Raw genomic sequence first — 56,816 nt, 5'->3', positions numbered from 1 at the left:
CCGAATCGTCGTGTCGTCGTCGGGTGCCGCGTACGGCTACCACGCCGACAATCCGGACTGGCTGCGCGAGAGCGACCCCGTGCGCGGGAACGACGAGTTCGCGTACTCGAAGCACAAGCGACTGGTCGAGCAGCTCCTGGGCTCGTTCCGCTCGGCGCACCCCGAGCTCGAACAGGTCGTGTTCCGCATCGGGACGATCCTCGGCCCGACGGTGCGCAACCAGATCACGGCCCTCTGGGACGGCCCTCGGCTCCTCGCGATCCGGGGATCCGAGTCTCCCTTCGTTTTCGTCTGGGTCGACGACGTCGCCGCCGCGATGGCACGCGCCGCGACCGACGGCCCGCCGGGCATCTACAACGTCGCCGGCGACGGCAGACTGACCGTGCACCGGATCGCCGAGCGGCTGGGCAAGAAGACGCTCACCGTGCCCGCCGGTCTCTTGGCCTTCGGCCTCCGCGTGGGCCGCGCACTGCGGCTCACGGTGCACGGCCCCGAACAGGTCGGATTCCTCCGGTACCGGCCCGTGCTCGCCAACGACGCCCTGAAGACCGAGTTCGGATTCACCCCGTCCAAGACCTCGGCCGAGGCCTTCGAGGCCTACCTCGCGACCCACCCGGACGTCGCCCGCCGCTGACGCGCGGCCCGGGCCGCGATGCTCCCGACCCCTTCGTCAGCGCGCGCAACTCCTTTATTCCTGCGTCACGCGGGCGTGTCGAACCACGAACACGCCGTCCCGGATCGATATCTGAGGAGTTGCGCACGCGGCGCTGGCGCTCGGCGGCTCCTCCCCGGACGGCGCCGACATCCGCTCATCCCCGGACTGATCCCCTCGCGAAGGACGCCCTGTCACGCGGGATTTGAGTGGCGGGATGCCGAACCGACTGCAATCCGCACGACGACTCCTCTCGACGACCTCGTACAGCTCGGCCGCCCTCGCGGCGCGCGGCCTCACGCGCCGCTCCCTCGCCCGAGCTGTCCGCGACGGCACGATCCTCCGACCCCGGCGGAATGTGTATGTGGCCTCAGGTACGAGCCCCCAAATGGTGCGCGCCGCGCGCCAGGGCGGGCGGCTCGACTGCGTCTCGCTGCTCGCCGAACTCGGCGTCTTCGTCCAGGGCGACGGGCGCCTGCACATGCAGGTGAGCGTGGGGATGAGCCGGATACCGCCGACGGCGCACGACGTCCGGCGGCACTGGCGCCGAACGACGGTCGAGAGCCGGTGTCTCGCGACGTCACTCGTCGAGGCGCTCGCGCAGGCGTGCCGATGCCAGTCGCCGCGCGACGCGATCGCGACGCTGGACAGCGCATGGCACCTTCGGCTCGTCGACGAGCACGATCTCGCAGCGGTCTTCGCGCTTCTTCCCCGCCGCTACCGGCGCCTGCGTCCCCTGCTGGACCGCCGCAGCGAGTCCGGCCCGGAGACGATCCTACGGTTGATGCTTCGAGGACTCGGATGCTCCGTCGAGCTGCAGGTACGCATCCCCGGAGTCGGACGAGTCGACTTCGTCGTCGACGGATGGCTCATCGTGGAGTGCGACAGCAGAGCTCACCACGAGGGGTGGGAGGCCCAGAAGCGCGATCGACGACGCGACATCGCCGCGGCATCCCTCGGCTACACGACGATCCGGCCCCTCGCCGAGGACATCCTCTACCGGCGCGAGGAGACGCTGGCCGTGCTGAAGACCGTTCTGCAGTCGCGGGACACCCGGGCGGGTGCACGCAACTCCTCATCCGGGACTCCGCAGCGGCGTGTCGCACCCTGAACACACCCGGGAACCTCAGTTGATGAGGAGTTGTGTGCACACGGATGCCGAAGAAGGGCGGACGGAGCGACCGCCCGCCATCCCCCACCCGGACTACGAGTCGAAGCCCTCCGCGATGAGCTCGATCAGCTCCTCGCGCTCCTCCACGGGCAGGAACGCGCCCGCGGCGGCGTTGAGCTGGAACGTCTCGAGATCGTCGAGGTCGTACTCGAACGTCTCGGCCAGCACGGCGAGCTCGCGCGTGAGCGACGTTCGGCTCATCGTGCGGTTGTCGACGTTGACCGTCACGGCGAAGCCCAGCTGGTACAGCAGGTCGAAGGGGTGGTCCTCCATGGTCGTGCCCCAGCGCTCGATCGCCCCGGTCTGCAGGTTCGACGACGGCGACAGCTCCAGCGGGATCTCGCGGTCGCGCACCCAGCGTGCGAGGTCGCCGAACTGCACGAGCACCTCCTCGCCCGAGCGCTGCACGACCTCGAGGTCCTCGGCCAGGCGCACGCCGTGGCCGAGACGCAGCGCACGACCGTCGATGAGCGCCGAGCGGATCGAGTCGAGCCCCGCGGCCTCGCCGGCATGCACCGTCGTGGGGAAGAACTCCGACGCGAGGTAGTCGAACGCCGCGCGGTGCCGTGAGGGGAGGAATCCGTCCTCGGGACCGGCGATGTCGAATCCGACGGCCCCGCGTCCGCGGAACTCGACCGCCAGACGCGCGATCTCCAGCGAGCGGTCGGTGTGGCGCATCGCGGTGATGAGCTGACCCACCCGGATGTCGTGCCCGGAACGGTCCGCCGCATCCTCGCCCTCTTCGATGCCCTCCTGCACGGCCTCGACGACCTCGGCGAGCGTCAGTCCGCGCGTGAGGTGCTGCTCCGGCGCCCAGCGCACTTCGCCGTAGACGACGCCGTCGGCCGCCAGGTCTTCGACGAACTCGCGGGCGACCCGGCGCAGCCCCTCCGGCGTCTGCATCACGCCGACGGAGAGGTCGAAGGTCTTCAGGTACTCCACGAGCGAGCCGGAGTCGCTCTTCTCCGCGAACCAGTCTGCGAGGTCGTCGGCATCGTCCGACGGCACCTCGAGGCCGAGGTCGTCGGACAGCTCGATGATCGTCGCGGGCCGCACGCCGCCGTCGAGGTGGTCGTGCAGCGAGACCTTGGGCAGGCTCCGCAGCGAGACCCCTTGGATGACGGCGTCGCCGTGCTGTTCGATCGGCATGGAATTGGTCTCCTGTTGTTCGGGATCGGGCCGTCCCTGCGACGAGCTCAGGGACCGGACGAGACTACGCGGTGATGCGCTCGAGCACGAGCGGGACGGATGCCGGGGCCTCGGCCCCGATCTCCCACGCGCCCTCGAGGGCGTCGATCGCGCGCGGGAACCTCGATGCATCCTCCGCCGACAAGGTGAACAGCGGCTGACCGGCGGTGATGGGATCGCCCGGCTTGACGTGGAGGTCGACGCCCGCGGTGGCGACGACCGGATCCTGGGGTCGCGCGCGTCCGGCGCCGAGACGCCAGGCTGCGACGCCGAAGGGCAGGGCGTCCATGCGGGTCACGACGCCGGAGGCGTCGGCCACGACCGTGTGGGTCTCGCGGGGCGTGGGCAGCGCGGCATCCGGATCGCCGTCCTGCGCGCGGATCATGGCCCGCCACACATCCATCGCCCGGCCGTCCTTCAGCGCGGCGTCGACGTCGGCGTCGGGCTGCCCGGCGAGGGCGAGCATCTCCCGGGCGAGTGCGACCGTCAGCTCGACGATGTCGGCGGGGCCGCCGCCGGCGAGCACTTCCACCGATTCGCGCACTTCGTTGGCGTTGCCGATCGCGAGGCCGAGCGGGGTGTTCATGTTCGTGAGGAGGGCCGTCGTCGACACACCCGAGTCGGTGCCGAGCGCCACCATCGTGCGGGCGAGCTCGCGCGCACGGTCGATGTCCTTCATGAAGGCGCCCGATCCGAACTTCACGTCGAGCACGAGGGAGTCGGTGCCCTCGGCGATCTTCTTCGACATGATGCTCGATGCGATGAGCGGGATCGCCTCGACCGTGCCGGTCACGTCGCGCAGCGCGTACAGCCGCTTGTCGGCGGGGGCGAGGCCGGAACCTGCGGCGCAGATGACGGCGCCCACGTCGGCGAGCTGGGCGAACATCTCCTCGTTCGACAGCGCCGCACGCCAGCCGGGGATCGACTCGAGCTTGTCGAGCGTGCCGCCGGTGTGACCGAGACCGCGGCCCGACAGCTGCGGCACCGCGACGCCGAAGGCGGCGACGAGCGGGGCGAGCGGAAGGGTGATCTTGTCTCCGACGCCGCCGGTGGAGTGCTTGTCGACGGTCGGCTTGCCGAGCTCGGTGAAGCTCATCCGCTCGCCGGACGCGATCATGGCCTCCGTCATGACGCGGATCTCGTCGCGCTCCATGCCGTTGAGGAACACGGCCATCGCGAACGCGGCCATCTGGGAATCGGTGACGTACTCGCGGGTGTAGGCATCCACCATCCACCGGAGGGCGTCCTCGGCCACGGCGCCGCCGTCGCGCTTGGCATGGATCACGTCGACGGCGTCGAACGGCTCGACGGCGCTCATCGCGGCGCGTCCTCGAGGTCGCGCGGGCCCCAGGCATCCGGCAGCACTTCGTCGATCGTCCGGATGCCCGACACGGTCTCCAGCAGCATGCCGGGGATCGCGAACTCGAACAGCAGCTGGCGGCAGCGACCGCACGGCATGATCGTCTCGCCCTCGCCGTTGACGCACACGAACGCCACGAGGAGTCCGCCTCCCGTCATGGCGAGATCCGACACGAGACCGCACTCGGCGCACAGCGTCACGCCGTACGACGCGTTCTCGACGTTGCAGCCCTGCACGATGCGGCCGTCCGACACGAGGGCCGCGGCACCCACCTTGTAGCGCGAGTACGGTGCGTACGCACGCTGCATCGCCTCCGTCGCGACGGCGCGCAGCTCGTCCCAGTCGATGTCGGTCATTGCTCCCCTTGGGTGTGGACGGATGCCGCAGCTCGTGGCCGCGTCATCCCTTGATGTACGGTTTGCCGGCCGCGGCGGGACCGCGGATCTGCCCCGCGAACCCGGCGACCGCGAGGATCGTCACGAGGTACGGCAGCATCAGCATGAACTCGCTCGGAATCGGCGTCTTGAGCACCGTGAGCAGGTTCTGCAGGTTCGTCGCGAAGCCGAACAGCAGGGCTGCGAGGGTCGCCCGCAGCGGGTCCCACCGGCCGAAGATCACCGCGGCGAGGGCGATGAAGCCCAGACCCGCCGTCATCTCCTTGCCGAACTGCGGCACGGAGACGAGCGTGAAGTACGCACCGCCGATGCCCGCGATGGCGCCGGCGAGCGACAGGTTCCAGAACCGGGAGGTGTTGACCTTGATGCCGACCGTGTCTGCCGCCTGGGGGTGCTCACCCACGGCGCGCAGCCGCAGGCCCCAGCGCGTGCGGTACATGCCCCACGCGACGACCGCGACCACGACGTACATGAGGTACACGATGAAGGTCTGGTTGAACAGCACCGGCCCGAGGATCGGGATCTCCGACAGGAGCGGGATCTCGAAGCGCGTGAAGCGGATGGGCGTGTTCAGCGCCTCGGCGTTGGGGACCAGCAGGACACCGTACAGGAAGCCCGTCAGGCCGGTCACCAGCACGTTCAGCACGACCCCGACGATGACCTGTTCGACGAGGTACTTGATCGCGAAAGCGCCCAGCACGAAGGCGACGAGCACTCCGCCGATCATGGCGCCGAACAGGCCGACGAACGGACTGCCGGTGATGCTCGAGAGGAGCGCGGCGCTGAAGGCGCCGAGGAGCAGCTGCGCCTCGATGGCCACGTTGACGACGCCGACCCGCTCGCCGATGACACCGCCGAGCGCTCCGAACACGAGCGGCACCGAGAGCGAGACCGCCCCGAACAGCAGGCCCGTCACCGGCACCAGGCCGTCGGCCGCCGCCCAGGTGAGGAAGGCGAACACGGCGAGCACACCGTACGCGATCGCGAGCCAGACCGGCGAGCGGCGGTAGCCGTAGGCATCCCACACCGCCCACAGCGTGAGCAGGACGAGAAGGACGAAGACGGCCCAGCAGGTGGCTGCGGTGGGCACCCCCACGTTCGGGAGGGCGAAGACGGAGCCGGGGTCGCCGAGCCGGAACGTGCTGATGCCGTCGCGCGGGGCGAGCAGGAACAGCAGTCCGAGCAGGACGGTGACGATCGCGAGGGTGATGGCGAACTTCTTGTGCCGCACGCGCACGGTCGCGAGCTGGATGGTCTGATCGGCGGACGATCCGTCGGAGATCACCGAGGAGGTCGTGCTCATGCGCTCACCGCCTTCTTCGCGGCCTTGGCTCTCGCCTTCGCCGCCTTCTCCGCATCGGTCTTGGGCAGGAAGAAGATCGTGCGGATGAGCGGCGGCGCCGCGATGAACAGCACGATCAGCGACTGCACGACCAGCACGATGTCGACGGGGATCCCCTGCGACGCCTGCATCGTGAACGACCCGGATTTGAGGGCGCCGAACAGGATGCCCGCGGCGAACACGCCCCACGCACGGCTGCGCCCGAGGAGCGCGACGGTGATCGCATCGAAGCCGATGCCGGCGTCGATGAGCCCGTCGAATCCGCTCGTGACGGCGCCCTGGATCTGGTTCATGCCCGCGAGGCCGGCCAGGCCGCCCGCGAAGAGCATGGCGTAGATGTACATGCGCTGCACCGAGATGCCCGACGCGAGCGCCGCGTGGGGGTTCTCTCCCACGGCGCGCATGCGGAAGCCGAGCGACGAGCGCTCGACGAGCCACCACACGAACACGGTGGCCAGGATGACGATGACGAAGCCCCAGTCCAGCAACGGGAAGCGTGGCCCGAGCAGTTCGGGGAACTGGGCGGATGCCGGTGTGGGGTCGGAGATCGGCTGATCCTCGGCTTCGCGCTGCAGAAGCCCGGGGGTGCGCACCATCCACGCGACGAGATAGAACGCGACGTAGTTGAGCATGATCGTCAGGATGACCTCGTGCGCGCCCGTTCGGGCCTTGAGGACACCGACGATCCCGCCCCAGATCGCGCCGCCGGCGATGCCGGCCGCCAGCGTGAGCGGGATGTGGATGAACGGGGGGAGGTCGAGGTGGAACGTCAGAAGCGCGGCCGTCGCCGCGGCGATGAGGATCTGGCCGCGGCCGCCGATGTTGAACAGTCCGACGCGGAACGCCACCGCGACGCCGAGTCCGGCAGCGATGAGCGGGGCCGCGAAGCCCAGCGTGTTGGTGAAGGGCCGGATCGCGGTGGCGAAGTCCGCGGCGCGCGCGTTGAAGATCGAGCCGCGGAAGAGGGCCTCGTACCCGCCGTAGATAGCGTTCCAGATGGCGACGAACGTGTCGCCGGGCTGGGCGAAGAAGTACCCGGAGGCCGCCTGCACCTCTTCGTTCGTGATCGCGATCAGGATGCCGCCGACGACCATCGCCACGACCACGGCGAGGATCGTCGTGACCGCGCTCCCGCGCAGGAGCTCCTTGATGAACACGTTCTGCCTCGGCGGCGGAGCGATGTCGGGCGTCCCCGTGAGGGGACCGGATGCCGCGGGCAGCTGCTCCTCCGGCATCCCCTTGAGAGGGTTCGGGTTCGAACCGGGCGTCAGGTCGCTCATGCGGCCACTCCTTCGGGGATCTCTCCGGCCATCATGAGCCCGAGCACGTCGCGCGGCGTGTCTCCGGGCACGATGCCGATGACCCTGCCGCGGTACATGACCGCGATCCGGTCGGCGAGGGCGGCGACTTCGTCGAGCTCGGTCGAGACGACGACGACGGGCACACCGGCGTCGCGCGTCTCGACGATCCTCCGGTGGATGAATTCGATCGATCCGACATCGACGCCGCGCGTGGGCTGGGCCGCGATGAACAGTCGCAGCTCCCGGCTCATCTCGCGGGCGATGACGACCTTCTGCTGATTGCCCCCGGAGAGGGTGCCCGCTGCGGTAGCGGCACTCTGCGTGCGGATGTCGTACTCCTCGATGCGGGCCTTCGCGAACTCGTCGAGCACGCCTCTGCGGATGGTGCCGGCCGTGACGAACTCGGAGTCGGACGATCGGTCCAGGATGAGGTTCTCCGCGACCGAGAACGTGCCCACGAGGCCGTCCTCCTTGCGGTCTTCGGGAACGAAGCCGACGCCTTCGTCGAGGATGGCGCGCACGGACTTGCCCACGAGCTCGGTGCCGCCGAGGGTGATCGAGCCGCTGACCCCCGTCGCGAGGCCGACGAGCGCTTCGACGAGCTCGGTCTGCCCGTTGCCCTGGACGCCCGCGACGGCGAGCACTTCACCGGGCCGCACGTCGAAGGTGACATCGTCGACGACGACGACGCCCGCGGGTGTGACGACGCGGAGTCCTTGAACCGCGAGGCCGCCCTCGCCGAGACGAGGCGGATCCTTGTGGACCGTGAGCTCGACCGCGCGTCCCACCATGAGCGACGCGAGCTCGGCGTTGGAGGCAGTGGCCTGCGCCTCGCCGACGATCTTGCCGAGCCGCACGACGGTGATGCGGTCGGCGACGGCGCGCACTTCGCGCAGCTTGTGCGTGATGAAGACGATCGAGGTGCCCTCGTCGCGGAGCTGGCGCATGATGCCCATGAGCTCGTCGGTCTCCTGCGGCGTCAGCACGGCGGTCGGCTCGTCGAAGACGAGCACCTTCGCATCGCGGGAGAGCGCCTTGATGATCTCGACCCGCTGCTGCACGCCGACGGGCAGATCGCCGACCAGGGCGTCGGGGTCGACATCGAAGCCGAAGCGGGCGGCGACATCGCGCACGTGGGCCCGGGCCTTGTTCAGGTCGAGCGAGCCGAGCGCCTTGGTGGACTCGTGACCGAGCATGACGTTCTCGGCGACGGTGAAGACGGGGATGAGCATGAAGTGCTGGTGCACCATGCCGATGCCGGCGGCCATGGCATCGCCCGGACCCCGGAAGTGCTGGACGACGTCGTCCAGGAGGATCTCCCCTTCGTCGGCCTGGTACAGGCCGTAGAGGACGTTCATGAGGGTCGACTTGCCCGCCCCGTTCTCGCCGAGGAGCGCGTGGATCTCCCCCGGCTCGACCACGAGATCGATGTGATCGTTGGCGACGAGGCTGCCGAACCGCTTGGTGATGCCGCGGAGCTCGAGCTTCATACTGTGCACCCTATCTAGTCGGGTCTGAGGGCCAAAAGGCCGCGGTCGGCCAGATGCGCTGTGCATCCGGCCGACCGCGGCGCGGGGTGTGTCGCTTACGGCGAAGCGGGCGACGTGACCTCGAGGTCGCCGTCGATGATCGCCTGACGCAGTGCGTCGAGCTCGTCGACGAGGCCGTCCGGGAGCTGCGACTCGAACGAGCCGAAGCCGGAGAGGCCCACGCCCTCGTTCTCGAGCGTGCCGACGTACGGCGTCGCGTCGAACTCGCCGGCGGCCGCCTGCATCGTGGCGTCGAAGACGGCCTGGTCGATCCGCTTCAGGATCGACACCAGCACGAGGTCGGCGACACTCGGGTCGGCGACGGCGAGGTCGGAGTCGACACCGAGCATGACGGTGCTTCCGCCGCCGTCAGTGATCGCCGCTGCGGCGCTCTGGTAGATCGGTCCGCCGACGGGGAGGATGACGTCGACGCCCTGGTCGATGATGCCCTGGGCGGTCTGCTTGGCGCCGTCGTTCGCCGCGAAGCCGCCGGTGAAGGCGCCCTCCTGCGCAGCGACATCCCAGCCGAACGTCGCGACGTTCACGCCCTTGTCCTCGTTGTACTTGGCGACGCCGTCGACGAAGCCGTCCATGAAGATCGTGACGGGCGGGATCGGGATGCCGCCGAACGTGCCGACCTTGTCGACGCCGGCCGCGTTCGACCATGCACCCGCGGCGTATCCGCCGAGGTATGCGGCCTGGACCGTGTCGAAGAGGAGCGGCTTGATGTTGGGCGCGTCGGTCTCGCCGTCGCCGTCGGCGTCGGCGCGGTCGTCGATGATGGCGTACTCGATCTCGGGGTTGGCCGTCGCCGAGGCGATCGTGTCAGCCGAGAGCTTGAAGCCGACCGAGATGATGAACGTGCAGCCTTCGGCCACGAGGTTCTCGAGGTTGGGCGCGTAGTCGTTCGCCGAGCTGGACTCGACCTCGATCGCTTCGACGTTGAGCTCGGCCGCTGCGCGGTCCATGCCCTCCTTGGCCGACTGGTTGAACGACTTGTCGTTCCAGCCGCCCTCGTCGGAGATCAGGCAGGGGATGAAGTCGGAGCCGGCTTCGGGTGCCGCGCTTCCGGTGCCGTCGGTGGTCGGGGCCGAGCCGCAGCCCGCGAGCGCGAGGACGAGCCCCGCCGCCCCCGCAAGACCGACGAACTTCTTGGTGGTTGTGATGGTCAAGTCACGCCTCCGTACAGGGAGCCCCGCGTACCTCGCAGGGCGGTATCGAAGTTACAGAGTGTGACGGCCTGCTTGCATTCCCGCGCAGGCCCAGCCGGGAAATGGTTACAAAGACGCAACAGAGCCGACTCACTCCGTCACGGCTTGGCGCAGACGGCGTCAGAGGACGTCGCCGTGGCCGCCGATCTTGAGCGCGTCCACGACGCCCTTGACCCGCTGCGCGTGCTCGCTGGTGGTGACCAGCAGCGCGTCGTCGGTGTCGACCACGACGATGTCCTTGACGCCGATGAGGCTGATGACGCGACGGGTCTGACTCACGACGATGCCGCTCGAGGCATCCGCGAGGATCGTCGCGTTGGGGCCGAGGATCGCGAGGTCGTTCTTGCGGCCGTGCGAGTTGAGCTTGGCGAGGCTGGCGAAGTCCCCCACGTCGTCCCAGTCGAAGTGCCCGGGCACGACGGCGAGGCGCCCCTTCTCGGCCGCGGGCTCGGCGACGGCGTAGTCGATGGCGATCTTCTTGAGCCCCGGCCACAGGCGGTCGACCGCCGGCCCGCGCCGGTCGCGGTCGTCCCAGGCCTCCGCGAGTTCGAGGAGTCCCGCGTGCAGCTCGGGCTCGTTCGCGGCGAGTTCGGCCAGCAGCACGTCTGCGCGCGAGATGAACATGCCCGCGTTCCACAGGTAGGAGCGATCGGCGAAGTACGCCTTCGCGGTCTCGAGGTCGGGCTTCTCGACGAACCGCTCGACGAGGGCGGCCTCCGGCGCGCCGTCGACCACGAGCTCCGTGCCCTTGCGGATGTAGCCGAAGCCGACGGAGGGCTCGGACGGCTGGATGCCGAGCGTGCAGATGTACCCCGCGCGCGCCGTCGCGACGGCCTGGCGGACGGCCCACTCGAACAAGTGCGGCACACGGATGACGTGGTCGGCGGCGAAGGACCCGATGATGACGTCGGGCTCGCGGCGCACGAGCACCGCCGCCGCCAGGCCGATGGCTGCGGAGGAGTCGCGCGGCTCGGACTCGAGGAAGACGTTGAGGTCGTCGATTCCCGGCAGCTGGGCCTCGACGGCCGCTCGATGCGCGCGCCCGGTCACCACCGCGATGCGGTCCGCGCCGGCGAGCGGCTCGAGGCGGTCCCACGTGTCGCGCAGCAGCGAGTGCCCCGAGCCGGTCAGGTCGTGGAGGAACTTCGGCGCATCGGCCCGCGAGAGCGGCCAGAGCCGGCTGCCGATGCCGCCGGCCGGGATGACGGCGTAGAAGTCCGGAATGAGATCGGCCATGACCTCAGGCTATCTGCGGAGCTGCCCGTCCGGAGGGAGGCGAAGAACCGCCCTTCTTGTCCTCGAAGTGAGGAATCTCTCGATATCGAGAGACTTAGGCTCCCCTACGATGCCCATGCCTCCCGCCGGGAATAGGATGGAGGAGGCGCCCTCGTGACGCCGGTTCCGCCGTCTCGCCCCCGCTGACGAGGCTCCGGTGGACCACATGTTCGATTCAGGGAGGACGATCGTGTCTGCACCAGCACGCGTCATACCGTCGGCGTCCGACACCACGTCGAGAGTTCCGAGGGGAACGCTGTACCGAGGCCGGGAAGGCATGTGGTCGTGGGTGCTGCATCGCATCACCGGCGTCGCGATCTTCTTCTTCCTCCTCGTCCACGTGCTCGACACGGCGCTGATCCGCCTGTCGCCGGAGGCCTACGACGCCGTCATCGGCACGTACAAGAACCCGATCATGGCGCTCGGCGAGGTCGTGCTCGTCGCGGCCATCGCGTACCACGCCTACAACGGCCTGCGCATCATCGCGGTCGACATCTGGCCGTGGGCGACGCGCCACCAGCGCCAGCTCTGGTGGGGCGTGCTGGGCGTCTGGGCCGTGACGATGGCGGGCTTCGCCCCGCGTCATCTGATCCTCGCGTTCGCCGGATTCGGAGAGGGCGGCCACTGACATGACCACGATCGCCGATCCCCGCACTCCGCACGTCGCCACGCGCCGCTCGGGGCCCAACCTCGAGAAGTGGGGCTGGATCTACATGCGCGTCTCGGGCGTGCTCCTGGTCGTCCTGATCTTCGGGCACCTCTTCGTCAACCTGATGCTCGGCGAAGGCATCCACGGCCTCGACTTCGCGTTCATCGCCGGGAAGTTCGCCACGCCCTTCTGGCAGTGGTGGGACGTCCTGATGCTGTGGCTCGCCCTCATCCACGGCGCGAACGGCATGCGCACGATCGTGAACGACTACGTGCTCCACGAGAAGACCCGCAAGGTCCTCGTCTGGTCCCTGTGGATCGCCGCCGGATTCCTCATCCTCCTCGGCACGCTCGTGGTCTTCACCTTCGACCCGTGCATCGGGATCGAGACGAGCAAGACCGATTGGCTGATCGAGATGTGCGCGGCTCGATGACCCGTACGACCCGCAGCGACGACGTGACCACGACGACGAAGAACCAGAAGGCATCCTGACCGTGAGCACCCAGACCGCAGAGTCCTACGTCAAGGACGGCGTCCACTACCACCAGTTCGACGTCGTCATCGTGGGCGCCGGCGGCGCCGGCATGCGCGCCGCCATCGAGGCGGGCCCCGGCGCGAAGACGGCGGTGATCTCCAAGCTCTACCCCACGCGCTCCCACACGGGCGCGGCGCAGGGCGGCATGGCGGCTGCGCTCGCCAACGTCGAAGAGGACTCGTGGGAGTGGCACACCTTCGACACCGTCAAGGGCGGCGACTACCTCGTCGACCAGGATGCTGCGGAGATCCTCGCCAAAGAGGCCATCGACGCCGTGATCGACCTCGAGAACATGGGCCTGCCGTTCAACCGCACGCCCGAGGGCAAGATCGACCAGCGTCGGTTCGGCGGTCACACCGCCGACCACGGCAAGACTCCGGTGCGCCGCGCGTGCTACGCCGCCGACCGCACGGGCCACATGATCCTGCAGACGCTCTTCCAGAACTGCGTGCGTCTCGGCATCAACTTCTTCAACGAGTTCTACGTGCTCGACCTCGTGACCGTGAAAGACGACGACGGCTCCACGAAGATCGCCGGCGTCGTGGCGTACGAGCTCGCAACGGGCGACCTGCACGTCTTCCAGTCGAAGGCCGTCATCTTCGCGACGGGCGGGTTCGGCAAGATCTTCAAGACGACCTCGAACGCCCACACCCTCACCGGCGACGGCGTCGGCATCATCTGGCGCAAGGGGCTGCCGCTGGAGGACATGGAGTTCTTCCAGTTCCACCCGACCGGTCTCGCCGGTCTCGGCATCCTGCTCACCGAGGGCGCCCGCGGTGAGGGTGCGATCCTCCGCAACGCCTCCGGCGAGCGCTTCATGGAGCGCTACGCCCCCACCATCAAAGACCTCGCGCCGCGCGACATCGTCAGCCGCTGCATGGTGCAGGAGGTCGCAGAAGGACGCGGCGCCGGTCCGCACCGCGACTACGTCCTCTTGGACTGCACCCACCTGGGCGCCGAGGTGCTCGAGACCAAGCTCCCCGACATCACCGAGTTCGCGCGCACCTACCTCGGCGTCGACCCCGTCGTCGAGCCCGTGCCCGTCATGCCGACCGCGCACTACGCCATGGGCGGCATCCCGACCAACGTCGAAGCCGAGGTCCTGAGCGACAACACGACGGTCGTGCCGGGCCTGTACGCCGCCGGCGAGTGCGCGTGCGTCTCGGTGCACGGCTCGAACCGCCTCGGCACCAACTCGCTCCTCGACATCAACGTGTTCGGAAAGCGTGCCGGCCGCAACGCCGTGAAGTACGTGCAGACCGCCGAGTTCGTGCCGATGCCCGAAGACCCCGCCAAAGAGGTGCGCGAGCTCATCGAAGGCCTGCGCAACAACCCCGGCACGGAGCGCATCGCGGTGCTGCGCAAGACCCTGCAGGACGAGATGGACCGCAAGGCCCAGGTGTTCCGCACCGACGAGTCGCTGGCCGAGGTGATGGACGTCATCGCCGAGCTGCGCGAGCGGTTCAACAACATCCACGTCGACGACAAGGGCAAGCGGTACAACACCGACCTGCTCGAGGCCGTCGAGCTCGGATTCCTGCTCGACCTGGCCGAGGTCGTCGTCGTCACGGCGCGCAACCGCAAGGAGAGCCGCGGCGGTCACATGCGCGACGACTACCCGCATCGCGACGACGAGAACTACATGCAGCACACGATGGCCTACCTCTCCGGCGACGCCCACTCGTCGCATCCCGAAGACCACATCCGGCTCGATTGGAAACCCGTCGTGTTCACGAAGGACGAAGCCGGCGAGTTGCGCTACCCGCCGATGGAGAGGAAGTACTGATGGCCGCCCTCGTCGCCGTCGAGGAGTCGGCTCTCGAAGCCGCTCAGGAGCCGTCCAGCGCGGACACCGGCATCCAGTCGTTCCTCGTCACGTTCATCATCCGCCGCTTCGACCCGGAGGTGGACGACGAGCCGCGCTGGGTCGACTACGACGTCGAGCTCTACTCCACCGACCGCGTGCTCGATGCGCTGCACAAGATCAAGTGGGAGGTCGACGGCTCGCTGTCGTTCCGCCGCTCGTGCGCGCACGGCATCTGCGGGTCGGACGCGATGCGCATCAACGGCCGCAACCGCCTGGCCTGCAAGACGCTCATCAAGGACCTCGACATCTCGCAGCCGATCTACGTCGAGGCGATCAAGGGCCTTCCGCTCGAGAAGGACCTCATCGTCGACATGGAGCCGTTCTTCGCCTCCTACCGCGAAGTCCAGCCCTTCCTCATCCCCGGCACGAAGGCCGAGCCCGGCAAGGAGCGCATCCAGTCGATCGTCGACCGCGAGGTCTTCGACGACACGACCAAGTGCATCCTCTGCGCCGCGTGCACGTCGTCGTGCCCCGTGTTCTGGACCGACGGGCAGTACTTCGGCCCCGCCGCGATCGTCAACGCGCACCGCTTCATCTTCGACTCGCGCGACGACGCGGGCGATGTGCGCCTCGACATCCTGAACGACAAGGAGGGCGTGTGGCGCTGCCGCACGACCTTCAACTGCACCGAGGCGTGCCCGCGCGGCATCGAGGTGACCAAGGCCATCGCCGAGGTCAAACAGGCGGTTCTCCGCGGCGGACGCTGACCCCACGTGGCGCAGGCCCCGCCTGTGCCACGATGAGCGGATGGATCGTCCCCCCGCTCCGCTTCGCTCGTCCCGTCTCGCGGTCACGGCCGCCTATGCGTCGCAGGGGCTCGGCTACGCCGTCGTCGTGACCTCGCTCCCCGCGCTCAAGGCGCGCCAGGAGGTCGACGACGCGACCGTGTCGATCATCGTGCTCGGCGTCTCGCTCGCCGCCGCGGCGGGTTCGGTCGTGGCCAATGCGGTCGCCGTGCGCTGGGGCAGCCGGGCGGCCCTCGCGCTCGGCCTGCTCGTGCAGGCGGTGTTCCTGCCGGTCATCGCGCTCCCCACGCCCTTCGCCGCGTTCTTCGCGGCGTTCGTCCTGTTCGGGGTGGGGCTCGGCTGCGTCGACGCTGCGGCGGCCATGCAGGGCGTCGCGGTGCAGCGAGCGCACGGCAGCCATCTCCTGGGCGGATTCTTCGCGGCCGCGACCGCGGCCGCGATCGTGGGTGCCCTCCTCGTCTCGTTCGTCGCGTTCTCCGCGCTCGGCGCGGGGATCGCCCTCGCCACCGCCGGGGTCGTCGCGCTGCTCGCGGCACTCGTCGTGGCCAGACTCGCCCTCCGCGAGGTCCCGATCGACGAGGCGCTGCCCGCCGCCGAGCGAGGCCGGCTCCCCCGCGCCGGGATCTGGATCTTCGGCTTCGTCATCCTGGCCGTGTTCATCTCGGACTCGGCGATCAGCACGTGGAGCACCGTCTACCTCCAGGACGAGCTCCGGAGCCTCGCCTGGGTCGCGCCGCTGGGATACGCGGCCTACCAGGGCGTCGTGCTCGTCACCCGACTCGTCACCGATCGGCTCGTCACGCGCCTCGGACGCCGACGGCTCGTCACCGTGGCCGTGGTCGTGTCGGCGATCGGCTGCCTCGTCGTGGCCGTCCTCCCCTTCCCCGCCGCCGCGATCACGGGCTTCGCGCTCGCCGGCGTCGCCACCGGCATCCTGATCCCGGTGACGTTCGGGGCGGCGGGAGAGATCGCGCCCGAGCACAGCGACCAGGTGATCGCGCGCGTGAACATCTTCAACTACGCCGGATCGATCTTCGGAGCGGTCGCACTCGGTCTCCTCGCCGACGGCCCGGGCCTGGGCATCGCGTTCCTGATCCCCGCGGTCGCGCTGGCGGCGATCCTCTTCCTCGTCCCCCGGTTCCGCACTGCGCCGCTCGCGGCATCCGCCGCTCGCTAATCTGGCATCGTGAGCGAGCGGCGAGTGCGGGGTCCCGCCCCCGAGGCGGTGGCGGCCACAGCGCGCGAAGAGGAGGAAAGCCTCCGCGAGCGCTGGGAGTCGACGCAGGAGCAGCTGCGCGAGCGCTTCGACGTGCCGCTGAGCCGCGCGGCGCGGATCACGCAGCGCACGCTCGGATGGTTCCCGGTCCGGGTGTGGCGACACTTCCTCCAGCACAACGGCTTCCTCCTGGCAGCCGGAGTGAGCTATCAGGCGCTCTTCGCCGTCTTCGCCTCGGTGTACGTCGCGTTCGCGATCGCCGGGCTCTGGCTCGGAGGCAGTCAGGACGCGATCGACGGCCTCATCGCCGCCATCAACAGCTATCTCCCCGGTCTCATCGCCACCGACGACTCCACCACGGGGGTCTTCACCACCGCGCAGGTGACGGAGATCGCGGCGAGCAGCGCCGGCGTGCTGAGCGTCACGGGCTCCATCGCGCTCATCACCCTCATCTGGACGGCGATCGGGTTCGTGACGTTCGCCCGACGCGCCGTGCGCGACATCTTCGGCATTCCGCCGGACCGTCGCAGCTACCTCCTGCTCAAGGCGCGCGATCTGCTCGCGGCAGCCGTCTTCGGCATCGCCCTCCTGCTGGGCTTCGCCGCCACCGCGATCGGCACGTGGGCACTCACTCTCCTCTTCGACCTGTTCGCCCTCGGCACGCAGTCGATCGGCTACCAGCTGAGCATCCGTCTCGCATCGATCGCGGTGTCGTTCGCGATCTACTCGGCCGCCCTGGCGGCCCTCGTGAAGTTCCTCACCGGCGCATCGCTGCGCTGGCACCGGGTGTGGCCGGGCGCACTCCTCGGCGGCGGCGCCATCACGGTGCTCCAGCTCGGCGCCGGCTGGCTGCTGATCTACACGCCCACCAACACGCTCCTGGCCACCTTCGCGATCTTCGTCGGGCTGCTCCTGTGGTTCCGGATCATCGGCGTCATCATCCTCGTGGCCTCCGCCTGGATCGCCGTCGCCGCGAACGACAGGAACCTTCCGCTGCTGCACCTGACCGAGGCCGAGCGGCTCGAGAAGGAGCACCAGGCGCTGCTGCTCGCGGCCCAGGTCCGGCTGCGGACCGCGGAGCACGCCAGGCAGGACGCGCCGTGGTTCCGCCGATGGGCCGCCGACCGTGCCGTCAGGGAGGCGCGGGACGAGCTCGCCGAGGTGACGGCATCGGCGCCTCCCCCGGCACCGCGCCGCGGCATCCTGCTCGAATAGCGATGTCGGATGCCGCGGTTAGGCTGATCCTCGTGCCTCGCTCCGTCCGCATCGCGTCTATCAACGTCAACGGCATCCGCGCCGCCGCCCGCAACGGCATGCTCGCCTGGCTCGACGATGCGGGCGTCGACATCATGGCCCTGCAGGAGGTGCGCGCCACGCAGGAGCAGCTGCGCGACTCTCTGCCCGAGGGGTGGACGATCGTCAACGACGAAGCCCTCGCCAAGGGCCGCGCCGGCGTCGCCGTCGTCTCGCGCGACGACACGGTCGAGGTGCGGCGCGTGCTCGGCGACGACGCGCTCGATTCAGCCGGACGCTGGATCGAGGCCGATTTCGACATCGACGGCGAGCGCCTCGCGGTCGTCTCGGCATATGTGCCGACGGGCGAAGCCGGCACGGCAAAGCAGGACGCGAAGTGGGCGTTCCTCGACGCGATGGAGGCGCGGATGTCACGCCTGGCCGAGGAGTCGCCCCTCGCGCTCATCATGGGCGACCTGAACGTCGGGCACCGCGAGCTCGACATCCGCAACTGGAAGGGCAACGTGAAGCGCGCCGGGTTCCTCCCCCGCGAGCGCGCGTACTTCGACCGGTTCCTCGGCCCACGCGGGGACGCTGTGACGGGGGCCGACGGGTCGAGCGGAGTCGGCCTCGGGTGGGTCGATGTCGGCCGCGCGTCCGCCGGCGAGGTCGACGGTCCGTACACCTGGTGGTCGAGCCGCGGCAAGGCGTTCGACAACGACACCGGATGGCGCATCGACTACCACCTCGCCACTCCGGCCCTCGCGGAGCGCGCCTCCGGCTACCGCGTCGTGCGGGCCCCGTCGTGGGACACGCGCTGGAGCGACCACGCCCCCGTCGTCGCCGACTACCGGCTGGGGCTCTGACCGCCCTCGGGCGCCCGAGGCCACGCGCGAGAGCGCACCCCGCCCCGCGTCGTCGCCGCGCCGGAGCAAATAGGATCGTGGGATGAGCAAACCCCGCCTGTACTCCGGCATGCAGCCGTCCGCCGACTCCCTCCAGGTCGGCAACTACATCGGTGCGCTCATGCAGTGGCGCGACCTGCAGGAGGCGTATGACGCGTTCTTCTCCGTCGTCGACCTGCACGCCCTCACGCAGCCCAACGATCCCGCCGAACTGCGCGAGAAGACGCGCCGCACCGCGGCCCAGTACATCGCCGCCGGCATCGAGCCGGCGAAGTCGACGCTGTACGTGCAGTCGCACGTAGCGGCCCACGCCGAGCTCGCGTGGATCCTCTCCACCGTCACGGGTTTCGGTGAAGCCGGTCGCATGACCCAGTTCAAGGACAAGTCGCAGCGCTACGGCTCGGACGCGACATCCGTCGGGCTCTTCACCTACCCCGTGCTGATGGCGGCCGACATCCTGCTGTACCAGACCGACATCGTGCCGGTCGGTGACGATCAGAAGCAGCACGTCGAGCTCACCCGCGATCTCGCCGAGCGGTTCAACTCGCGCTACGGCGACACGTTCCGCGTGCCGATGCCCGTCATCCAGCAGGACACCGCGCGCATCTACGACCTGCAGAACCCCACGGCGAAGATGTCGAAGTCGGCCGAGTCCGACGCGGGCGTGCTGTGGCTGCTCGACGATCCGGCCGTCTCGGCGAAGAAGGTCATGCGCGCCGTCACCGACTCCGACGGCACCGTCCGGTACGACCGCGAGGCGAAGCCGGGGGTGTCGAACCTCCTCGTGATCTACGCGGCGCTCACCGGGCGTCAGATCCCCGCGATCGAGGACGAGTACGCGGGTCGCGGCTACGGCGACTTCAAGAAGGGCCTCGCCGAGGTCGTCGTGAACGAGTTCGGTCCCGTGCGCGAGCGTGCGCTCGAGCTGCTCGACGACCCCGCCGAACTCGACCGCGTGCTCGCCGCCAACGCCGCGAAGGCGGAGGATGTCGCCAACCGCACGCTCGGCGCCGTCTACGACAAGGTGGGTCTCCTGCGGAGGACCCGGTGACACCCTGCGCGATCATCGGCGGATGATGCAGCCCGTCATCCTGCGCACGGAGCGGCTCGAGCTGTCGTTGCCGACGGCAGACGACGTCGACTCCATCTTCGACGCCTGCCAGGACGCGGACACCCAGCGATACACGACCGTGCCGTCGCCGTACGAGCGGCGCCACGCCGAGGAGTTCGTCCCCCGCGTCGCGGCCGACTGGGAGAGCGGCGCCCACGTCACGTGGGCGATGCGCGAGGGCGACGTGCTCGCCGGCATGATCGGCCTGTACCGCCTCAGCGGTCGAGGCGACGGAGAGCTCGGCTACTGGGTGTCGCCCTGGTCGCGCGGGAAGGGGCTCGTGAGCGAGGCATCGCGAGCCGTCGTCGAGTGGGGGTTCTCCCCCGAGGGAGGCCGGCTCACGCGGATCGAGTGGAACGCCGTGGTCGGCAACATCGCGTCGGCCCGCGCCGCCCGCACCCTCGGCTTCCGGTACGAGGGTCTTCGCCGCCAGGCGCTCACCGGTTCGGCCGGCCGTGACGACGGCTGGGCCGCGGCGCTCCTGGCCTCGGACGACCGTACGCCGCAGCGGTGGGCCGTCCTCGACGACGGAGCGGCTGCACGCGTCGGGAGGGCGTGACAGGATGGGCGCATGCCCGAGATGCCCGAGGTGCAGGGGCTCGTCGACTTCCTCCAGGAGCGTCTGACCGGTCTCGAGATCACGCGCGCGTCGGTCGCGAACATCGCGGCGCTGAAGACCTACGACCCGCCGATCGATGCGATGGTGGGTACGACGATCTCCGGGGCCACCAGGCACGGCAAGTTCATCGACCTCTCCACGAGCGGTCCGCACCTGGTGTTCCACCTCGCGAAGGCCGGCTGGCTGCGGTTCTATGAACAGCTCCCGCAGACCCTCATCAAGCCCGGCAAGACCCCCATCGCGCTGCGCATCGCGCTGAGCGACGGGTCGGGGTTCGATCTCACCGAGGCCGGCACGAAGAAGTCCCTCGCCTACTACGTCGTGCGCGATCCGCAGGACGTGCCCGGAGTCGCACGGCTCGGACCCGACCCTCTCGACCCGTCCTTCAGCCGCGACACTCTCGCCGGGCTCCTGGCGGGCCGCCGCACGCAGATCAAGGGCGTTCTCCGCGACCAGGCGACGATCGCCGGGGTGGGCAACGCCTACTCCGACGAGATCCTGCACGCCGCGAAGATGTCTCCCTACGCCCTCGCCGCGACGCTCGCCGACGACGACATCGATCGGCTCTACGCCGCGATGCAGGCGACCATCGCGGAGGCGATCGCCGAGGCATCCGGCAAGCCCCCCGCCGAGCTCAAGGACGCCAAGCGTCGAGGCATGCAGGTGCACGGGCGCCGCGGGGAGACCTGTCCGGTGTGCGGAGACACCGTGCGCAGCGTGTTCTTCGCCGACAACAGCCTCGAATACTGCGCGACGTGTCAGACCGGCGGCAAGGTGCTCGCCGACCGGCGCCTCTCGCGCCTGCTGAAGTAAGCGCTCACCCCTCGCCGGAGGTCAGGATCCACGCGTCCTCGTCGACCCAGTCGAGCGACTTCGACACGGCCTTCTTCCACTGCCGGTAGCGCCGCTCGCGCTCGGCCTCCGGCATCCGGGGCTCGAAGCGCGTGTCCTCCTGCCAGTGCGACCGCAGCTCATCGCGCCCGCTCCACAGCCCGGTGGCGAGGCCGGCGGCGTACGCCGCCCCGAGCGCCGTGGTCTCGACGACCTTCGGACGCACCACGGGGATGCCGAGGATGTCGGCCTGGAACTGCATCAGGAGGTCGTCGCGGGTCATGCCCCCGTCGACGCGGATCTCCTCCAGCGTCTCGCCGCTGTCGGCCGCCGCCGCCTCGATGACGTCGCGGCTCTGGAACGCGGTGGACTCGAGGGCTGCGCGCGCGATGTGCGCCTTGTTCACGAAGCGCGTCAGGCCGACCAGGGCACCGCGTGCATCGGGGCGCCAGTACGGGGCGAAGAGCCCCGAGAACGCCGGAACGAAGTACGCGCCGCCGTTGTCGGCGACGGACGAGGCGAGGCTCTCGACGTCTTCGGAGCGCTGGATGATGCCGAGGTTGTCGCGCAGCCATTGCACGAGCGATCCGGTGACGGCGATCGACCCCTCGAGGGCGTAGCGCGCCGGCTCGTCGCCGCAGCGGTAGGCGACCGTGGTGATCAGTCCGTGGGTCGACTGGATGATGTCGGTCCCGGTGTTCACGAGGAGGAAGTTGCCCGTGCCGTACGTGTTCTTCGACTCGCCGCGGTCGAAGGCGGCCTGGCCGAAGGTGGCCGCCTGCTGGTCGCCCAGGATGCCGGCGATCGGCATGCCTCGCGCGACTCCGGGCAGCTGGGCCTCGCCGAGCACCTCCGACGACGAGCGGATCTCCGGCAGCATCGCGCGCGGGATGTTCCAGACCGCGAGCAGGTCGTCGTCCCAGTCGAGCGTGCGCAGGTCCATGAGCAGCGTGCGGGAGGCGTTGGTGACGTCGGTGACGTGGATGCCGCCGCGCGACCCGCCGGTGAGGTTCCAGACGAGCCACGTGTCGGGCGTGCCGAAGATCAGGTGGCCCGCCTCGGCCGCCGCGCGCGAGCCCGGCACGTGGTCGAGGATCCAGGCGAGCTTGGAGGCCGAGAAGTACGTCGCCAGGGGCAGACCGGTCTGATCGGCGAAGCGGCGGATGCCGCCCTCCGCCGCGAGCTCGTCGATCCGCGGCTGCGTGCGGGTGTCCTGCCAGACGAGGGCGTTGTGAATGGGGCGCCCCGTGCGGCGATCCCACACGATCGCCGTCTCGCGCTGATTCGTGACGCCGATCCCCGCGATGTCGCCCGCGTCGATGCCGGCCCTGCTGAGGGCGCCCGCGATGACGAACTCGGTGCTCGTCCAGATCTCCACCGGATCGTGCTCGACCTCGCCCGCCCGCGGCAGGATCTGCGCGTGCTCGCGCTGCGCGACCGAGACGACCTGCCCGCGCGCGTCGAACACGATCGCGCGCGTCGACGTCGTCCCCTGGTCCAGTGCCAGGACGTACTCGCCCATTCCGCCTCCTCGCGGTGTCGCCGGTCCGGTCAGGCTATCGCGACGCGGTGCGCGGAGCCGGAGCCGGAGCCGGAGCCGCCTGCCAGGTCGGGTCGGCGGCGTGGACGGCGGCGAGTCCGTGCTCGACCTCGGCGCGGCGGGTCGCCTCATCCCACCCCAGCACCGGCGCGATGGCGTCGGCGATCTCGGACGCGGACTCCACCGTGACTCCGCCCGTGAACGCGAGCGATGTGCGTCGCAGCAGCATGTCGGCCAGGTGCACCACGCCCTCGGTGCGGGCGAGGTGGCGGAGCTCTCCGGAGCTGTAGCCCGGCGCCGACCCGAGCACGGCGTCGTCTTCGTCGTCGGCGATCGCAGCGATCACGTCCGCGGCGACGGTTCCGTAGCGGTCGAGCAGCGTCGCCGCGCGACCCAGTCCGATGCCGTCCTGGTAGGTCGTGAGCCACTGCTTCCGTGCGCGCTCCGTGGCCGGGTAGCCCGCGCCGCCGCCGATCGGCACGCCCTTCGTCGAGCTGCGCCGTGGCTGGGCGAGGAGCTCGAGCACCCGGTCGGCGAGGTGCTCGGCCGATGCGCGGAACGTCGTCCACTTGCCGCCGACGAGGCTCAGCACTGTCGCGCTCCCACCGCGCAGCGGCTCGGCCTCGATGCGGTAGTCCCGCGAGACGAAGCCCGGGGCGAGGTCGCCGTGGCCGGGAAGCGGCCGCACGCCGGCGAAGCGGAACACGATCTGCGAGCGGTCCACGGCGATCGAGGGCAGCACGTGACGCACGAGATCGAGGAAGTAGTCGACCTCGGCCTCGGTGCACACGGCGGGCTCGGCCATGTCGTGCTCGAGGTCGGTCGTGCCCACGAGCACGCGTCCCTTGAGCGGGTAGATGAGCACGATGCGGCCGTCCTTGTGCTCGAAGAACAGCTCGCGCCCGCCGGTCGCCGCCAGCAGCTCGGGGTGGTCGAGCACGATGTGCGAGCCCTTCGTGCCGCCCATGTAGCGGGTGGGGTCGCCGAGAGCCTCATTGGTCAGATCGGTCCAGGGCCCGGAGGCGTTGACGACGACGGATGCCGCGAACGGCACCTCCTCACCGGTGACGCGGTCGCTCAGCAGCACGCGCCCGTCCCGGACGCCCACCGCCGCGGTGTAGTTCGCGGCACGGGCCCGGTCGCCGCCGGCGGCGACGCCGTCGCGGAGCACGTCGAGCGCCAGGCGCTCCGGATCGTGCAGCGAGGCATCCCAGTAGGTGGCTGTGTACTTGATGCCGGGGTTCAGCGCGGGCAGCTCGGCGAGCGAGCGCTTGCGGCCGACGAACGCGTGCCGCTGCACCGTGCTCTTGCCGAAGAGGCCGCCGCCGCGGGAGAACGAGTCGTAGATCACGAGGCCGATCTTGATGAGCGCCGCCCCCCGCTCGCGATGCTTGCCCTTGCCATGGCGGAGGAAGCGCAGCGGCGCCGTGAGCACGCCGGAGAACGTCGTGAAGATCGGGATCGTCGTCTGCAGCGGCCGCACGTAGTGGGGCGCGATGCGCAGAAGCGCGTTGCGCTCGGTCACGGCTTCGTGCACGAGGCGGAACTCGCCGTTCTCGAGGTACCGGACGCCGCCGTGGATCATGTGGGACGACGCGGCCGAGGCTCCGCTGACGTAGTCGCCCTGCTCGACCAGCGCCACATCGACTCCCTGCATGGCGAGATCGCGGAACGTCGCGAGCCCGTTGATGCCGCCGCCGATGATGAGCACGTCCGCGTAGGGCCGTGCGGTGAGTTCGTCGAAGTCGCGCCGCGTCATGATCTCCCCTGGTTCGTGAACGCTGTCGTCATGATCCATCGTCGCATCATTGCCCTTTCTTGCAGCCCTCGTGCACATACGTGCACAATGACCGGATGGATGCTGCGGACCGGGACGACACGGATGACGCGCGGGCGACGCAGCGCGCGCTGACCGCGGCGCATCTCTACTACGTCCAGAACCGCACGATGGAGGCGATCGCCGCCGAACTGCGGACCTCGCGGTCGACCGTGTCGAGACTGCTCGCCCTCGCGCGCGCGACGGGCATCGTCGACATCCGCATCCGCTCCCCCTTCGAGGCCCCGCAGCGACTGGAGGAGCACGTCTCCGAGCGCTTCGGCGTCACGGCGCACGTCGTCCCCGTTCCGGACGACGCGACCGATGTCGAGCGCCTCGAGCGTGTCGCGGCGGCCGCGGCGCACCTGCTCGGCGAGCTCGTCGGCTCGGAGATGACGATCGGCGTGGCCTGGGGCGCCACCACGGCCGCGATGAGCCGGCGTCTGGTGCCCAAGGCCGTGCACGGCACGACCTTCGTGCAGCTGAACGGCTCGGGCAACACCCGCACGACCGGGCTGCTCTACGCCAGCGAGATCCTGAGCCGATTCGCGGCCGCCTATGGAGGCACCGTCCAGCAGTTCCCCGTGCCGGCGTTCTTCGACGACCCGCGCACGAAGCTGGCGATGTGGCGCGAGCGCAGCACGCGACGCATCCTCGCCCTGCAGTCGACCATGGACCTCGTCGTCTTCAGCACCGGATCCGCCGACTCGCAGCTGCCGAGCCACGTCTACTCGGGCGGGTACCTGGAGCCGCCCGACCTGGAGAGCCTCGCCGCGGAGCGGGTCGTCGGCGATGTCGCGACGGTGTTCTTCCGCGCGGACGGATCGAGCGATCGCATCGCCCTGAACGATCGAGCCACGGGTCCGCATTTCGACGTGCTGCGCCGCGTCGAGCGGCGGATGTGCGTCGTGTCGGGCATCTCGAAACTCGACAGTCTGCGAGGCGCGCTCGCCGCACGTCTCGCGACCGACATCGTCCTCGACGAGGCGACGGCGCGCGGGCTCGTCGACTAGCCGCATCGGCACCGCCGTCGGCATGCCCGTGCCGCGGGCGTCGGTCGGGTGACTGACGCCCGCGGCACGGACAGGGTGGATCACGGAATGGATTACTTCGCGACCGGGATCGACTGCGCCTCGAGAGCGGCGATGGTCTTCTCCTGGCCTTCGCTGAGCGCATCGCCCAGCGTGCCGTCGCCGGAGATCGCCGCCTTGAATCCGTCGGAGACGTCGGCGTAGGTCTGCGTCATCGTCGGGCCCCAGACGAAGTCGGGGTTGACCTGTCCGGCCGCCTCGGCGAAGACCTCGTAGATCTTCTGGCCGCCGTAGAACTCGACGCCCTCCTGCAGCACGGGCAGCTCCAGACCGGCCTTGGTGGCGGGGTAGATCGCCGCCGTCTTGTTCAGCGACGTGAGCGCCTCCTCCGACGAGTTCAGCCACAGAGCGAACTTCGCCGCTTCGTAGAGGTGATCGGTGCCCTTGAACACGGCGATCGAGGATCCGCCCCAGTTGCCTGCGGCGGCCTGTCCGGCCTCCCACTGCGGCGACGGCGCGACCGACCACTTGCCCGCCGTGTCCGGCGCCCCGCTCGCGATGGAGTTCGCTCCCCAGACGGCGGAGTTCCACGTCCACACCTCGCCGGAGTTGTAGGCGTTGTTCCACTCATCCGTCCACGGCGGGTACACCGCGACCAGGTCGTTCTCGATGAGGTCCTGCCAGTAGTCGGCCACGGTCGTGGAGACATCGCCGGTCAGGTCGACGGTCCACTCGTCACCGCTGTTGCCGAACCACTCGCCACCGCCCTGCCAGACGAACCCGGCGAACTGGTTGATGTCGGACTGGGAGAAGTTCGTGATGTACCCACCCAGCTCGCGCACCTTGACGGCGGCGTCACGGTACTCGGCCCAGGTCGTGGGCACGGCGATCCCGTTCTGCTCGAACAGGTCGGAACGGTAGAACAGAGCCATCGGACCCGAGTCCTGCGGGACGCCGTACACCTCCGAATCGGTGCCGAGCGTCACCTGCCCCCAGGTCCAGTCGACGAACTGGTCCTCGGCGGCGACGATCTCCTCGCACGCGGCGAGGTCCTCGAGACCGTCCTGCACGCGGAAGTTCGGGATCGCGTCGTACTCGATCTGGCCCAGGTCGGGGGCGTTCCCGGCCTCGAGCTGGTTGAAGAAGTTCTGGTACGTGCCGGCGTTCCCGGAGGGGCCGGTCTGCACCTCGACCTGGATGTCGGGATTGGCGTCGTTCCAGATCGCCACGGCATCCTCGATCCCGGGGATCCACGACGTGAAGGTGAGCGTGACGTCGCCTTCGGAGGGCGCGCAGGCTGCGGCATCGGTGCCGCCGCCTCCGTCGCCGCCCGCGGAGCACGCGGCCATGGTCAGCGCGACGGTCGCGAGGACCGCCACGCCCCCTACTCGTTTCATGTGACGCATTTCTCTCTTCTCTCGGTGGTGTCTTGCAAGGGGCCGACCGGTCGGATCCGGCCGGGGTCTGTCACTTCAGCGCGCCGGAACCCAGGCCCGTGCGCCAGTAGCGCTGAAGCAGGAGGAACGTGACGATGAGCGGGATGATCGACAACAGGGCCCCGATGAGCACGAAGCCGCGCAGCTCGGGGAACTGGTTGATGGTCGAATTCCAGGCGTAGAGCCCGTAGGTGACCGGGAACAGCTCTTCGCTGCGGAGCATGATCAGCGGCAGGAAGAAGTTGTTCCAGATGCCGACGAACTGGAAGAGGAAGATCGTGATCAGGGCAGGCACCATCAGTCGGATGGAGACCGTGAAGAACGTGCGGACCTCGCCCGCTCCGTCCAGCCTGCTGGCTTCGAGCAGCTCCTCGGGCACGCTCGCCTCGGCGAAGACGCGGGCGAGATAGACGCCGAACGGACTCACGATGCTGGGCAGGAACACCGCCCAGAAGGTGTTGGTCAGCTGCACCTGGCTGAAGAGCAGGAACAGCGGCAGCGCGAGCGCGGTGGCCGGCACGAGCACTCCCCCGAGGATCACGTTGAACATCAGCTCGCGGCCGCGGAACCGGTACTTGGCCAGTGCATAGCCGCACATCCCGGCGACGACCGTGGCGACGAGGGCGCCGATGCCGGCGTATCCCACGCTGTTGACGATCCAGCGCACGTAGATGCCGCCGTCGTAGCTCAGGAGCGACGTGATGTTCTGCCAGAGCGCCGGTTCTGCGAACCAGAGCGGATTGGTGGAGAAGAGGTCGCCCCTGGTCTTGGTGGAGGCGACGAGCAGCCACCAGATCGGGATGAGGAAGTACAGGGTGAAGACGAGCATGATCACCATCGCGACCGTGCGCGAGATCACGCTCTCCCGCGGGCCCCGGCCGGTCCGGGCGCCCCGTGCGCGACGGGCGGAGTCGGGGAGCACCGTCGTCCGGGTGTCCAGCACGTCGCTCATGAGTCCGCCTTCCGTCGGGTGATGCGCAAGAACGTGAACGAGAGGACGAATGTCGCGAGCGCCAGGACCACCGAGAACGCCGCCGCGAGGCTCACGTTCGGAATCGCCGACGTCGCGTAGATCGTCATGTTGGGCGTGAAGGTGCTCGTGACCGAGGAGCTGAACGAGCGGAACACCTGGGGCTCCGCCAGGAGCTGGAGCGTGCCGATGATCGACAGGATCGCCGTCAGCACCAGCGAGGGCCGGACCATCGGGATCTTGATCGACCAGGCGATGCGCAGCTGGCCCGCCCCGTCCAGTCGCGCCGCTTCGTACATCTCGGATGGGATCGCCAGCAGGGACGAGTAGATGATGAGCATGTTGTAGCCGACGAACACCCACGTCACGACGTTCGCGATCGCCCACAGGACCAGATCGGCGGAGAGGAAGTCGACGTTGCCGGTGAGGACGGTGAAGGGCGACAGGTTCGGCGAGTACAGGAAGCCCCACATGATCGCGGCGATGACGCCGGGAACCGCGTACGGCACGAAGAACGCGAGCCGGAAGAACTTCTTGCCGCGCAGGAGGGGCGAATCCAGAAGGAGCGCGAACAAGAGCGCCAGCGCGAGCATGATCGGCACCTGGACGACGCCGAACAGCAGCACCCGGCCGACCGACTCCCAGAAGGCCTCGTTCTGGAAGACGAGGACGTACTGCGACAGGCCGCCGAACACCTCCCGCGCCTCGCCGAAGGTCCCCTCGCGCTCGACCACGAGCAGCGACTGCCAGATCGCGTAGCCGATCGGGAGGAGGTAGAAGAGGAGGAACAGGACCACGAAGGGCGCCGTGAAGAACATGATCGCGCCCTTGTGCGGGATGCGTCCGCGCGCGCGCACGGGCTGGCTCCCGCCGCTCTTCGGTGTCACGAGCGCTTCCGTGGCAGTGCGTGTGGTCATGAGGTCATGTCCTCTCGGATCACTCGGACGGCGCCGGCGGGGATGCGGATGCTCCCGGAGACGCCCTCGCCCGTCACCAGGTCCGTGCCGCGGGCGCGGTGCACCAGGTCGTCCGTGCCGTTGTTGATGATGAAGCGGTAGGTGCGGTCGGTGCCCGCTCGGCGGACGACGTCGACGTCGGCGTGCGCGTCCGCGAGGCGGTTCGCACCCGCCGCCGTCAGCACGTCGTCGAGGATGCGCGCCAGCGCGGCCTCATCGGGGAAGGTGCCGAGGTACCACGCGTCACCGTCGCCGGCTGTTCCGCGACGCCGGGTCAGCGCGGGCATCCCCGCGGCGGGGCCGCCGACGAAGCGATCGACGACGTCGGCGTCGTGCGCGACCATCCGCTCGGTCCACAGCGAGGCCCGGCCACCCGACTCGAGCGACACGACGTCGCCCGGCAGGACGGGCGCGAACTCCTCGACGCGGATGCCGAGCAGGTCGCGCCAGACGGCCGGGTACCCCCCGGGACGGACACGGTCGTTCTCGTCCACGATGCCGCTGTAGAAGGTGATGAGGGTGTGAGCGCCCGCGGCGACCGCGGCATCGACGGTCGCCGCCTCCTGGTCGCGCACGAGGTGCAGCCCGGGAACGACGATGAGGCGGTAGCCCGAGAGGTCAGCGCCGGGGCGGACGACGTCGACCTCGGCGCCGGCTGCGCGCAGCGCCCGATGGATCGCCCACACCTGGTCGAGGTAGGAGACCGCCTCGCTCGGACGGTTCTCGGCGTCGGCGGCCCACCACGCCTCCCAGCTGAACAGCAGCGCGACGTCGGCGACGACGCGCGTGCCGGCCACCTCGCCCAGTCGCTCCAGCACGTCGCCGAGCTCGAGCGCTTCGCGCCACAGGGCGGAGTCGGTGCCGGCGTGCGGGATGAGGGCGGAGTGGAACTTCTCCGACCCCTGGACCGAGGCCCGCCATTGGAAGAAGCAGAGGGAATCCGCGCCGCGCGCGACGTGCTGCAGGGAGTCGCGGAGCATCTGGCCCGGGGCCTTGGCCAGATTGTGAGGCTGCCAGTTCACCGACCCGGTCGAGTGCTCCATCAGCATCCACGGCGCCCCGTGCGACAGCCCCCGCGTCAGATCCGCCGCGAACGCCAGCTCGGCCGCCGGGTGTTCGAGGCGATGGTCGAGGTAGTGGTCGTTCGCGATGACGTCGACCTCCGGGGCCCACGTCCAGTAGTCGAGCTCCCGGATGTGCGCCGTGACCATGAAGTTCGTGGTGATCGGAGCACTGCTGTGGCGGCGGATGACGGCCTGCTCGGCGCGGTAATAGGAGAGCAGCTCGTCGGAGCTGAAGCGCGAGAAATCGAGGACCTGGCCCGGATTGCGGGTCGACAGGGTGAGCCGAGGGGTGCCGATCTCCTCCCAATCGGTGTAGCGCTGACTCCAGAAGCTCGTCCCCCACGCGCGGTTCAGCGCAGCGATCGAGCCGTAGCGCGCGCGCAGCCACTCTCGGAATGCGGCGGCGCTGCGATCGCAGTAGCAGAGGGCGTTGTGACAGCCCAGTTCGTTCGACACGTGCCAGAGAGCGACGGCAGGATGCTCGCCGTAGCGCTCGGCCACGGCATCGACGAGGGCGAGCGCGTACTGCCGGAACACGGGCGAGCTCGGGCACCACGCCTGCCGCCCCCCGGGGAATCTGGTCGTGCCGTCGGAGACGACGGGAAGGATCTCGGGATGCCGCGTCGTCAACCAGGGCGGCGGCGACGCGGTGCCCGTGCCGAGGTTGACGCGGATGCCGGCGTCGTGGAGCAGCCCGATGATCTCATCGAGTCCCGAGAAGTCCAGGGAGCCGTCCGGGGACTGCAGTTCGGACCAGCCGAAGATGTTGACCGCGACCAGGCTGATGCCCACCTCGCGCATGAGGGCGACGTCTTCGCGCCAGACGCTGCGGTCCCACTGCTCGGGGTTGTAGTCGCACCCGAAGTCGATGCCGCGGTGTTCGTAGCGGGGACGAGCGAGGCTGCGCTCGGTCGTTGCTAGTGGGCGGTTCACGGGACTCCCGGGTCGACGTCTTCGGCGAGGTGTGCACGTGCACAGATTCGAGGAGAGAAGATCTTCTTCGAGCTTCTGTGAACGTACACAGAATGGCACCGGGTCCTGCGGGATGTCAAGCGATGCGGACGATACAGTTGTCGCGTGTCGACGACATCCGGACGACCGCGCCGCGCCACGGTCCACGACGTGGCCGTCGTCGCGGGCGTGTCGCGCGGCACGATCAGCCGCTACGTCAACGGCGACCCCTACGTCTCCGCGTCCGCCCGGCGGGCGATCGAGGCGGCGATCGCGGAGGTCGGCTACGTGCCGAACACCGCGGCTCGACACCTCGTGATGCAGCGCACGGAGACCATCGCCTTCATCGTGCACGAGCCGCACTCGCTGTTCATCGAGGACCCCAACATCGGGGGGATCCTGCTCGGCGCGAATGCGGCGCTCTCCGAAGCCGATCACCAGATGGCGGTGCTGATCGTCGATTCCGAACGCGACACCGAACGCGTCGCGAGGTATCTGTCCGGCGGCTCGGTCGACGGGGTGATCATCGTCTCCGCCCGCGCCCACGACCCCATCGCGGGGGTCGTCGAGCGGCTGCGTCTTCCCGCCGCGTTCGTCGGCCATCCCCCCGGCGCCACCTCGGCGGCGTTCGTCATCATCGACAATCGCGGTTCGGCGCGCGCGATCACGGAGCAACTGGTCGACACCGGTCGGCGTCGGATCGGCATGATCGCGGCCGCCCTCGATCGCGACTCCGGGGCGGAGCGGCTCTCCGGCTTCACCGACGCCCTCGGCGAACGCTACGACGACGCCCTCGTCGAGCGGGTCGCGCTGTACTCCTACTCCGCAGGGAGGGAGGGCATGACCGCCCTGCTGGAGCGCGCGCCCGACATCGACGGCGTCTTCGCCGCGTCGGATGCGATCGCGGCCGGAGCGATGGAGGCCCTCCGCGCGGCCGGCAGGCGGGTGCCGCACGATGTGGGTGTCGTGGGCTTCGACGACAGCGCGTGGGCGCGGCGCACTCTCCCCGCCCTCTCGACCGTCCGGCAGCCGGCCGAAGGGCTCGGGCGCGAGGCGGCCGCCCTCGTCCTGGAGCAGCTGCGCGGAGACGCCGCTCCTCGCGAGGTCCTCCTCCAGTCGGAGATCGTGTGGCGGGAGTCGGCCTGACCGGCGGCGCGACGCGCCGTCAGATCGCGCGCAGTCGGCGGCGGTAGGCGGCCGGAGTCTCTCCGCACCATCTGCGGAAGCGATCGTAGAACTGGCTGTGCGAGCCGAAGCCCGCGGCGAAGCCGACATCGGGAACGGCGAGATCGGTGGTGAGCAGCAGCTGCTGCGCCGCGGCCACCCGGCACTGGGCGAGGTAGTCGCCGATCGTGATGCCGAGCGCCGCGCGGAAGACCGACATCGCGTACTGCGGGTGGAGGTGGACGTGCCCGGCGATGTCGCCGACGGAGAGATCCTCCGCGGAGCGCTCCGACATGAGAGCGGCCATGGCCGCCGCTGCGGCGCGGGGAGCACCGCCGTCGCGGCGGAGCGCCGAGTCGTCGAGGTGCACGCCCTCGGCGGCGGCGTCGGCGGCGTCTGCGAGACGCAGCGCGAACGCCTCGATCTCGAGCCCGGCGATCCGGTGAGCGAGCCCTCCGGCTGCGAGCTCTCCCGTCCAGCGCGGCGCGCGCTCGTCGAGACCGATCCCGGGAGTCGCCGGAACCGCCACGACCTCGCCCGCCATCATCCTCCGCATGAACCCCGCCGGGAGCCGCCAGGCCAGGGCCTGCCGGAGCGGCACCGTGAGCCACGTCTCCGTCCCCGTGTCCGTGCCCCCGACGAGCTGGTGCGGGCGCGCCGCCCAGAAGACGGCCACCGTTCCGGCCGGGATGACGCGGCTGCGCCCGTCGATGACGTACTCCAGGTCGACGTCGGCGTGGTTGAACTCCAGATCGTCGTGCCGGTGCGCCGCGGTCATCCCCCGCGTCGGCCCCTGCCAGCAGTCCAGCCCGAACGACGCCCGCTCCGCGTCCATGGTCCTCACTATTCCAGAATTCCTCCCCTCTATCGCGGAGGTCGTGCGGGATAGTGCTTCCTAACGTGGAAGCGTCCCTGATCCGAGGAGAGCCTCATGTCGACCACGACCACCATCGAACCCCCCGTCGCGACTCAGCCGTACCACCTGAGCGCAGAAGAGATCGCGCGCTTCGATCGCGAGGGATACCTCGTCCTGAGGAACCGCATCCCCGCACCCCTGCTCGATCGGCTCCGTGCCGCAGCGGACGGATGGATCGGCGACGGGCGCGACGTCGGGCCCGACGACCCCGCCGCTGCGGATTACCACTACGCGCAGCGCGGTGGCGAGCGGCGGATGTTCCGGGTGGACTACCTGCACAGCAAGGGCCGGTCGGCCTCGCTCGAGCTGCTCGGGAGCCCCGCCGTGCTCGGCATCGCCGAGAGCCTCGCGGGGCCGAACCTCGTCCCCACGTACGAGTCGCTGGTGTTCAAGGACGAAGGCGACGGCGCCGCGATCGACTGGCACCAGGATGCCGTGCACCCCCGCACGCGGCGGATCTTCAACGTCGACGTCTACCTCGATGCCTCTCGCGCCGGCGAGGGTGCGCTACGCGTCGCCCCCGGGTCCCACCTCGCGCCGGTCGACGTCTGCCAGCTCCAGGAGGAGTACGGCTGGGACGCCCCCGGCGTCATCCAGGTCGAGCTGGAGCCCGGCGATGTGCTCGTGCACGACGTGATGATCGTCCACGGCAGCGAGGCGGTGCAGGGCAATCGCCTCCGGCGCACGATCTACTACGAGTTCCGCGCCGCCGAGCAGATCGCCGCCGAGGGCCCCTGGGACGCCGAGTGGGTCGACCGGCGACTGCGTCTCCTCCCCGTCGGTCTGCGCGAGCACGCGCGTCGCAATCCGGACGAGGCCGGCTTCGTCTGGAACGTCGCGGCCCCGTTCGCGCCGGATACGACGCAGGACGACGAGGCTGAGCTGCGCATCGCGCACGGCGTGCACTCCCCCGGCTCCTACTGCAGCGCCGGCAACGTGCCCTTCTGACGGCCGACGCCGCGGGCGTGTCGCTTCCCGTCACACGGAAGCGACACGGAATGAAACGTCGCGCCCGGCGTTGAGTAAGCTCATGAGCATCTACGTGCTCCGGGGTCGGTGAGAATCCGAACCGGCGGTGATAGTCCGCGAGCCGCAGCAGGTCATCACTTCGATATCCTGCCCAGGCTGATCCGGTGCGATTCCGGGACCGACGGTGATGCGATGGCGACGCCATCGCTAGTCCGGATGGGAGGCGCACGACGGCAGTCGACATCGGTCGGCGGCCGGCACTTCCCGTTGCCCCGGAGTCCGAGAACTCGGAACTCAGGACGGGACGGATGACGGCGAACGACGCGGAGCGACGTGCCATGCGGCACGCCCTCGAGCTGGCGACGCACGGCCCGCGCGGCCTGAATCCGCAAGTGGGCGCCGTCCTCCTCTCCCCCGCAGGCGATGTGCTCGCCGAAGGCTGGCACCGGGGCGCCGGCACGGCGCATGCCGAGGTCGACGCTCTGTCCAAGCTCGCTCCCGGCGCGGCCCGGGGGGCCACCGCCGTGGTCACCCTCGAGCCGTGCAATCACACGGGGCGCACCGGCCCGTGCTCCGAAGCCCTGATCAGCGCGGGCGTGGCGCGAGTCGTGTACGCCGCCGACGACCCCGGCGCGGAGTCGTCGGGCGGTGCCGAGCGGCTGCGCGATGCGGGAGTGGATGTCGTGTCCGGCGTCCTCGCCGACGATGCGGCCGCCCTGCTCCATTCCTGGCTCGAGGTGCAGCGCCTCGGTCGCCCGTTCGTCACGGTCAAGTGGGCGCAGTCGCTCGACGGTCGAGCGGCGGCCTCCGACGGCACCAGCCAGTGGATCACCGGCCCCGATGCCCGCGCCGACGTGCACCGCCGCCGCTCCCGTGCCGACGCGATCGTCGTGGGAACCGGCACGCTCCTCGCCGACGACCCGGCACTCACCGCCCGGACGGCGGACGGCTCGCGGTACGACCACCAGCCGATGCCCGTCGTGCTCGGTGTGCGCCCGGTGCCCGCCGACGCCGCCGTCCGCAGGCATCCGCTCGCCCTCGTGCAGCACGACGGACGCGACCTCGTCGCTCTGCTCGCCGACCTTCGCGACCGCGGGGTGCAGCGGGTGTTCGTGGAGGGCGGGCCGACGATCGCCGGCGCGTTCCTGCGCGCCGGGCTCGTCGACGAGATCCTCGCCTACATCGCTCCCACGCTTCTGGGCGGCGGGATGCCGGCCCTCGGCGACATCGGGGTGCAGACCATCGACGATCAGCTGCGACTCCGCGTGGCATCCGTCGAGCACTTCGGCGACGACCTGCTGGTCGTGGCCGCCCCCCGCCCTTCGACAGGCTCGGGCACCGGGTCGACGGATTCGGGGACCGGGAAGACACACTCAGGGGCCGCGGTCCCGGGAGGAGACGACTGATGTTCACGGGAATCGTGGAGGAGATCGGCGCGGTCACGGCCGTCGACGAGTCCGGCGACGGCGTGCGGCTCACGGTGCGCGCGCCGAAGGCGGTGACGGATGCCGCCCACGGCGACTCGATCGCCGTCAGCGGCGTGTGCCTCACCGTCGTCGATCAGGGCGAGGACTGGTTCACCGCCGACGTCATGCGCCAGACGCTCGACATGTCGACGCTGTCCGGCGTCGCCGCCGGCCGCGCGGTCAATCTCGAGCGCGCGACCCGGGCGCACGGCCGTCTCGGCGGGCACATCGTCCAGGGGCACATCGACGGCACCGGCGAGCTGCTGGAGGTGCGCCCCGGCGCCCAGTGGCGCGTCCTGCGCATCGCCCTCCCGGCCGAGCTCGCCCCGCTCGTCGTCGACAAGGGATCCATCGCGGTCGACGGCGTCTCGCTGACGGTCAGCGACGTCTCACCCGCGACCGGCTCCGACGGCCACTGGTTCGAGGTGTCGCTCATCCCCGAGACCCTCGCCGCCACCACCCTGGGGACGCGCGTCGCCGGCGACCGCGTCAACCTCGAGACCGACATCCTGGCCCGCCACGTGCAGCGGATGCTCGCTTTCGGCACCTCCGCGTCCACTCCACAGATCTCCTCGAACGAAGGGGGCTCGCGATGAGCCTTGCCACCATCCCCGACGCTCTCGACGCCCTGCGCGCCGGGCGTCCCGTCATCGTCGCCGACGACGAGAACCGTGAGAACGAGGGCGACGTGATCCTCTCCGCGGAGCTCGCGACGCCCGAGTGGATCGCCTGGACGGTGCGCTGGTCGAGCGGCTTCATCTGCGCGCCCATGCCCGCCGACTGGGCCGACAACCTCGATCTGCCGCCCATGGTCGCCATGAACGAGGACGCCCGGGGAACCGCCTACACCGTGAGCGTCGACGCAGCCGACCGCGTGTCGACGGGCATCTCGGCGTCGGACCGCGCGCACACCCTCAATGTGCTGGCGAACCCCGAGTCGACGCCGTCCAGCGTCATCCGTCCGGGTCACATCCTGCCGCTGCGCGCCGTCGACGGAGGCGTGCGCGAGCGCGGCGGCCACACCGAGGCCGCCGTCGACCTCATGCGCCTCGCGGGGCTCCAGCCCGTCGGCGCGATCGCCGAGGTCGTCGCCGAGGACGGATCGATGATGCGCCTGCCCGGACTCATCGAGCTCGGCGAGCGCGACGGCGTGCTCGTGATCACGATCGAGCAGCTCATCGCCTACCTCGACGAGACCGAGCCCGTCGACGTCCCGCATGCGCACGCCGTGCACAAGCGCCGCGTGAGTCTGCGCGCCGAGGCCCAGGTTCCGACCTCCCACGGCGACTTCCGCTTCCTCGCGTACAAGGACCGGGTGACCGGCACCGATCACCTCGCGGTCGTCTCCGGCGACCTCACCGAAGACGCCCCGCTCGTGCGGGTGCACTCGGAGTGCCTGACGGGTGAGGCGTTCGGCTCACTCAAGTGCGAGTGCGGGCCGCAGCTCGACGCCGCCCTCGATGCGATCGAGACCGACGGCGGCGTCGTCATCTACATGCGCGGCCACGAGGGCCGGGGCATCGGCCTCATCAACAAGCTCCGCGCCTACAGCCTCCAGGAGCGCGGCCTCGACACGGTCGATGCCAACCTCGCGCTCGGCCTCCCCGCCGACGCTCGAGACTATGCCGCGGCCGCCGGCATCCTGGCCGACCTCGGCGTGGACAGGATCCGGCTGCTGACCAACAACACCGACAAGGTGAACCAGCTGCGCGGTCTCGGCCTCGACATCGTCGAGCAGGTGCCGCTGCTGGTCGGCGTCGGACCGAACAACCACCAGTACCTCGCGACGAAGGCCGAGCGGATGGGCCACATCATCGCCGAACAGGACCTCAGCGATGCTCTGAACAGCTCGCGACTGACCGAAGGAGCCGGAGCATGAGCGGCAAGGGAGCGCCCATCACGGGCGGAACGGATGCCACGGGACTCGACGTCGTCGTCGTCGCGGGCACGTGGCACGACGTCATCACGAACGGGCTCATCGCGGGCGCCGAGCGGGTGCTGGAGGCGTCGGGGGCCTCGTGGCGGCTCGTGCGCGTGCCCGGATCGTTCGAGCTGCCGGTGGCCTGCAAGGTCGCCCTCGACGCCGGCGCCGACGCGGTCGTGGCGCTCGGCGTCATCATCCGCGGTGGCACGCCCCACTTCGAATACGTCTCGTCGGCGGCGACCGACGGCCTCACCCGCGTCGCCCTCGACACGGGCAAGCCGGTCGGCTTCGGCGTGCTGACGCTCGACGACGAGCAGCAGGGGCTGGATCGTGCGGGCCTCGAGGGGTCGAAGGAGGACAAGGGCGCCGAGGCCGCCGATGCCGCCATCTCCACGGCCCTCGTGCTCCGAGCGCTGCGGGCCTGAGCCCCCGCCGCTCTTTCGGCCATCGGCGACCTTCAGGTAGCCTGATGGTCATGGAGATCCTGCGGCACATCGTCGTCTACCTGCACATCATCGGCTTCGCCGTGCTCTTCGGGGCGTGGCTCGTCGAAGCGGTCGCCCGGCGCGCCCACTTCACGCGCCTCATGTCGATCGGCATGACCATCGCGGCCGTCACCGGACTCGCCCTCGCAGCTCCCTGGGGCATCTCGTACGAGCTCAACTACGTCAAGCTCGGCGTGAAGCTCGTGGTGCTGCTCGCGATCGGAGCGATCCTCGGCATCGGGGCGGCCCGGCAGCGCCGGGAGGGCTCTGTCCCGTCCGCGCTCTTCTGGAGCATCGGCATCCTGACCCTGCTGAACGCCGGCCTCGCCGTCATCTGGCGCTGAGCCGGACGACGCGGGATGCCCCGGACCACGCGGTCCGGGGCATCCGTCGTCTCAGCGGGTCAGTCGAGGAAGAGCGCGCGCAGCCGCTTGGTCGTGAACACGAGGCCCACGGCGATCATGACGACGTAGTAGAGCACGTGCCACAGCATGGCCGGGCTCAGGATGCCGGTGGTGAGCCCCCGGACGAGCTCGACGCCGTGCCACAGCGGGAACGCCATGATGACGCCCTGGATCCACTCGGGGTATATCGTGATCGGGTAGAGCGTCGCCGAGAAGAGGAACATCGGCAGCAGCACGAAGTTGATCCAGTCCATCTGCTGGAAGGTCTTCATGTAGCTCGTGACCGCCATGCCGAGACTGGCGAAGCCGAAGGCGATGAGCACGACCGCGGGCAGGGCCAGGATGGCCGTCCACGCGAGGTTGAGTCCCATCAGCTGCATGACGACCATGAAGCCGGTGGCGTAAAGCAGGCCGCGCAGCAGCGCGTACAGGATCTCGCCGAGCGCCACGTCGAGCGGGCCGAGCGACGTCGCGAGCATGCCCTCGTAGAGCTTGCCGTAGTTGAGCTTGAAGAAGACGTTCCACGTGGAGTCGTAGATGGCGCCGTTCATGGCCGACGTCGCCAGGAGCGCCGGTGCGATGAACGCCGCGTAGGGCACCTCGACGCCGCCGGAGGTCTGGACCTCGCCGATGAGCGCGCCCAGGCCGATGCCCATCGACAGCAGATAGAAGACGGGCTCGAAGAAGCCGGAGAGCACGACGGCCCAGCTCGACGAGCGCGCGGCGATGAGCCCGCGCTGCACGACGGCCTGCGGGTTTCCGGCCCACAGGGCCCGCACGCCGCCGGCGCGCACAGCCGGGTCGACGTCGATGACGGCGGTCATTCCCCGAGCCTCCTCTGGAACGTGCGCCGCCCGAGCAGGTAGGCGCCGATCGACAGCAGCAGCAGATAGCCGACGTGCACCGCGATGGCCCACGGCTCGGCGGGCTTGCCGTAGGTCACGATGCGGCCGAGCTCGGATGCGTGCCACAAGGGCGAGACCCACCCGATCCACTGCAGCCACAGGGGCAGCGTCGCGAGCGGATAGAAGGTGCCCGAGAACAGGAACATCGGCATGAAGATGAAGCGCTGCACGAGGGCGATCTGGCCCTTGTCCTCGGTGATCGTCGCCGAGTACGCCAGGTACGGGATGCCGAAGGCGAGGCCCGCGAGGAGCCCGATGCCGATCGAGATCCACCCGGTGGCAGGATCCGGCACCGCGCCGAAGATCCAGAGGAACAGGTAGTACGCCGCCGACACGAACAGGATGCGCGCCGACGCGCCCGCCACGACGCCCCCCGCGATCTGGCCGGGAGAGAGCGCCGACGCGCTGAAGCCGAAGAAGTACCTCCGCCACTTGAACCCCGCCATGACCGGGTAGGAGAACTCCTCCGACGCGACCGAGATCGCAGCGGTCATGAGCAGGGCCGGCGCGACGAAGACGAGGTACGACACCTCGACACCGCCCTCGGCGATCGGCGCGTCGATGAGCGCCGCGAGCCCGACGGCCAGGCCGAGCAGATAGAGGATCGGCTGCCCGAGGGCGCCGACGATGATCGTCCAGCCGTAGGCCCGCATCGCCCGCACCATGTGCTCGGTGACGTACCACGTGCCGTATCTGCGGGGCTTGCGCCCCCACTCCATCGCCTCGGCGCGCAGCGCGTCGAGCGAGGCATCCGTCGTCGCTCCGCTCATTCGATCAGCGACCTTCCCGTCAGTCGGAGGAACACGTCTTCGAGCGACGAGCGGCGCACGAGCGACGTGATCGGCTCGAGGCCCCGCGCCGTGACCGTCTCGAGCGCGTGCTCGCCGTTGTCGGTGTAGACCAGCACGCGGTCGGGAAGCACCTCGACGCGGTCGCCGATGCCCTGGAGCTGCGGTGCGACCTCCTGATTGCGCGCCGAGCCGAAGCGCACTTCGAGCACCTCTCGGCTCGAGTGCTCGCGGATGAGCGACGCGGGCGTGCCCTCGGCCATGATGCAGCCCTTGTCGACGACGACCAGGCGGTCGCACAGCTGCTCCGCCTCGTCCATGTAGTGGGTCGTGAGCACCAGGGTGGTGCCGCGCTCCTTCAGACGGAACAGGCGATCCCAGAGCACGTGGCGGGCCTGCGGGTCGAGCCCCGTCGTCGGCTCGTCGAGCAGCAGGATGCGCGGGTCGTTGATGAGTCCGCGCGCGATCGTCAGGCGGCGCTTCATGCCGCCCGACAGCGCGTCGACCTTGCTCTTGGCCTTGTCCTCCAGCTGCGCGAACGCGAGCAGCTCGTCGGCCTTCTCCTGGCACACCTTGCCGGGGAGGCCGAAGTACCGGCCGTAGATGTAGAGGTTCTCGCGCGCGTTGAGCTCGCCGTCGAGGTTGTCCTGCTGCGGCACGACACCCAGCCGCGAGCGGATCTCGGGTCCGTAGCGATCAGGATCGAGCCCGAGGATGCTGAGCTCGCCGGCCGTGCGCGTCGAGACCGCGCCGATCATCTTCATCGTGGTGGACTTGCCGGCGCCGTTGGGGCCGAGCAGACCGAACGACTCGCCCGGAGCCACCTCGAACGACAGGCCGTCGACGGCCACGAAGTCGGGCTTGCCCTTGACCTTGTAGGTCTTGACGAGGTTCTGTGCGGAGATCACGGGTGCGGACACCCGCAGAAGCCTACCCGCGGTCCACGACATGCACCTCGGGGGCAGCGGCCGGCGCCGGTTCGCGCGCCAGTACACTGATCGCGACGCGGTCGTCCCGAAGCGGCGCGTCGTCTTTGGGGGGATCGATGCGCCGACGTCGGACGCGCGCCGGATGGCGCACGACGGTCATCGCGCTGCTGGCCACGGTGATCGTGCTGTCCGCCGCGCCCGCCTCCGCCGCGGTCTCGGTGATCACCGGCGGAGAGGTCGGCGGCGGCAGCGTCGCCGCCCGCCTGGCGGCCAGCGCGCTGCGGGATCCGTGGTCTGCGGCACTGACGGCCCGAGGGGCCGCACCGCCCGCCCCGTCGATCCTCGCCGGCCCCGTCGGCACCCCGGTCACCGGCGTGCTGCTGACGGCGGCGGACGGCACGACGGCAGCGGTGCAGCGCGCACGCTACAGCACGGATGCCTCGCCGGTCTTCGTGGCGAACTCCCCCAACCCCGGCACCGCCGTGTGCACCGGAGCGGGTCTCACGCTGCAGGGAGGCGCGCCCCGGCCCTCCGTCATCCTGGGGAACACCGGCTGCACCAACGGCAACGGCTTCGCCTTCACCTCGTTCGGCGGCGCCGGCGAGAACACGACGCGCGACGCCCTGGACTTCACGTTCAGCCGACCCGTCCTGGGCTTCGGCGCGTGGTTCGCCGATCTGGAGACGCGCACCGACGGAGCAGGCATCCCGGCTCTCCTGCGGCTCTACGACTCGGCGGGCGTCCTGCTGTCGGAGCAGACCATCGCCCCGGTCGGATCACAGGCCGGATGCGGCGGCGACATCGCGGCATGCGGCAACAACACGACCCGCTGGGTGGGCTTCGTCGCCGACACGGCGACTCCTGTGTCGCGCATGGTCGTCATCGTGGGCGACAACGAGCTCGCCGGCGGCGCCGTCAACGTGGGCTTCGGCTTCATCGGGCCCTCGCTGGTCACCGACCGGGCGGGCATCGCGCTCACGGTCGCCGCCCCGACGGGTCCGGTCGCGCTGGGCGACGTCATCGCGTACGACCTCGCTCTCGCCAACACGGGCACCGTCACCGTCACGGGCGCCGCCGTCACGGCGGACGGACCGGCATCCCTCTCCTGTCCGGGCACGGATGTCGCGCCGGGCGCGACCCTCTCGTGCACCGCGACGCACACCGTCACGCAGGAGGATGTGGATGCCGGCGTCATCCTCCGCTCGTGGTCGGCCACCGGGTCGGCATGGGGCGGTCCGGTCGCGGCCGTCCCCCAGCCGAGCACCGTCCCGGTCGTGCAGACCCGGGCACTCGAGGTGACGATGACCGCCGATCGCGCGACCTACAGCGCCGCGGGCGACGTCGTCTCGTACGACATCGTCGTACGCAACACCGGGACGGTCACGCTCGCCCCGCCGTCGGTCTCGACCGACCTGGCGGCCGCGGACTGCGCACCGGTCGCCGCCCTCGCCCCCGGTGCCGCACTCGCCTGCACCGCTGCGTACACGGTGCCCTCGGCGGGCGCGGCCGTCGCGAACACCGCGCGCGCGTCGACGGATGCCGGGGCCGTCACCGCGAGCTCCGCGGCGGTCGTGGTCGCCTACGTCGCCGTTCCCCCGCCTCCTCCCGTCGATCCGGTCGACCCGGTCGACCCGGCCGCGCCCTCTCCGGGCGATCCCCCCACCGGGCAGCTCGCCCGTTCGGGCGGCGCGGATCCGACGGCGTTCGCGTCGATCGCACTGGCACTGATCGCGGTCGGCGGCGTCCTTCTCCGCATCCGGCGGCGCACGACGCCGGCGGGACCCGACGTCAACAAGGGTTGACATACGGGAAGTCGTCAACGAGAGTTGACTCGCGGGCCTTCGGGCGGCAGCGGGAGGAGACACTCATGAGCGGCGACCAGCTGAGCACCCTGATCGGGTCGGATCCACCCGGTCAGCCGATCGCGGAGCTGCACCGACTCGCCGCGGTGCGCGCCGAGCTCGCGCGCGCCGAGGAGGTGCAGGTGCGCCGCGCCCGCACGCTCGGCTACTCCTGGCAGGCCATCGCCGGAGCGCTCGGTGTGACGAAGCAGGCCGCCCACAAGAAGTACGGTCGAAGGTGACCCCCACCGCAGGAACAAGAGGTACACCCGTGTCCGACACCGCCACGAAACCGCGCGGCCGCGGCCGCCGCGCCCCGCAGGACGGGCCGCGCGCCAGCCTGAAGCAGCTGCTGCCGTTCCTGTGGGAGCACAAGGGCGTCCTCGTCATCGTCGCCGTCCTGAGCATCGTCGGCGCCGTCACGACCCTCGCGCAGCCGCTGCTGGTGGGCCAGGTCATCGACCGCGTGCAGAACAACGAAGCGCTCGGGATGCTCGTGTGGGCGATCGTGGGTCTGGTCGTGGCCGCCTCGCTCATCGGGGGCTTCCAGCACTATCTGCTGCAGCGCACCGGGACGGCGGTCGTCTACTCGTCCCGCCGCCAGCTCATCGCGCGCATCCTGCGACTGCCGATCAGCGAGTTCGACGCCCGCCGCACCGGAGACATCGTCTCGCGCGTCGGCACCGACACGACGCTGCTGTACGCCGTGCTGACCCAGGGCCTCGCCGACTCGATCGGCAACGCGCTGCTGTTCGTGGGCGCACTCGTCGCGATGGCGTTCATCGATCCCCTGCTGCTGCTGGCGATCGTCGTCGTCCTCGGCGTCTCGGTCGTGGGGGTGACGGTGCTGAGCGGACGCATCCGCACCGCCACGACGGCGCAGCAGGAGAAGGTGGGCGAGCTCGCCTCCGGCGTCGAGCGCGCGGTCGGAGCGATCCGCACCGTGCGGGCGTCGGGGGCGACCGAGCGCGAGATCGCCTCCGTCTCGGCGACCGCGAGCGAGGCCTACGGCATCGGCGTGCGCATCGCGAAGGTGTCGGCGCTCGTGGTGCCGATCGCGAACATCGCCCTGCAGGTCTCACTCCTGGTCGTGCTCGGGCTCGGAGGCTTCCGCGTCGCCTCCGGAGCCATCTCGGTCGCCGCGCTCGTGACCTTCGTGATGTTCCTCTTCCTTCTGATCGCGCCTCTCGGCTCGTTCTTCGGCGCCATCACGTCGGTGAACCAGGCCCTCGGCGCGCTCGGCCGCATCCAGGAGGTCCTCGATCTGCCGACCGAGGAGCAGTCGGATGCCGAGATCGCGGCCCGCGTGTCGCAGGTCGACGTCCCACTTCCTGCGGGTGCGGCGCCATCCGACCCGCACGAAGGGGGACGCGGACGCGGCGACGAGATCGCGATCGAATTCCGCGACGTGCACTTCGCCTACCCCGAGGCCGTCGTGAAGGCCCGCCGCACGGCCGAGACCGAAGCGATCGCCGCGCTCGAGAACGCGCACGTCGACACGTCGACCGTCGTGCTCCCGACGGGAGAGCAGGCGGATGCGTCGGCCGAGGCATCCGTCGACGCCCCGGTGCTGCGCGGAGTCTCGTTCCGGGTGCCGCGCGGCGCCCGCGTCGCCCTCGTCGGCCCTTCGGGCGCCGGCAAGAGCACGACGCTCGCGCTCATCGAGCGGTTCTACGATCCGACGAGCGGGGCGATCCTCCTCGGCGGGCAGGACGTGCGGCTGCTCCCCCGCGATTCTCTGCGTGCGCAGCTCGGCTACGTCGAACAGGACGCCCCGACCCTGGCCGGCACGATCGCCGACAACCTCCGACTCGCCTCCCCCGACGCGACCGACGAGGACTGCGAGCGGGTCCTGCGCGCCGTGAACCTGGGCGAGGTGCTCGAGCGCAATCCGCTCGGCGTCGACGCGCCGGTCGGCGAATCGGGTGTGAAGCTGTCGGGGGGCGAGCGTCAGCGCCTCGCGATCGCCCGCGCGCTGCTGGCAGCGCCTCCCGTGCTGCTGCTCGACGAGTCGACGTCGTCGCTCGACGGGCTCAACGAGCAGCGCATGCGGGAGGCGATCGACGCCGTGGCAGCCGGTCGCACGCTCATCGTCATCGCGCACCGACTCTCGACGGTCGTCGACAGCGATCACATCGTCGTGCTCGACCACGGCCGGGTCGTCGGCGAGGGCACGCACTCGGAGCTCGTCGTCTCGACGCCGCTGTACCGCGACCTCGCGAAGCACCAGCTCCTGGTCTGACCCTTCCGGATCCGGGAGTACGGCGACGCGGCGGTTCAGCCCTGTGCGCGCCGGAGGCGGTAGCGGAGGGCGGCGAGTTCGGCGTAGAGCGGCGCGGGGACCCGGCCTTCGAACGTCGAGTAGAACTGCTCGGTGAGGTCGGTCTCGCTCAGCCACAGCGCGGGGTCCACGGCGAACAGCTCGTCGAGGTCCTGCTGCGGAACGTGGATGCCGTCGAGGTTCAGGTCCTCCGTGCGCGGCAGGCGCCCGACGGGGCTGTCCACGGCGGGGACGGCGCCTTCGACGCGGCGGATGATCCAGTCGATGACGCGGGCGTTGTCGCCGAATCCGGGCCAGAGGAAGCGGCCGTCGGCGCCCTTGCGGAACCAGTTCACCTGGAAGATGCGCGGCGCGCGGTCGAACCGCAGCTTCTGCCCCACCGAGAGCCAGTGCCCGAAGTAGTCCGCCATGTTGTATCCGCAGAACGGCAGCATCGCGAAGGGATCACGGCGCAGCTCGCCCACGGTGCCCTCGGCGGCGGCCGTGCGCTCGGAGGAGATGTTCGACCCGAGGAAGACGCCGTGCGTCCAGTCAGTGGCCTCGACGACGAGCGGGACGTTCGTGGCGCGGCGACCGCCGAACAGGATGGCGTCGAGGGGAACGCCCTCCGGGGCATCCCAGTCGGGAGCGATCTGCGGGCACTGCCCGGCGCTCACGGTGAAGCGCGAGTTGGGGTGCGCGGCGGGGCGACCCATCGCGGGCGTCCAGGGGTTGCCCTCCCAGTCGGTGAGCTCGGCGGGAGGCGTGTCGGTCAGGCCCTCCCACCACACGTCGCCGTCGGCGCGCAGCGCGACGTTCGTGAAGATCGTGTTGCCCCAGAGCGTCTCGACCGCCGTGACGTTGGTCGACTCGCCCGTGCCGGGTGCGACGCCGAAGAAACCCGCCTCGGGGTTGATCGCCCACAGGCGCCCGTCCTCGCCGGGGCGCAGCCACGCGATGTCGTCGCCGAGCGTCTCGACGCGCCATCCGGGGATCGTCGGGCGCAGCATCGCGAGGTTGGTCTTGCCGCAGGCCGAGGGGAACGCCGCGGCGACGTGGTACGCCTTGCCTTCGGGCGAGATCACGCGGATGAGCAGCATGTGCTCGGCGAGCCATCCCTCGTCGCGGCCGATCACCGACGCGATGCGCAGCGCGAAGCACTTCTTGGCGAGGATGGCGTTGCCGCCGTAGCCCGATCCGAACGACCAGACCTCGAGCGTCTCGGGGAAGTGCACGATGTACTTCTCGTCGTTGCACGGCCACGCCACGTCGGCCTGGCCCGGAGCCAGCGGCGCTCCGACGGAGTGGATCGTCTTGACCCACGCCGCCCCCGTGGCGATCTCGCGGAGCACGTCGGTGCCCACGCGCGTCATGATGCCGATCGAGGCGACGGCGTAGGGGCTGTCGGTGATCTGCACGCCGATGTGCGACAGAGGACCGCCGACGGCGCCCATCGAGAACGGCACGACGTACATCGTGCGTCCGCGCATCGCGCCCTCGAAGATGCCGGTCAGCGTCTCGCGCATCTCGGCGGGGTCGGCCCAGTTGTTCGTCGGGCCGGCGTCGATCTCGGCCTCGGAGGCGATGTAGGTGCGTCCCTCCGTACGGGCCACATCGCTCGGGTGCGAACGGGCGAGGTACGAACCCGGCCGCCACTCGGGGTTGAGCTTGATCAGCGTGCCGTCGTCGACCATCCCGCGCAGGAGGGCCTCGTTCTCGGAACGGGAGCCGTCGACCCAGTGGATGCGGTCGGGCTTCGTGAGCACTGCGACGCCGTCCACCCACTCTTCGAGCGCTGCCATGCCGGGACCGGCGATCGACGGGCGCGCGCCGTAGGCGGCCGTCGGAGTGACCTGACGGATTCCTCCGGTGGCGGGTCGCGTGAAGATGTCGGCCAGGGCCATGTCGAGTCCTTTCGGTCGGCGGGCGCTCGTCTGCGCACCTCCACTCTGACTCGGAAAAGCGAACCCTTACGTTCGAGATCTTCGTAAAATTCTCCGATTCTTTAGATATCCTCAAGGAATGGCGTCCACCCCTCTCCAGCTCTCGACCCTCGGTCACCGCATCCGCCACCAGCGGGTCTCGCACGGTCTCACGCTGGACGAACTCGGCGAGAAGGTCGGGGTCGCGGGCAGTCAGCTGAGCCTCATCGAGAACGGCAAGCGCGAGCCGAAGCTCTCGCTGCTGCAGGCGATCGCCAGTGCGACCGGCGTCGCGGTCACCGACCTGCTCTCCAACGAGCCGCCCAATCGGCGCGCGGCGCTGGAGATCGAACTGGAGCGTGCACAGTCGAGCCCGGTGTTCCGCCAGCTCGGGATCCCGCCCGTGCGCGTGACCAAGGGGCTCTCCGACGACACGATCGAGTCGGTGCTCGGACTGCACCGCGAGCTGCAGCGCCGCGAGCGCGAGGCCATCGCGACGCCCGAGGAGGCGCGCCGGGCCAATACCGAGCTGCGCCTGCGCATGCGGGCGGCGGACAACTACCTGCCCGAGATCGAGAAGCTCGCCGAGAAGCAGCTCAAGTCCGCAGGCCACGTATCGGGCGCCCTGACGCACCGCACGGTGAGCATCATGGCCGAGCAGCTGGGCTTCGAGCTGCTCTACGTCAACGATCTTCCGCACTCCGCCCGCTCGGTCACCGACCTCGAGCACGGGCGCATCTACCTGCCCCCGGCATCCATCCCCGGCGGTCACGGGCTGCGCTCCATGGCGCTGCAGGCCATGGCCCACCGTCTGCTCGGCCATCAGCGCCCGACCGACTACGCCGACTTCCTGTGGCAGCGGCTGGAGATCAACTACTTCGCCGCCTGCGCCCTCATGCCCGAGACGGCATCCGTCGCCTTCCTCGCGCAGCGCAAGAAGGAGCGCGACCTCGCCGTCGAGGACTTCCGCGACGCGTTCGGGGTGACCCACGAGGCCGCCGGCATGCGGCTGACCAACCTCGTGACGCATCACTTCGACATCCCCCTGCACTTCCTCCGGGTCGACGGCTCCGGAGCGATCTCCCGCGTCTACGAGAACGACGACCTGCCGGTGCCGATGGATGTCACGGGCGCCGTGGAGGGGCAGATCGTGTGCCGGAAGTTCCTCGCGCGCGCAGCCTTCGAGGAGCACAACCGCACGACCGAGCACTACCAGTACACCGACACCCCGGCCGGCACGTTCTGGTGCTCGACCCAGACCGGGACGACGTCGGCCGGCGAGTTCTCGATCTCGGTGGGGGTGCCGTTCGACGACGCGAAGTGGTTCCGCGGGCGTGAGACGCACAAGCGCGTCGTGTCGACGTGCCCCGACGAGTCGTGCTGCCGCCGACCCGCCGCATCCGTCGCGGAGCGGTGGGCCGGCAAGGCGTGGCCCTCGGCCCGCGTGCACCAGCACATGTTCTCCCCGCTTCCCCGCGGCGCCTTCCCCGGCGTGGACGACAACGAGGTCTACGAGTTCCTCGACCGGCACGCCGCCGGCTGACCGCGACCGGCAGGGCCGTCAGGACGTGATGAAGCGGCGGAAGCGCTCGAGCGCCTCCGCGATCTCGGCATCCGTCGCCCGCGCGGCAGCGAACAGCTCGGCCTCGGGCAGCAGGTGGTGGCGGCCGACTGCGACCGAGTGCGACCACACGCCCGCGATCTCGCCGCGTGCGACGAGGATCGGTCGCACGATGCCGTTCATGCTGGGCCCGATGACCGCGGTGAACTCCGGCGCGCACGTCGCCGCGCGGTCGGCGTAGGAGAGGTAGTACTCCTCGAACGGCGGCAGCGCGAGCACGGGCGGCGTCGGAGGGGTCCGGCGCGGACGCGCGCCGGCCACCACGAAGAGTCCCTCCGAGACCTCCACGACCCGGTCGGTCGCACGCTCCGCCGCCTCGCGCGCGACGCCGAGCGGGAGCGCCGCCCACCAGGCGAAATCGGACGGGCCGGCGGGGCCGTGCGCGGCCAGATAGCGCACGTAGAACTCCGCGAGCGGATCGACGGGGGCCGCGGCATCCGTGATCCACTCCTCCGTCAGCACGAGGTGCTGCTCGCGGCTCGGGGCGCCCGTACGGACGACGACCGGACCCCAGCACACCACTCCCCGGATCGACAGCGCCGACACGAGGTGCCCGGTGCGCATGCCGCCCGGATCGATGCCGGCCCCGGCGACGACGTCGGAGAACTCGGCGCGCGTCAGACGATTCCCGCCGCGGAGCGCCGAGCGCACGGCACGCTCGGCAGCGGCGAGATGCCCGTCGTCGAGCCCGATGTTCCGGAGCACGGGCGCGAACTGCTTCATCTGACGCGCAGCGGTGATCGAGAGCACCCACGCGAGGTCGCGGGGCGGGACGATGTGCAGCGTGCCCCGCATCGTCCAGGAGCGCACGATGGCGCCGCGGTCGAAGGCGGCGTCGACGTCGGACAGGGCGGGCTCGCCCTTCGTCCGCACCGCGAGCGCCCAGCGGCCGCCCCAGAACTCCTGCGCCTGCGTCGCGAGCAGGTGCTCGGCCGCCGCGGCGACCGACGGAGCGCGCGCGGTCAGCCGGTGGGAGCGCAGACGTTCGTCGGCGAGCTTCGCGGCATACATCACCCCATCTTCGCGCGTCGTGCGCGCAGACGTCAGAACGGGTTGGGCGTGAGCGTGTACTTCGTCTGGAGGTACTCGTGGATGCCTTCCGCACCGCCTTCGCGGCCGAGACCCGAGAGCTTCCATCCGCCGAACGGCGCGGCCGCGTTGGAGACGACGCCCATGTTGAGCCCCATCATCCCCGTCTCGAGGAGCTCGATCATGCGCTGACCGCGCGCGAGGCTCTCGGTGTAGACGTACGACACGAGTCCGTACTCGGTGTCGTTGGCGATGCGCACGGCCTCGTCCTCGTCGTCGAACGGGACGATGGCGAGAACGGGACCGAAGATCTCCTCGCGGAGGATGTCGCTGCCCGGCTGCACGTCCGACAGGACCGTCGGAAGGTAGAACGTGCCGGGGCCGTCGACCGGCTTGCCCCCCGTGCGCAGATCGGCGCCGCGGGCGACGGCATCCGTGACGAGCTCGTCGGCCTTCGCGACCGCGCGGTCGTCGATCAGGGGCCCGATCGTGACGCCCTCCTCGGTGCCGCGGCCGATGCCGAACGCCGTGACGCGTTCGGTCACGCGACGCGCGAACTCGTCGACGACGGAGCGGTGCACGATGAAGCGGTTGGCCGCGGTGCAGGCCTGGCCGATGTTGCGGAACTTCGCCGCGATCGCACCGTCGACGGCCTTGTCGAGGTCGGCGTCGTCGAACACGACGAAGGGCGCGTTGCCGCCGAGCTCCATCGAGGTGCGCAGCACGCCGCCTGCCGCCTGCTCGAGGAGCTTGACGCCGACGGGCGTCGATCCGGTGAACGACAGCTTGCGCAGGCGCGGGTCGGCGATGATCGGAGCCGAGACCGCGCTGGAGGTCGAGGTCGTGAAGACGTTGACGACGCCCTTGGGGAGACCGGCGTCTTCGAGGAGCTTCACGAAGTAGAGCGTCGTGAGAGGGGTCAGCTCGGCCGGCTTGATCACGACGGTGCAGCCCGCGGCGAGCGCGGGAGCGATCTTGCGCGTCGCCATCGCGAGCGGGAAGTTCCAGGGGGTGATGAGGAAGCACGGGCCGACAGCGTGCTGCGAGACGATCATCCGTCCGGTGCCCTCGGGGTTCGCGCCGTAGCGGCCCTGGATGCGCGGCGTCTCCTCGCTGAACCAGCGCACGAACTCGCCACCGTAGGCGACCTCGCCGCGCGCCTCGGCCAGCGGCTTGCCCATCTCGATCGTCATGAGGAGTGCGAACTCCTCCTTGCGCTCCTGGAGCAGGTCGAACGCGCGCCGCAGGAGTTCCGCACGCTCACGGGCGGGGGTGCGCGACCACGACGGGAACGCGGCATCCGCAGCGGCCAGTGCCGCCATGCCGTCGGCGGGAGACGCGTCGGCGATCTCCTTCACGACCTCTCCCGTGGCCGGGTCGTAGACCTTGAGCGTCTTGCCGGCCTCGGCCGTCCGCCACTCGCCGCCGATGAACAGCCGGTCCGGCACCTGCGCCAGCAGCTCGGCCTCGCGGTCCTCACCCATGGGAACTCCTTCGTCGCTGGGGCGGATGCCGGCACCGGCATCCCCTCCGTTGGATCGTATACGATCACTCCGTCTTCTGCGTCAATTCTCTCGGGATCGCTCGGCGATCGCGCTGGACGCCGAGGCGAAGCAGCAACCCTGCACTCACCGGCGCGTATACCACCTGCACCAGACCTCCATCCAGCCGATACATGTCGGCAATGCGCGCGTGCCAGGCTGGTCGCATGCAGCGAGATCTCACGAGCCGAATCGTCCTGGATGTCACCGAGCCCTCCGACCTCCTGTTCGCCATCGCGGTGTCGGGGCACTACACGCCCGCCCGCGAGCAGTTCACGGCGACCCTGAACGGCGCACCCGTCGCAGAGCACGAGATCCTCGGTCCCACCGGATCGCGACTGCACCGCGTCGCGAGCACGAAGGGCGAACTGGTCGTCGAGTACTCGGCGATGATCCCCGGCCCGGGCGCGGCGCCGGTGGGAAGAGAGCACGACCTCCTCGTCGCGCAGCTCCCCAGCCGCTACGCCGAATCGGACGTGCTGCGCCCCACCGCCCTCGCGGAGTTCGCCGGCATCACCGACCACGCCGAGCTGCTCGGAGCCGTCGCGTCGTGGGTGGGCACCCATCTCTCCTATGTGCCCGGGTCGTCGCTGCCCACCGATGGCGCCGTCCGCACGCTCCTCGCGCGCCAGGGCGTGTGCCGCGACTACGCGCACCTGTGCGTCGCCCTCCTCCGCGCGCTCGGCATCCCCTCCCGGCTCGTCTCGGTCTACGCGCCCGGCCTGTTCCCGATGGACTTCCACGCCGTCGCCGAGGCGTGGGTCGACGGCGAATGGCGCGTCGTCGACGCCACGACGCTCGCCCCCCGCTCCACGCTCGTGCGCATCGCCACGGGACGGGATGCCGCCGACACGGCGTTCCTCACCACGATCTCGGGCGGCGTCAACCTGCTCGAACTGACCGTGACGGCCGTCGTCGACGTCCTGCCCGACGACGACATCACGCAGCTCGTGACGATCGGCTGACCCGGCCCTCATGTAAACCCGTTGACATATACGTTGTCAACGGGTTTACTTCTCGTATGGCCGACCGCATCACCTCGACGATCCACCACCTCGTCGCGACCCTCGACGCCTTCGCCGAGGACTTCCTGCGCACGCGCCACGGCGTCTCCTTCGCGACGTTCCACTTCCTCGCGGCCGCCGCCGACGTCGAGCCGGTCGACATCACGACGCTCGCCCGGTGCCTCGGCGTCACGAAGGCCGCCGTCAGCAAGCGCGTGCCGGCGCTCGTCGCCGACGGCTGGATCGAGGCATCCGCAGACCCCGCCCACGGCCGCCGGGTGCTGGTCACCCTCACCCCGCGCGCCCGCGCACTCGTGCAGGCGGCGGGCGGCGAGCTGGAGGCAGAGTTCACCGCGCTCTTCGGCGACCCCCGCCTCGCCGCACACGGCATCGACGTCCCCACCCTCAACGGCCAGCTCGCCCTGCTGACCGACCTCGTGTCCGAGAAAGGACCCCTCGCATGACCCGCCGCATCCTCGTCGTCATCGGCACGCCGCTCCCCGACACCCTCACCCATGCGCTCGCCACGGCCTACATCTCCGCGGCCCGCGCCGGCGCCGCCGACGTGCGGGTCATCGACCTGGCATCCGACCCCATCCCCGCCCACCCGACGCACCGCGACGAGCTGCGGGCGCCCCGCACCGAGGCCGACCGTCCACTCGATCCCGACGTCGCGCGCTACCTCGACGACGTGCAGTGGGCCGACCACCTCGTGTTCTTCCACCCGCAGTGGTGGGGCACCTACCCCGCCGCCCTCAAGGCGTTCATCGACCGCGTGTTCCTCTCCAACGCGACGTTCCGCTACCGCGAGAAGTCGGCGCTGTCCGAGCGTCTGCTGGCCGGGCGGACCGCGCGGATCGTCATGACGATGGACTCCCCGCGTGCATGGAACCGCCTCGTGTACCGCAATGCGGCCGAGACCAGTCTCTCCCGGGCCACCCTCGCCTACTGCGGAGTCAAGACCGTCGGCATCACCCGGTTCGCGCCCGTGCGGTTCAGCGCGCAGCCGACCCGTGAGGGCTGGATCGCACGGGCCGGCGCCCACGGGGCGACGGATGCGGCGGCATCCTCGACCCGCGTGCGCGAGCGCGACCTCGTCTCGTCCTGACGACTGGTCGCGAAGCCACGGTTCGTGCCACCCTTGAGGCATGAAGGCCTGGCTCGTTCGATTCGTCTCGCTGTACGTGTTCACCGTCGCGGTGCTGCTGCTGATCGGATGGCTCCTCCCCGGCGTCAACGTCGGCTGGGCCGCGCTCTGGGCGGGCGTCATCCTGACCGCCGCCACGATCTGGCTGAAGCCCGCCGTCACGAAGCTCTTCTCCGGGATGGCGGCGAAGTCGGCGTCGCAGCGCACGAAGGCCGGCGAGAAGCTCGTGCAGTTCGGCATCGTGTTCGTCGTGCAGTGGATCATCTGGGTGCTCGTCGTGTGGCTCAGCCGGGTGAACGTCGACGGCTGGTTCTGGGGCTGGGTGCTCCCGCCGCTGGCGCTGCTGCTCGCCTGGATCATCTACGACGCGATCGACGACCGTGTGGAGTCCCACGCCGGCGCGCTGTACGACCGGGCGACGGGCGGCACGGCCACGACGACGGATGCCGCGCCCGCGATCCCCTCGGCGGAGTCGAGGGCGGCTCGCGACGAGCTGCACGACGGCCTGACCCCCGAACAGCGCCGGATGCTGGACGAGCTCTGACGAGCCGGTTGCTGGACGGAATGTAACAATCGGTCTTGCGGGGCCCCGCCGCGCGCGGGGGCCGGGGAAAATGGAGGGACGGCGCCGCGCTCCTGCACGCAGCGGCGCCGCACCCGAGACCCGGAAGGCTCCCCCATGTCGCGTCCCTCCCTGCGCACCGTCATCGCCGCATCGCTCGCCGCGACCGCGCTCGTCCTGGGCGGCTGCGCCACATCGGCTCCCGCGGGCGGCGCCTCCGGCGAACCCGACGCCGACGCCGGCTTCGTCACGCCGGGCAAGCTCACGATCGCCACGGGCGACATCGCGTACGAGCCCTACGTCGTCGACGACGACCCGTCGTCCGGAGAGGGCTTCGAGGCTGCCATCGCCTACGCCATCGCGGATCAGCTGGGCTTCGCCCCGGAAGACGTCGAGTGGGTGCGCACGAGCTTCGAGGCCGCCATCGCACCGGGGCCGAAGAACTTCGACTTCAACATCCAGCAGTACACGATCACCGACGAGCGCAAGGGCGCCGTCGACTTCTCCTCCCCGTACTACTCGGCCAGCCAGGCCGTCGTGGGCATCAACGGCGGCCCCGCCGACGGCGTCGACTCCATCGAAGGGCTGAAGGGCCTGGCACTGGGGGCGATGGCCGGCTCGACGAGCGCGCAGACGATCGAGGACGTCATCCAGCCCACCACCGCCCCGCTGCTGTACGCGTCGAACGAGGACGCCGTCGCGGCCTTCAACGCCGGACAGTTCGATGCGTTCGTCATCGACCTCCCGACGGCCTACCTCGCGGTCGGATACCCCTACATCGAGAACTCGTTCATCGTGGGAGAGCTGCCCGCCGGCGGCATCGCCGACGAGTGGGGCGTCGTGCTGGCCAAGGACTCGCCGCTCACCGCGCGGGTCACGGAGGCCGTCGACGCGCTGCGCGAAGACGGCACGCTCGCCGCGATCACCGACGAGTGGCTCGGAGCGGGCCAGGGCGTCACACTGCTGAAGTGACGACCCGCCCGGCCCGCTCGGGTACGGTCGAGCCGTGACCCCGGATCCGATCGACGCCCCGCCGCGGAGCGCGCACGTCCCGAGCGCACTGGAGGTGGAGCGTCGGGCGTACCGTGCGCGCCAGTCGCAGCGGTCGGTCCTGATCGCCGTCGCCTCGTCGCTGGCGTTCGCGGCCATCGTCTGGGTGACGGTCGTCAACACCCCCGGATGGGCGGCGGTGCAGCGGTCGTTCTTCGACCCCGCGATCGCACTCGCCTCGCTCCCCCGCATCTGGGAGGGATTCCTCCTCAACCTGCAGGTGCTGGGGCTGTCGCTGATCACGGTGGCGGCGTTCGCGCTCGTCCTGGCGCTGCTGCGCACCCTCCCCGGGCCGGTGTTCTTCCCGTTGCGGGTCCTCGCCGCGGCCTACACCGACATCTTCCGCGGACTGCCCTTCATCATCGTGCTGTACATCATCGGGTTCGGCCTGCCCGCCCTCATCGGCGTGCGGATGCCGGTCATCGTGCTGGGCACCATCGCCGTCACCCTGACGTATTCGGCGTACGTCTCCGAAGTCATCCGCGCCGGGATCGACGCCGTGCACCCGTCGCAGCGACTCGCCGCGCGCGCCCTCGGGCTCGGCTACCTCCAGACGCTGCGTCGCGTGGTGCTGCCGCAGGCGTTCCGCAAGATCACGCCCCCGCTCATGAACGACTTCGTCGCGATGCAGAAGGACGTGGGCCTGATCTCGATCCTGGGGGCGATGGACGCCGTCCTCGCCGCCAAGATCGAGTCGTCGCAGACGTACAACTTCACGCCGTACATCGTGGCAGGCATCCTGTTCATCCTCCTGGCGATCCCCACGATCCGCCTCACCGACTGGTACGCCGCGCGGCTGCGGCGCCGCGAGCAGACGGGATCGCTCGTATGACCGCGCTGCTGCGCGCCGAGGGCGTCTGGAAGTCCTTCGACGCCCGCGACGTGCTCCGCGGGGTCTCCCTCGAGCTGGGCGTCCACGAAGTGGTCGCCGTCATCGGAGCGAGCGGGTCGGGCAAGTCCACCCTCCTCCGCTGCCTCAACCTGCTCGAGCCGATCGACGACGGGCGCATCCTGCTCGGCGACGAAGACATCTCCGACCCCCGCGTGAACGCCAACCGGGTGCGCGGGAGGTTCGGCATCGTGTTCCAGGGCTACAACCTGTTCCCCCATCTCACGGTGCTCGACAACGTCACGCTCGCGTCGCGCGTCGTGCACCGGATGCCGCGCGCGGCCGCCGAATCTCACGCGATGTCGCTGCTCGAGCGCGTCGGCCTCGCTGACAAGGCACGCGCACACCCCGACCGGCTCTCGGGCGGGCAGCAGCAGCGCGTCGCCATCGCCCGCGCCATCGCGACCGACCCCGAGGTGCTGCTGCTCGATGAGATCACCTCCGCCCTCGACCCCGAGCTCGTCGGCGAAGTGCTCGAACTGGTCCGCACGCTGGCGGAAGACGGCGCGACGATCCTCATGGCGACGCACGAGATGGCGTTCGCCCGCGACATCGCCCACCGCGTGCTGTTCCTCGACCAGGGCACGATCGTCGAGGAGGGGCCGCCGTCGCAGCTCTTCGGCGCTCCGCGCGAGGCCCGCACGCGGGAGTTCCTCGCCCGGTTCACGGCCTGACCGCCGCCGGCGCGCTGTTCCGTTCGGAGGATCGCCCGAACTTCGGATGATCGCCCGAATCTCGGAGGATCGTCGCCGAATCCTCCGACATTCGCGCGATTCTCCGACGTTCGCGCTGCCTCCGCGTCAGGCGACCGTACGCTCCGCCGCCTCGACGACGTTCGTCATGAGCAGGGCGACGGTCATGGGGCCGACACCGCCGGGGTTCGGGGAGACGTAGCCCGCGACCTCCGCGACATCCGGATGCGCGTCGCCGTGCACCTTGCTCTTGCCGGTCTCGGGATCGACCTCCCGCGTGACTCCGACATCGAGCACCGCGGCGCCCGGACGCACGTGCTCGGCCCGCACGATGTGCTTCACCCCGGCGGCGGCGACGATGACATCCGCCTGCCGCAGATGGGCACCGAGGTCGGCCGTGCCCGTGTG

Annotated in this window: 53 protein-coding genes and 1 riboswitch (2 of these 54 cut by a window edge); of the genes, 31 read left to right on the top strand and 22 right to left on the bottom strand. The window is 70.1% G+C overall.

Annotation, left to right across the window (positions count from 1 at the left end):
• On the top strand, nt 1-634 hold the 3' portion of the coding sequence (locus tag B0B14_RS14970) for an SDR family oxidoreductase (RefSeq protein WP_076683299.1). It extends 329 nt beyond the left edge of the window; the window shows 634 of its 963 coding nt (coding positions 330-963); its start codon lies beyond the left edge, outside the window; the stop codon is at nt 632-634.
• A gap of 406 nt (nt 635-1,040) precedes the next feature.
• Nucleotides 1,041-1,763 (top strand): endonuclease domain-containing protein, encoded by a 723-nt coding sequence (locus tag B0B14_RS14965; RefSeq protein WP_256714405.1) that lies wholly within the window; start codon nt 1,041-1,043, stop codon nt 1,761-1,763.
• A gap of 93 nt (nt 1,764-1,856) precedes the next feature.
• On the opposite strand, the gene B0B14_RS14960 is transcribed toward B0B14_RS14965, so the two are convergent.
• From B0B14_RS14960 to B0B14_RS14925, 8 genes are all read right to left on the bottom strand, one after another.
• A complete protein-coding gene (locus B0B14_RS14960; RefSeq protein ID WP_076683297.1) occupies nt 1,857-2,972 on the bottom strand; it encodes an adenosine deaminase in 1,116 nt (371 codons plus the stop codon).
• Nucleotides 2,973-3,036: 64 nt separating this feature from the next.
• Nucleotides 3,037-4,329, bottom strand: a complete 1,293-nt coding sequence (locus B0B14_RS14955; RefSeq protein WP_076683295.1) for a thymidine phosphorylase — start codon at nt 4,327-4,329, stop codon at nt 3,037-3,039.
• Complete coding sequence (locus B0B14_RS14950) at nt 4,326-4,727, bottom strand: cytidine deaminase (RefSeq protein WP_076683293.1); 402 nt, start codon at nt 4,725-4,727, stop codon at nt 4,326-4,328. The genes B0B14_RS14955 and B0B14_RS14950 overlap by 4 nt, the downstream gene beginning before the upstream one ends.
• A 43-nt stretch (nt 4,728-4,770) precedes the next feature.
• Nucleotides 4,771-6,069 carry an ABC transporter permease gene (locus B0B14_RS14945; RefSeq protein ID WP_076683291.1) on the bottom strand — a complete coding sequence of 433 codons (1,299 nt, stop codon included), beginning with the start codon at nt 6,067-6,069 and terminating at the stop codon, nt 4,771-4,773.
• The gene (locus B0B14_RS14940; RefSeq protein ID WP_076683289.1) at nt 6,066-7,388 is read right to left on the bottom strand and encodes an ABC transporter permease; all 1,323 of its coding nucleotides are present in this window, start codon (nt 7,386-7,388) and stop codon (nt 6,066-6,068) included. The genes B0B14_RS14945 and B0B14_RS14940 overlap by 4 nt, the downstream gene beginning before the upstream one ends.
• Nucleotides 7,385-8,899, bottom strand: coding sequence for an ABC transporter ATP-binding protein (locus tag B0B14_RS14935; RefSeq protein ID WP_076683287.1), 1,515 nt, complete (start codon nt 8,897-8,899; stop codon nt 7,385-7,387). The genes B0B14_RS14940 and B0B14_RS14935 overlap by 4 nt, the downstream gene beginning before the upstream one ends.
• A gap of 95 nt (nt 8,900-8,994) precedes the next feature.
• On the bottom strand, nt 8,995-10,110 hold the full coding sequence (locus B0B14_RS14930; protein WP_076683285.1) for a BMP family lipoprotein: 1,116 nt from the start codon (nt 10,108-10,110) through the stop codon (nt 8,995-8,997).
• Nucleotides 10,111-10,269: 159 nt separating this feature from the next.
• On the bottom strand, nt 10,270-11,385 hold the full coding sequence (locus B0B14_RS14925) for a mannose-1-phosphate guanylyltransferase (RefSeq protein ID WP_076683283.1): 1,116 nt from the start codon (nt 11,383-11,385) through the stop codon (nt 10,270-10,272).
• Between the two features lie 229 nt (nt 11,386-11,614).
• Here B0B14_RS14925 and sdhC point away from each other — a divergent pair, with 229 nt between their 5' ends.
• The 10 genes from sdhC (at nt 11,615) to B0B14_RS14875 (ending at nt 21,118) form a co-directional block, all read left to right on the top strand.
• Nucleotides 11,615-12,052, top strand: a complete 438-nt coding sequence (sdhC, locus tag B0B14_RS14920) for a succinate dehydrogenase, cytochrome b556 subunit (protein ID WP_076683651.1) — start codon at nt 11,615-11,617, stop codon at nt 12,050-12,052.
• A 1-nt stretch (nt 12,053) separates the two neighbouring features.
• On the top strand, nt 12,054-12,506 hold the full coding sequence (locus tag B0B14_RS14915; RefSeq protein ID WP_076683281.1) for a succinate dehydrogenase hydrophobic membrane anchor subunit: 453 nt from the start codon (nt 12,054-12,056) through the stop codon (nt 12,504-12,506).
• 61 nt (nt 12,507-12,567) lie between these two features.
• Nucleotides 12,568-14,394, top strand: a complete 1,827-nt coding sequence (gene sdhA, locus B0B14_RS14910; protein ID WP_076683279.1) for a succinate dehydrogenase flavoprotein subunit — start codon at nt 12,568-12,570, stop codon at nt 14,392-14,394.
• A complete protein-coding gene (locus tag B0B14_RS14905) occupies nt 14,394-15,182 on the top strand; it encodes a succinate dehydrogenase iron-sulfur subunit (protein ID WP_076683277.1) in 789 nt (262 codons plus the stop codon). The genes sdhA and B0B14_RS14905 overlap by 1 nt, the downstream gene beginning before the upstream one ends.
• 40 nt (nt 15,183-15,222) lie before the next feature.
• A complete protein-coding gene (locus B0B14_RS14900; RefSeq protein ID WP_076683275.1) occupies nt 15,223-16,398 on the top strand; it encodes an MFS transporter in 1,176 nt (391 codons plus the stop codon).
• A gap of 6 nt (nt 16,399-16,404) precedes the next feature.
• Nucleotides 16,405-17,652, top strand: coding sequence for a YihY/virulence factor BrkB family protein (locus tag B0B14_RS14895; protein WP_372236650.1), 1,248 nt, complete (start codon nt 16,405-16,407; stop codon nt 17,650-17,652).
• 32 nt (nt 17,653-17,684) lie between these two features.
• Nucleotides 17,685-18,536, top strand: a complete 852-nt coding sequence (locus B0B14_RS14890; RefSeq protein WP_179085345.1) for an exodeoxyribonuclease III — start codon at nt 17,685-17,687, stop codon at nt 18,534-18,536.
• An 82-nt stretch (nt 18,537-18,618) separates the two neighbouring features.
• Entirely contained in the window at nt 18,619-19,626 is a 1,008-nt protein-coding gene (gene trpS, locus B0B14_RS14885; RefSeq protein ID WP_076683271.1) for a tryptophan--tRNA ligase, read from the top strand.
• 22 nt (nt 19,627-19,648) lie between these two features.
• Nucleotides 19,649-20,245, top strand: a complete 597-nt coding sequence (locus B0B14_RS14880) for a GNAT family N-acetyltransferase (RefSeq protein ID WP_306169510.1) — start codon at nt 19,649-19,651, stop codon at nt 20,243-20,245.
• 12 nt (nt 20,246-20,257) lie between these two features.
• A complete protein-coding gene (locus B0B14_RS14875) occupies nt 20,258-21,118 on the top strand; it encodes a DNA-formamidopyrimidine glycosylase family protein (protein ID WP_076683269.1) in 861 nt (286 codons plus the stop codon).
• A 4-nt stretch (nt 21,119-21,122) separates the two neighbouring features.
• Here B0B14_RS14875 and glpK read toward each other — a convergent pair whose 3' ends face one another.
• On the bottom strand, nt 21,123-22,658 hold the full coding sequence (gene glpK / locus B0B14_RS14870; protein WP_076683267.1) for a glycerol kinase GlpK: 1,536 nt from the start codon (nt 22,656-22,658) through the stop codon (nt 21,123-21,125).
• A 34-nt stretch (nt 22,659-22,692) separates the two neighbouring features.
• Nucleotides 22,693-24,474 (bottom strand): glycerol-3-phosphate dehydrogenase/oxidase, encoded by a 1,782-nt coding sequence (locus B0B14_RS14865; RefSeq protein WP_372236649.1) that lies wholly within the window; start codon nt 24,472-24,474, stop codon nt 22,693-22,695.
• Between the two features lie 56 nt (nt 24,475-24,530).
• Between B0B14_RS14865 and B0B14_RS14860 the strand changes: the two genes are divergently transcribed.
• On the top strand, nt 24,531-25,505 hold the full coding sequence (locus tag B0B14_RS14860) for a sugar-binding transcriptional regulator (RefSeq protein ID WP_076683263.1): 975 nt from the start codon (nt 24,531-24,533) through the stop codon (nt 25,503-25,505).
• A 92-nt stretch (nt 25,506-25,597) separates the two neighbouring features.
• Here B0B14_RS14860 and B0B14_RS14855 read toward each other — a convergent pair whose 3' ends face one another.
• The 4 genes from B0B14_RS14855 to B0B14_RS14840 all read right to left on the bottom strand — a co-directional run bounded on the left by B0B14_RS14855 (nt 25,598) and on the right by B0B14_RS14840 (nt 30,882).
• Nucleotides 25,598-26,929, bottom strand: a complete 1,332-nt coding sequence (locus B0B14_RS14855) for an ABC transporter substrate-binding protein (RefSeq protein ID WP_076683261.1) — start codon at nt 26,927-26,929, stop codon at nt 25,598-25,600.
• Between the two features lie 61 nt (nt 26,930-26,990).
• Nucleotides 26,991-27,911: a carbohydrate ABC transporter permease gene (locus tag B0B14_RS14850; protein WP_083710643.1), complete on the bottom strand. Its 921-nt coding sequence runs from the start codon at nt 27,909-27,911 to the stop codon at nt 26,991-26,993.
• On the bottom strand, nt 27,908-28,846 hold the full coding sequence (locus B0B14_RS14845; protein ID WP_076683259.1) for a carbohydrate ABC transporter permease: 939 nt from the start codon (nt 28,844-28,846) through the stop codon (nt 27,908-27,910). The genes B0B14_RS14850 and B0B14_RS14845 overlap by 4 nt, the downstream gene beginning before the upstream one ends.
• A complete protein-coding gene (locus B0B14_RS14840; protein WP_083710642.1) occupies nt 28,843-30,882 on the bottom strand; it encodes a beta-galactosidase in 2,040 nt (679 codons plus the stop codon). Before B0B14_RS14840 ends, B0B14_RS14845 begins: the two co-directional genes overlap by 4 nt.
• Before the next feature lie 144 nt (nt 30,883-31,026).
• Between B0B14_RS14840 and B0B14_RS14835 the strand changes: the two genes are divergently transcribed.
• The gene (locus B0B14_RS14835) at nt 31,027-32,046 is read left to right on the top strand and encodes a LacI family DNA-binding transcriptional regulator (RefSeq protein WP_076683257.1); all 1,020 of its coding nucleotides are present in this window, start codon (nt 31,027-31,029) and stop codon (nt 32,044-32,046) included.
• Between the two features lie 19 nt (nt 32,047-32,065).
• On the opposite strand, the gene B0B14_RS14830 is transcribed toward B0B14_RS14835, so the two are convergent.
• Nucleotides 32,066-32,899: a helix-turn-helix domain-containing protein gene (locus B0B14_RS14830; protein WP_076683255.1), complete on the bottom strand. Its 834-nt coding sequence runs from the start codon at nt 32,897-32,899 to the stop codon at nt 32,066-32,068.
• 96 nt (nt 32,900-32,995) lie between these two features.
• On the opposite strand from B0B14_RS14830, the gene B0B14_RS14825 reads away from it, so the two are divergent.
• From B0B14_RS14825 to B0B14_RS14800, 6 genes are all read left to right on the top strand, one after another.
• A complete protein-coding gene (locus tag B0B14_RS14825; protein WP_076683253.1) occupies nt 32,996-33,928 on the top strand; it encodes a phytanoyl-CoA dioxygenase family protein in 933 nt (310 codons plus the stop codon).
• A gap of 91 nt (nt 33,929-34,019) precedes the next feature.
• Nucleotides 34,020-34,181, top strand: a riboswitch (FMN riboswitch).
• A gap of 76 nt (nt 34,182-34,257) precedes the next feature.
• Complete coding sequence (gene ribD / locus B0B14_RS14820; protein WP_083710641.1) at nt 34,258-35,355, top strand: bifunctional diaminohydroxyphosphoribosylaminopyrimidine deaminase/5-amino-6-(5-phosphoribosylamino)uracil reductase RibD; 1,098 nt, start codon at nt 34,258-34,260, stop codon at nt 35,353-35,355.
• A complete protein-coding gene (locus B0B14_RS14815; RefSeq protein WP_076683251.1) occupies nt 35,355-36,011 on the top strand; it encodes a riboflavin synthase in 657 nt (218 codons plus the stop codon). The genes ribD and B0B14_RS14815 overlap by 1 nt, the downstream gene beginning before the upstream one ends.
• Nucleotides 36,008-37,294, top strand: a complete 1,287-nt coding sequence (locus B0B14_RS14810) for a bifunctional 3,4-dihydroxy-2-butanone-4-phosphate synthase/GTP cyclohydrolase II (RefSeq protein WP_076683249.1) — start codon at nt 36,008-36,010, stop codon at nt 37,292-37,294. Before B0B14_RS14815 ends, B0B14_RS14810 begins: the two co-directional genes overlap by 4 nt.
• Entirely contained in the window at nt 37,291-37,764 is a 474-nt protein-coding gene (gene ribH, locus B0B14_RS14805; protein ID WP_076683247.1) for a 6,7-dimethyl-8-ribityllumazine synthase, read from the top strand. The genes B0B14_RS14810 and ribH overlap by 4 nt, the downstream gene beginning before the upstream one ends.
• Nucleotides 37,765-37,814: 50 nt before the next feature.
• Entirely contained in the window at nt 37,815-38,168 is a 354-nt protein-coding gene (locus B0B14_RS14800; RefSeq protein WP_076683638.1) for a Fe-S protein, read from the top strand.
• A gap of 59 nt (nt 38,169-38,227) precedes the next feature.
• Here the strand turns inward: B0B14_RS14800 and B0B14_RS14795 are convergent, their stop codons facing one another.
• The 3 genes from B0B14_RS14795 to B0B14_RS14785 are packed head-to-tail and all read right to left on the bottom strand — an operon-like array spanning nt 38,228 to nt 40,841.
• Complete coding sequence (locus B0B14_RS14795; RefSeq protein ID WP_076683245.1) at nt 38,228-39,052, bottom strand: ABC transporter permease; 825 nt, start codon at nt 39,050-39,052, stop codon at nt 38,228-38,230.
• On the bottom strand, nt 39,049-39,903 hold the full coding sequence (locus B0B14_RS14790) for an ABC transporter permease (protein ID WP_076683243.1): 855 nt from the start codon (nt 39,901-39,903) through the stop codon (nt 39,049-39,051). The genes B0B14_RS14795 and B0B14_RS14790 overlap by 4 nt, the downstream gene beginning before the upstream one ends.
• Nucleotides 39,900-40,841: an ABC transporter ATP-binding protein gene (locus B0B14_RS14785; RefSeq protein WP_076683241.1), complete on the bottom strand. Its 942-nt coding sequence runs from the start codon at nt 40,839-40,841 to the stop codon at nt 39,900-39,902. The genes B0B14_RS14790 and B0B14_RS14785 overlap by 4 nt, the downstream gene beginning before the upstream one ends.
• Nucleotides 40,842-40,966: 125 nt before the next feature.
• Here B0B14_RS14785 and B0B14_RS14780 point away from each other — a divergent pair, with 125 nt between their 5' ends.
• The 3 genes from B0B14_RS14780 (at nt 40,967) to B0B14_RS14770 (ending at nt 44,933) form a co-directional block, all read left to right on the top strand.
• Nucleotides 40,967-42,652: a DUF7507 domain-containing protein gene (locus B0B14_RS14780; RefSeq protein WP_076683239.1), complete on the top strand. Its 1,686-nt coding sequence runs from the start codon at nt 40,967-40,969 to the stop codon at nt 42,650-42,652.
• Nucleotides 42,653-42,717: 65 nt separating this feature from the next.
• Nucleotides 42,718-42,933: a transcriptional regulator gene (locus B0B14_RS14775; protein WP_076683237.1), complete on the top strand. Its 216-nt coding sequence runs from the start codon at nt 42,718-42,720 to the stop codon at nt 42,931-42,933.
• Nucleotides 42,934-42,962: 29 nt separating this feature from the next.
• Nucleotides 42,963-44,933, top strand: coding sequence for an ABC transporter ATP-binding protein (locus B0B14_RS14770; protein WP_076683235.1), 1,971 nt, complete (start codon nt 42,963-42,965; stop codon nt 44,931-44,933).
• A 35-nt stretch (nt 44,934-44,968) separates the two neighbouring features.
• Here B0B14_RS14770 and B0B14_RS14765 read toward each other — a convergent pair whose 3' ends face one another.
• Nucleotides 44,969-46,855 (bottom strand): phosphoenolpyruvate carboxykinase (GTP), encoded by a 1,887-nt coding sequence (locus B0B14_RS14765; protein ID WP_076683233.1) that lies wholly within the window; start codon nt 46,853-46,855, stop codon nt 44,969-44,971.
• A gap of 118 nt (nt 46,856-46,973) precedes the next feature.
• On the opposite strand from B0B14_RS14765, the gene B0B14_RS14760 reads away from it, so the two are divergent.
• Nucleotides 46,974-48,416, top strand: a complete 1,443-nt coding sequence (locus tag B0B14_RS14760) for an XRE family transcriptional regulator (RefSeq protein ID WP_076683231.1) — start codon at nt 46,974-46,976, stop codon at nt 48,414-48,416.
• 18 nt (nt 48,417-48,434) lie between these two features.
• On the opposite strand, the gene B0B14_RS14755 is transcribed toward B0B14_RS14760, so the two are convergent.
• Together B0B14_RS14755 and B0B14_RS14750 are read right to left on the bottom strand one after the other, a co-directional pair.
• On the bottom strand, nt 48,435-49,505 hold the full coding sequence (locus B0B14_RS14755; protein ID WP_076683229.1) for a winged helix DNA-binding domain-containing protein: 1,071 nt from the start codon (nt 49,503-49,505) through the stop codon (nt 48,435-48,437).
• 32 nt (nt 49,506-49,537) lie between these two features.
• Nucleotides 49,538-51,007, bottom strand: a complete 1,470-nt coding sequence (locus B0B14_RS14750) for an NAD-dependent succinate-semialdehyde dehydrogenase (protein ID WP_076683227.1) — start codon at nt 51,005-51,007, stop codon at nt 49,538-49,540.
• A 224-nt stretch (nt 51,008-51,231) separates the two neighbouring features.
• Here B0B14_RS14750 and B0B14_RS14745 point away from each other — a divergent pair, with 224 nt between their 5' ends.
• The 7 genes from B0B14_RS14745 (at nt 51,232) to B0B14_RS14715 (ending at nt 56,390) form a co-directional block, all read left to right on the top strand.
• Nucleotides 51,232-52,029 (top strand): transglutaminase-like domain-containing protein, encoded by a 798-nt coding sequence (locus tag B0B14_RS14745; RefSeq protein ID WP_076683225.1) that lies wholly within the window; start codon nt 51,232-51,234, stop codon nt 52,027-52,029.
• 56 nt (nt 52,030-52,085) lie between these two features.
• The gene (locus B0B14_RS14740; RefSeq protein ID WP_076683223.1) at nt 52,086-52,532 is read left to right on the top strand and encodes a MarR family winged helix-turn-helix transcriptional regulator; all 447 of its coding nucleotides are present in this window, start codon (nt 52,086-52,088) and stop codon (nt 52,530-52,532) included.
• Nucleotides 52,529-53,176, top strand: coding sequence for an NAD(P)H-dependent oxidoreductase (locus B0B14_RS14735; protein ID WP_076683221.1), 648 nt, complete (start codon nt 52,529-52,531; stop codon nt 53,174-53,176). The genes B0B14_RS14740 and B0B14_RS14735 overlap by 4 nt, the downstream gene beginning before the upstream one ends.
• A 40-nt stretch (nt 53,177-53,216) precedes the next feature.
• Nucleotides 53,217-53,759 carry a hypothetical protein gene (locus B0B14_RS14730; protein ID WP_076683219.1) on the top strand — a complete coding sequence of 181 codons (543 nt, stop codon included), beginning with the start codon at nt 53,217-53,219 and terminating at the stop codon, nt 53,757-53,759.
• 135 nt (nt 53,760-53,894) lie between these two features.
• Nucleotides 53,895-54,749: an ABC transporter substrate-binding protein gene (locus B0B14_RS14725; protein WP_076683217.1), complete on the top strand. Its 855-nt coding sequence runs from the start codon at nt 53,895-53,897 to the stop codon at nt 54,747-54,749.
• A 34-nt stretch (nt 54,750-54,783) separates the two neighbouring features.
• Nucleotides 54,784-55,659 (top strand): amino acid ABC transporter permease, encoded by an 876-nt coding sequence (locus B0B14_RS14720; protein ID WP_083710640.1) that lies wholly within the window; start codon nt 54,784-54,786, stop codon nt 55,657-55,659.
• A complete protein-coding gene (locus B0B14_RS14715; protein WP_076683215.1) occupies nt 55,656-56,390 on the top strand; it encodes an amino acid ABC transporter ATP-binding protein in 735 nt (244 codons plus the stop codon). Before B0B14_RS14720 ends, B0B14_RS14715 begins: the two co-directional genes overlap by 4 nt.
• A 126-nt stretch (nt 56,391-56,516) precedes the next feature.
• Here the strand turns inward: B0B14_RS14715 and B0B14_RS14710 are convergent, their stop codons facing one another.
• Nucleotides 56,517-56,816 carry the final stretch of a bifunctional methylenetetrahydrofolate dehydrogenase/methenyltetrahydrofolate cyclohydrolase gene (locus B0B14_RS14710; protein ID WP_076683213.1) on the bottom strand. It continues 582 nt past the right edge of the window, so only the last 300 of its 882 coding nucleotides appear in the window; its start codon lies beyond the right edge, outside the window; it ends in the stop codon at nt 56,517-56,519.

The sequence above is a fragment of the Microbacterium sp. RU33B genome (assembly GCF_900155915.1).
Taxonomy (GTDB): domain Bacteria; phylum Actinomycetota; class Actinomycetes; order Actinomycetales; family Microbacteriaceae; genus Microbacterium.
The sequence above is the reverse complement of the archived record's forward strand: the minus strand, read 5'-3'. Positions and strand labels throughout refer to the sequence as shown.

Coding starts and splice junctions, on each gene's coding strand:
- B0B14_RS14875 (WP_076683269.1), top strand. CDS start 20,258: ATGCCCGAGATGCCCGAGGTGCAGGGGCTCGTCGACTTCCTCCAGGAG.
- B0B14_RS14750 (WP_076683227.1), bottom strand. CDS start 51,007: ATGGGTGAGGACCGCGAGGCCGAGCTGCTGGCGCAGGTGCCGGACCGG.
- ribD (WP_083710641.1), top strand. CDS start 34,258: ATGACGGCGAACGACGCGGAGCGACGTGCCATGCGGCACGCCCTCGAG.
- B0B14_RS14715 (WP_076683215.1), top strand. CDS start 55,656: ATGACCGCGCTGCTGCGCGCCGAGGGCGTCTGGAAGTCCTTCGACGCC.
- B0B14_RS14880 (WP_306169510.1), top strand. CDS start 19,649: ATGATGCAGCCCGTCATCCTGCGCACGGAGCGGCTCGAGCTGTCGTTG.
- B0B14_RS14765 (WP_076683233.1), bottom strand. CDS start 46,855: ATGGCCCTGGCCGACATCTTCACGCGACCCGCCACCGGAGGAATCCGT.
- B0B14_RS14755 (WP_076683229.1), bottom strand. CDS start 49,505: ATGTATGCCGCGAAGCTCGCCGACGAACGTCTGCGCTCCCACCGGCTG.
- B0B14_RS14725 (WP_076683217.1), top strand. CDS start 53,895: ATGTCGCGTCCCTCCCTGCGCACCGTCATCGCCGCATCGCTCGCCGCG.
- glpK (WP_076683267.1), bottom strand. CDS start 22,658: ATGGGCGAGTACGTCCTGGCACTGGACCAGGGGACGACGTCGACGCGC.
- B0B14_RS14775 (WP_076683237.1), top strand. CDS start 42,718: ATGAGCGGCGACCAGCTGAGCACCCTGATCGGGTCGGATCCACCCGGT.
- B0B14_RS14790 (WP_076683243.1), bottom strand. CDS start 39,903: ATGAGCGGAGCGACGACGGATGCCTCGCTCGACGCGCTGCGCGCCGAG.
- B0B14_RS14810 (WP_076683249.1), top strand. CDS start 36,008: ATGAGCCTTGCCACCATCCCCGACGCTCTCGACGCCCTGCGCGCCGGG.
- B0B14_RS14845 (WP_076683259.1), bottom strand. CDS start 28,846: ATGACCACACGCACTGCCACGGAAGCGCTCGTGACACCGAAGAGCGGC.
- B0B14_RS14780 (WP_076683239.1), top strand. CDS start 40,967: ATGCGCCGACGTCGGACGCGCGCCGGATGGCGCACGACGGTCATCGCG.
- B0B14_RS14800 (WP_076683638.1), top strand. CDS start 37,815: ATGGAGATCCTGCGGCACATCGTCGTCTACCTGCACATCATCGGCTTC.
- B0B14_RS14855 (WP_076683261.1), bottom strand. CDS start 26,929: ATGCGTCACATGAAACGAGTAGGGGGCGTGGCGGTCCTCGCGACCGTC.
- B0B14_RS14760 (WP_076683231.1), top strand. CDS start 46,974: ATGGCGTCCACCCCTCTCCAGCTCTCGACCCTCGGTCACCGCATCCGC.
- B0B14_RS14795 (WP_076683245.1), bottom strand. CDS start 39,052: ATGACCGCCGTCATCGACGTCGACCCGGCTGTGCGCGCCGGCGGCGTG.
- trpS (WP_076683271.1), top strand. CDS start 18,619: ATGAGCAAACCCCGCCTGTACTCCGGCATGCAGCCGTCCGCCGACTCC.
- B0B14_RS14740 (WP_076683223.1), top strand. CDS start 52,086: ATGGCCGACCGCATCACCTCGACGATCCACCACCTCGTCGCGACCCTC.
- B0B14_RS14935 (WP_076683287.1), bottom strand. CDS start 8,899: ATGAAGCTCGAGCTCCGCGGCATCACCAAGCGGTTCGGCAGCCTCGTC.
- B0B14_RS14865 (WP_372236649.1), bottom strand. CDS start 24,474: ATGGATCATGACGACAGCGTTCACGAACCAGGGGAGATCATGACGCGG.
- B0B14_RS14745 (WP_076683225.1), top strand. CDS start 51,232: ATGCAGCGAGATCTCACGAGCCGAATCGTCCTGGATGTCACCGAGCCC.
- B0B14_RS14815 (WP_076683251.1), top strand. CDS start 35,355: ATGTTCACGGGAATCGTGGAGGAGATCGGCGCGGTCACGGCCGTCGAC.
- B0B14_RS14730 (WP_076683219.1), top strand. CDS start 53,217: ATGAAGGCCTGGCTCGTTCGATTCGTCTCGCTGTACGTGTTCACCGTC.
- ribH (WP_076683247.1), top strand. CDS start 37,291: ATGAGCGGCAAGGGAGCGCCCATCACGGGCGGAACGGATGCCACGGGA.
- B0B14_RS14900 (WP_076683275.1), top strand. CDS start 15,223: ATGGATCGTCCCCCCGCTCCGCTTCGCTCGTCCCGTCTCGCGGTCACG.
- B0B14_RS14915 (WP_076683281.1), top strand. CDS start 12,054: ATGACCACGATCGCCGATCCCCGCACTCCGCACGTCGCCACGCGCCGC.
- B0B14_RS14945 (WP_076683291.1), bottom strand. CDS start 6,069: ATGAGCACGACCTCCTCGGTGATCTCCGACGGATCGTCCGCCGATCAG.
- B0B14_RS14965 (WP_256714405.1), top strand. CDS start 1,041: ATGGTGCGCGCCGCGCGCCAGGGCGGGCGGCTCGACTGCGTCTCGCTG.
- B0B14_RS14830 (WP_076683255.1), bottom strand. CDS start 32,899: ATGGACGCGGAGCGGGCGTCGTTCGGGCTGGACTGCTGGCAGGGGCCG.
- B0B14_RS14825 (WP_076683253.1), top strand. CDS start 32,996: ATGTCGACCACGACCACCATCGAACCCCCCGTCGCGACTCAGCCGTAC.
- B0B14_RS14940 (WP_076683289.1), bottom strand. CDS start 7,388: ATGAGCGACCTGACGCCCGGTTCGAACCCGAACCCTCTCAAGGGGATG.
- B0B14_RS14850 (WP_083710643.1), bottom strand. CDS start 27,911: ATGAGCGACGTGCTGGACACCCGGACGACGGTGCTCCCCGACTCCGCC.
- B0B14_RS14925 (WP_076683283.1), bottom strand. CDS start 11,385: ATGGCCGATCTCATTCCGGACTTCTACGCCGTCATCCCGGCCGGCGGC.
- B0B14_RS14860 (WP_076683263.1), top strand. CDS start 24,531: ATGGATGCTGCGGACCGGGACGACACGGATGACGCGCGGGCGACGCAG.
- B0B14_RS14735 (WP_076683221.1), top strand. CDS start 52,529: ATGACCCGCCGCATCCTCGTCGTCATCGGCACGCCGCTCCCCGACACC.
- B0B14_RS14905 (WP_076683277.1), top strand. CDS start 14,394: ATGGCCGCCCTCGTCGCCGTCGAGGAGTCGGCTCTCGAAGCCGCTCAG.
- B0B14_RS14950 (WP_076683293.1), bottom strand. CDS start 4,727: ATGACCGACATCGACTGGGACGAGCTGCGCGCCGTCGCGACGGAGGCG.
- B0B14_RS14955 (WP_076683295.1), bottom strand. CDS start 4,329: ATGAGCGCCGTCGAGCCGTTCGACGCCGTCGACGTGATCCATGCCAAG.
- B0B14_RS14960 (WP_076683297.1), bottom strand. CDS start 2,972: ATGCCGATCGAACAGCACGGCGACGCCGTCATCCAAGGGGTCTCGCTG.